A 57,671-nucleotide genomic window follows, 5' to 3' on the forward strand; every position below is an offset into this window, starting at 1 on the left:
ATAATCAGTGTCACGTTTAACCATAACCAGGCTCTGAGTACGCCAAAATAGTCGACCTGAATGTGGTTTGAACTACTCTTATGGCTGGCACCGATATCGAGCTCTTCATCCAAATTGGCTTTAATATGGTGACGCTTCATCAGATAAGCCGCGATTGGACCACCGATGACACAGGCTGAAATTAAGCCTAATGTGTTCGATGCGATCCCCAATTCACTGGCATTAGCAATACCTAACTCCTCCACAAAGGTGGGTGTCCATGCCATAGCAGTACCTACCCCACCGATAAGCGAGATAGAACCAGACATCAGGCCCGCTTTGGGATCCAATCCAAATAGGGTGGCGACACTCACACCTGTAAAGTTCTGTAAGAAGATAAACACACTGGAAAGAAGTATCAGGATCAACAAGGGCTTCCCCCCTTGAAGCAAGGTCTTGAAGTCGGCCTTCAAACCTATTCCGGCAAAGAAGTAGAGCAGTAAAATATCTCTGATCTCCAAATTAAACTCAATTTGCAAACCAAAAGCATAATAGAGGATCCCCACAATGGCCGCACAGGCGAAGCCGCCAACCACAGGCTCGGGAATGCTGTACTTACGCAATAGCTCATAACGGGCGATGATTGCTTTACCGATAAATAGCGCAATAATGGCTAAGGTAAAGGAGACAAAGTCTTTAATCTCAAGGATGTGAGGTTCCATTTTACAGTTCCTTTAAAATCGAATTGCCAATTTACAAAACTATAACATCTGTAGTGGGTATAAAGCTAAACTTTCAGTAAGTTATCTGGCTTTTTAAAGCTTATGTTTCTATAACAGGTATTCATCTTACCAACAGCAGAAACCGCGGTGAGATAACTCAGATATGAACGGGTAAAGGTCCATCCGAATTAGCCCTTTTAAAGTCAATAATTTTTACACATGACAAAATAATCACTTGAAAACAATGAGTAATATTAGCTGATAAAACTGTGCGCCAGAACAAAGATAATCTATTCGACTAAACCTACAATCCCCCACAGGAATAGTTTTAGTGAGTTTGTAAAATAGTATGGATTCGTTTCAGTGGGATGGACACTTTGTCACCGGCTTAGATGATGTTGACAGACAACACCACCAGCTAGTAAAACTGATTAATCGGTTTGGGCACCTGCTCGCCAGTAATAACTTGCAATCGAGCGATATCAACCAGGTACTCAATGATTTGTGGCGCTATACACAGCATCACTTTCAAGATGAAGAAGCTCTGATGCAAGAGAAAGGGGTCGATGAGCGACACGTAAAGCTTCAAAAAGAGGCCCACAACTACTTCTTAAGTGAAATGGAGGCGATTCAGGTTTCAACCTCCGTCGACAACCCTGACACCCTTAAATACCTGCTGGATTTTCTGACTCAATGGTTGGCCTACCATATCTTAGGTGCCGATCAGAATATGGCCAGACAGATTGCCGCCATCGACTCAGGTTTATCTTCTACACAAGCGTTCGAGAGAGAGGAGTCTCAAGTTGATAGCGCCACAGCCCCATTACTCAAGGCGCTCAACGGGCTGTTTAAGCAAGTATCCCAACGTAACAAACAGCTAATAGAGTTCAATCACTCCCTCGAAGAGAAGGTTCAGCAGCGCACACAAGAGTTAATAGACGCCAATGCCCACCTGGAGAAACTTTCGGTTACCGATGTATTAACCGGTTTACCCAATCGACGATTTGCCATGGAAAAGCTCACTCAACTTTGGCAGGAGTGTGAACCTGACGTACAACCACTGGCATGTATGATGTTAGATGCGGATCACTTTAAAACCGTTAACGATACTTATGGCCATGATGCCGGCGATAAGGTGTTATGCGAGTTATCCAGAGAGTTACAACATGCCGTACGTACCGATGACATAGTGTGTCGTTTAGGGGGAGATGAATTTATCATCATCTGCCCGGCAACGGACCTTAGTGGTATTCAGCATATTGCGGCTCAGGTTCACGCTAAGGTGGCCGCTATGACGGTCTCCTTTGGAAGCGGCAACTGGCATGGCAGCATTAGTGTAGGGATATCTTCCAGAACAGATCTGATGCAACATTATAGCGAACTGATAAAACGGGCTGATGAGGCTGTTTACCTGGCTAAGCAAGCGGGTAAAAATTGCGTCAAGTGCGCTCAGTAAAGGAACTGTTCTCGCGACTTAGCATCTGTGAGCCAGATAATAAGTCGCGCTTACTCTCCCACCTCCCCCGTCACTTCACTTTCTTGACTTAGCACCCATGTTTCCCCCTCGGATTTTGCGATTATCACAGTACCGCAAGCATCACTGAATACATTGACCGATGTTCGTAACATATCCAATATTCTATCTGTTACCAGTAATAAGCCTATCGCTTCAAGCGGTAAACCTATTGCACCTAAAATCACGGTAATGGCCACCAGGCTAGCAGCAGGAATGCCCGCTACCCCGATAGAGGTGAGCAGCGCTACTATCACAATGGTAAATTGAGTAATAAAGCCAAGCTCCAAACCATAGGCTTGGGCAATAAACATCGCCGCCACACACTCATAAAGCGCCGTGCCGTCCATATTGACCGTCGCCCCTAAAGGTAAGACAAAACTGGCGGTTTTTCGCGACACCCCGGCTCGCTTTTGTATGCACTGCATGGTCAATGGCAAAGTCGCAGAGGAGGAGGCGGTTGAAAATGCCATTAACATTGCCGGAGACATAGCCACAACCTGTTTGACGGGGCTCACTCCACCAACAAATTTAAGCAGCAGAGGTAAAACGATAAATGAATGCAGAGCCAGAGAGATGATGACAGTAAACAGAAATACCAACATAGGCTCGAAAGCATTGAAACCGGTCGCGCTCACCGTCTTAGCTATCAAAGCAAATATTCCCAGTGGCGCAAACTTAAGAACAAACTGAGTAATAAGCACCATAGTTTTGGCGACGCCTTTCCAAAAGTCCCGCAGTACTTCTCCCCTGCGCCCCTCGACGCGTCCCATGAAGAAACCAAACAGTAAACTGAAAAAGATAAGGCCTAACATCTGCCCTTCGCTCGCTGCTTCCACAATGTTAGTCGGGATCATTCTGACAAAGATTTCAACCAGATCTTTACTGCCTCGCCCCTCAACCTGACTTAGGGTCGATGCAACCTCTGAGCTGTTGGTATTGAGATTGAGCAAATCACCCGCAGCTCGCCCATCGATAATTCCCGGCAGAGTGATATTAACCAGAGTCAATCCGATCAGAATGGCTAACAGACTGGTCATGGTGTAGTAGGCCAAGGTCTTCAGTCCGAGTCGCCCTAAACTATCACCGTGGTTAAGGCCTGCCATACTCGAGATGATGGATGACATGATCAGAGGCACTATGACCATCTTGAGGGCATTGAGAAACATAGTGCCGATGAAATCATAAATTTCATAAATCGCACTTTCGGGGACTGTCACAATACCGACCAAGATAGCCAGTAGGATGGCGATCAAGATCTGCCAATGTAACTTCATCAGTGTTATCTCCACCGGGCAGGTTAATACCTGTACACTAATCCTAGACAAGAATTGAATATTCAACCAAATAACTTCTTTTTAAGCGCTGAAGTGACGCTCCCCTCTTTGCTGAAAAGTTGAACTATCTCTTTCCTTCTTTTCCCTTCCCCCAAAAATTTTGGTCTGGCTTAACTCAGTAATTCAAAGACTGAACAGAAAAAAGGCGCCCTTAGGCGCCTTCTCTATTTACCAACAGTGTCTGAATTAAACAGACATTCTTGCTATTTACTTCGCATATTCGACAGCAATTCCAGCCGCCAGTTTAGCATTATTAAACACAAGCTCGATGTTGGCTTTCAGGCTGGTGCCTTCTGTTTTCTCAGCAACCTTAGCCAGCAAGAATGGAGTCGACTCTTTACCCGATATCCCTTTGCTGTCCATCTCGGCAACGGCGTTGATGATCACCTCGTCGATCATGGCGCGATCAAGCTGATACTCTTCCGGAATAGGGTTTGCAACGACAACGCCACCTTTTAACCCCATCTCCCACTTGGCTTTCATTGCTGTTGCGATCTGCTCGGCATTGTCCAGTCTATAGTCGACACCAAACTCACTTTCACGGGTGTAGAAAGCAGGTAATGTATCGGTTTGATGGCCGATAACCGGAACGCCCTGAGTCTCTAAATACTCCAGAGTCAGGCCAATATCCAAAATTGATTTAGCGCCGGCACAAACTACCGCCACATCGGTATTAGCTAACTCTTGAAGATCGGCCGAGATATCAAATGTCTGTTGTGCACCACGATGAACACCACCGATACCGCCTGTGGCGAATACTTTGATACCCGCCATCTGCGCCAAAATCATGGTCGAAGCCACTGTAGTCGCACCATCTACCTGCTTAGCGACAATAAAGGGGATATCGCGGCGACTGGTCTTGATTACATCTAACCCTGCCTTACCTAAATATTCGATCTCCTCATGGGTCATACCCACTTTCAATCGTCCCTTCAAGATAGCTATCGTCGCAGGGATCGCACCATTATCACGAATTATCTGCTCAACCTTGAGGGCCGTTTCTACGTTTTGCGGATAAGGCATTCCGTGTGAAATAATCGTAGATTCCAATGCAACAACTGGCTTTCCGGCTGCAATTGCCGCGGCGACTTCAGGATTAATATCTAGGTACTGCTCTAACATGTTAACTCCTTGATAATTCGGTTTACTGAAATTTCTGACATATTTGGATTAATGGTCGCAAGATGTGACAGCGCCACTACTGCTGCGGCCATAGCAAATTTTGTTGAGTGCTCTATGCTCCACTCCTGTATCCAGCCATGAGCAAGGCCTGCGAGGAACGCATCACCGGCTCCGTTAGCATTAACCATAGCGACAGGAATCGCTGGAATAAGGGCTTGAGCACCTTCATCACTGTAAAAGACGCCATCACTCCCCAGGCTGAGGAAGATGCGCTTAACCCCCTGGTTATGAAACCAGTTAGCTAAACCGGGTAGCTCACTATAATCTTCGATGACGATCCCAGAGAGCTGCTCAGCCTCTTTAAGATTGGGTTTTAACGTGTGCACAGAACTTAAAAACGGTTTAATTTTCTTAGCCTTAACACAGGAGACGGTATCAACAAAGATGGGTCTGTCGGAGAAGTTATTGAGCAGATATTCCAATGACTCTGCTGACAGGTTTGCATCCAGAATAATAAGATCTGCGCGTCTTAATAGTTCCTCCTTCTCTTTAAGTACCTCGACACTCAGACGGTCTAAGATTGCCATGTCATTAATGGCAACATGCATATCGCTGTCACCATCGAGCACTGAAAGATAGGTGGAAGTATTCACATCGTTGAGCTGCAAGCAGCCTTTCATATCGATGCCGGCTTGTTGGCATTGACTAACAATCATCTGCCCATAAGTATCTTTACCTACGGCGCTGATTAGCCGGGTCTCGGAACCTAACCTTGCTAAATTCTCGGCGATATTACGCCCGACGCCGCCGGGGGAGCAGCTCACACTGCCTGGGTTTGAATCACCGACCTGCAATGAATTTAATGGACGACCGAGAATATCCATATTGGCCCCACCGATAACTACCGCATAGCGGGATTCGGCTAAGATATAACCTTTTCCCCGAATGACGCCTTTATTGGTGAGGTTCATGATATGCCCGGCAACAGCGGAACGGCTTATGCCTAACTGATCGGCTAAGCTCTGTTGCGCGATAAGTGGGTCTTGTTTAAGTAGTGCCAGTATCTCTAGTTCGCGTTCTGTCATCTTTATTATCCAGGTTACACGCCAAACAAACATTTGTTTGGATACCAAACTTAAGTTTAAGCTTAAAGCTAAAATATGCCCAATAAAGATAAACTTCAAGTAAAAAATGTAATTACCAGGTGAAAAATGTGAACCAGCAATGATTCAGCCAAAGCTAAACTAGCTCAATATCACGATAGATGAGTGGTAAGTGGTAAGTGGTAAGTGGTAAGTGGTAAGTAGGAAGTAGGAAGTGGGAGCACCAATAATGACAAGTCAAAGAGAGGAAAGATAAATTTTAGGTTCTAAGTTCTAAGTTCTAAGTTTTAAGTTTTAAGTTCTAAGTTTTAAGTTCTAAGTTTGATGCTCAAAGCTCGCGAATCATGCCCCTGACACATTCGCGGCTAAAGCCGCTCCTACATGGGGCACTATCACGCGTAGCTCATAAGTCGTAGCTAGTCGTTCGTAGCTCGTAACTCGTAACTCGTAGCTCGTAGCTCGTAACTCGTAACTCGTAACTCGTAGCTCGTAGCTCGTAGCTCGTAGCTCGTAGCTTAAAGCTTATGATATTTAGTAACGAAACGATCTAACTGATTACCAAAGGCTTGCTTTTCGCTTACCCCTATCGCTGCAGGTCCTCCGGTTTGAACACCGCTGGCTCGCATGGTATCCATAAAATCCCGCATATTCAGAATAGATTTAATGTTCTGCACAGTATAGAGCTCACCACGGGGGTTTAAGGCGATTCCGCCTTTATCTATCACTTCCGATGCAAGAGGAATATCGGCGGTGATCACCAGATCTCCAACGTCGAGTCGCTTCACAATCTCATCATCGGCCACATCGAAACCTGAAGGAACCGTCACCATCTTGATAAAGCGAGATGGCGGGATACGCATGGAGTGGTTTGCCACTAAGGTGACCTCGACTTTCGCCCTATCGGCAACCCTGAATAAGATCTCTTTAATTACCCCAGGGCAAGCATCTGCGTCGACCCAAATCTTCATACTTATCTCCAAAAAGCTAATTTTTATTACAGTAGCAAACTTACAGGCAAAAATGACAAAGCCGCCGAAATCGGGTCGATAACGGCGGCTTTAACGTCAATCGAGTATTCGAGGGCTTACTCTTCGCTTGGCATAACCTTCTTAACGAAACAGGTCAGGATAACGATACGAGTACCGTTCACACGACCTTCGATGTGCTCTGGATTATTCGTCAAAGAGATGCCACGAACGGTAGTTCCACGCTTAGCGGTAAAGGTGGTGCCTTTAACATTAAGATCTTTAATGATAACGACGTTATCACCCGCCTCTAAGATTGCGCCGTTGCTGTCTTTATGAGGTACAAAATCTTCATCGACCTCTTCGATTCCCGCTTCAGCCCATGCTTGCATATCTTCATCGAGATAAAGCATATCAAGCAGATCACGTGCCCATGCTTCAGCACTTATCTGCTTTAGCATGCGGTAAGCCATAACCTGAACGGCCGGCACCTGACTCCACATGCTGTCGTTGAGGCAACGCCAGTGGTTCATATCGATAGTTGCAGGGGTTTTGATCTGACCAGTACAAGTGTCACAAATCATGATACGCGCATCACCGTAGCCCTTAGACTCAGGCAGCTCAAAGGCAGCTAAGTTTGATTCACTACCGCACAATTCACACTTGCCACCACAGCGGCTTAATAGTTCTTTAGTCATCTCTTTCTCTTCAATCTAACGGGTCTCAATAATGGGCGGCACTATAACATATTGGGCCGATTCACGACAGCCAGCCCAAGCAGGTAAGCCCTTGCTTCATGACACGTATCAAAGATTTGATCTCTTAACCACTCGTTATAAAGATTAACTTGGTGATTAGTTACCCACGAAGACAGCATCCGGAATAAGAGACGCGGGCCTGATTTCAGGCTTCACATTGAATATTGACGACTTCGCTGCTACACCTAGAAGACAGCGAAGCATGCACAGGGAGGTCATATGCTTATTCTAACGAGAAAGACGAATACTTCAGTTATCATAACCAATGTCTATGATGAAAATGGAAAGCCCTTAAAAGACATTGAGATCAATATCTACGCCGACAACCGAATCGGAATCGATGCCGACAGTTCGGTAGATATCTATCGAAGTGAGATACTGCAACTCGGAGAGTAGTGCTCAGCCTGTACAGGCTGAGTTATCAAACCAAACATTGAAAATCAAACTCTTGATATTTTTCTGGCAGATAAGATCCATAAACTAGTTATTGCTAAAAGGAACCTATGATAAATTACTAAAATGGGTGACACGCTCGTTTACAAGGATCAGTTATGTCCGAGGACAAGAAGAAAATCTTAGTGCTGTTTGCACATCCTTCTCAGGAACGCTCAGAGGTCAACAAGCCACTTTTTACCGCCTGCCAACAACACGGCGATGTGACGGCCATCGATCTCTATCGGGAATACCCCACATTTCATATCGATATCGACAAAGAACAACAGAGGCTAATCGAACATGATGTGATTATCTTTCTGTTTCCTCTCTATTGGTATTCCACTCCTGCAATATTAAAACAGTGGCAAGATCTGGTGCTTGAATATGGTTTTGCCTACGGTGCCAACGGTCATGCTTTACAGGGGAAGACATTTCTGTGTGCCGTCACTGCCGGCGGCTCTGAGGCTGCCTACCAGAAAGAGGGCTATAACCATTTCAGTATCCGGGAACTGCTCCACCCTCTGGAACAAACAGCATCATTAACGGGGATGATCTATCTCGCCCCATTCGTACTGTTTAGCGCCAGAAGTGCGGTAGAAGAGGATCGTGTAAATGCTCATATCGAGAGTTTACGTCACCTTTTAACTGCACTGGCCAATGATACTTTAGATGTTGAAACGGCAAGCTCTTTGCCCGTATTAAACACCAATTTATCCAACTTATTTAACGCTTAATTGCAAGGTCTAGACTAAGGGAACCCAATGACAGCTTATTTTATTCAAGCTTTTATCTACCTTTGCGCGGCAGTTATCGCGGTGCCTCTGGCCAAACGTTTTGGGTTAGGCTCTGTGCTGGGTTACCTGATGGCGGGAGTCGTTATCGGTCCGATCATCGGTCTGGTCGGCAGTGAAACAAATACCCTGCAACACTTTGCCGAATTTGGCGTGGTGATGATGCTATTCCTTGTGGGGCTGGAACTCGAGCCACGAATGCTCTGGGATATGCGTAATAAACTTATCGGCTTAGGCGGTCTGCAGATAGGGGGAACGACCGCGATCATCACCGCAGCGGGTATCTATTTTGGCTTAAGCTGGAGTATCGCACTAACCGTAGGCCTTATCTTCGCGCTGTCTTCTACCGCCATCGTGCTGCAGACCTTTAACGAGAAAGCCCTGTCCAAAACCGAAGGTGGGAAGAATGCCTTCTCGGTTCTCCTGTTTCAGGATATCGCCGTGATCCCTATGCTGGCGCTCATTCCATTATTGGCACTCCCCGAGTTAGTCGAACAGGCACAAGCCGCAGTTGGCCAAGCCGCGCAGCAACATGAAGAGCTCTCTTTGGTGGCCGGTTTGCCTGGATGGGCCTATGGGATAGTGGTCATGCTGGCCATCGCAGCCGTAGTTGTTGGTGGTCATTATCTCAGTCGCCCTCTATTTCGTTATGTCGCAAGTTCGGGCCTGAGGGAGATTTTCACCGCAACAGCTCTAATGTTGGTGATCGGTATCGCGGCATTAATGAGTCTGGTCGGTCTCTCGCCGGCCCTGGGAACATTTCTAGCCGGCGTGGTACTGGCTAACAGTGAATTTCGTCATGAACTCGAGTCCAATATCGAACCTTTTAAGGGGCTATTGCTGGGATTATTTTTTATCACTGTTGGTGCAGGCATCGACTTTGGGGTCTTAGCCAGTAATGTTGGGCCCGTGCTTGGGATCACTGCCGGGGTTATGCTGGTAAAAGCCTTGGTATTATTTGTATTAGCCCTCATATTCAGAATTAAAAACAGCGATCGCTGGTTGTTTGCCCTGAGCTTAGCTCAAGCCGGTGAGTTTGGTTTCGTACTACTCAGTTATACGGTGCAAAACCACGTTATCCCAACCGATCTGGCCCAAATACTCTCATTGGTCGTAGCCCTGTCTATGTTCCTAACACCAGGCCTGTTCATCTTCTTCGACAAGGTGATAGTGCCAAGGTTTGAACATTTTGAAAATGACCGCGAGGCCGATGAGATCACCGAAAATGGCACTGTGATTATCGCGGGCATTGGCCGATTCGGCCAGATGGTAAATCGTTTCTTACGGGCTAATAAAATAGATACCGTAGTGCTGGATCATCAGATATCCCAAGTAGAGAACCTGAAAAAGATCAATGTTAAGAGCTTCTATGGTGATGCGACTCAACCCGACCTACTCCACACTGCCGGAATCGAAGACGCCACCATGCTGGTCATCGCCATCGACAACAATGAACGCGCTGTAGAGCTGACAAAATATGTAAAACACACCTATCCTAAGGTGAAGGTTTTTGCCCGGGCGTTCGATAGAGGGCATCACTTCGAACTTAAACATGCCGGCGCAGACTTTATCATCAGTGAAACCTACCATTCAGCCTTAGAGCTTGGCAAAGAGGCCTTGATCTCCCTCGGGGTACATCCATTTAAGGCCGAGCAGAAGAAGGCCACGCTGCGAGAACTGGAACTTTGTTATAAAGATTCACTGTTTGAGTCCTGGAAGAAGAAGACTGAAGACAGCAAATACAGCGCTCACTTCAGAGAGTTGTTTATCGAACTTGAGACCGCCATAGCGAAAGCGATGAAGAGTGATCACTTCGATGAACAGGCAAGAGTCGAGCGAGGCTGGACGCCACCACCTAAAGACTATGAAAAGAGGATGAACAGGGACGAATAATACCAATAGAACTATTGGGCTAGTGTTTGGCCATTATTTCTTCCATAAAAAAACCACCGAACAACCGGTGGTTTTTTAACGTTTACATCAAGAGTTTATTAGCTTCTCAGCCTTGGCGGCGAGAAACTAATCTCATCAGTTTAGACAAGTTTCATCTCTTGAACTATTTCATGAGCGATTTCGGGAGTCGTACTCACCGGCTTCTCATGAAGATCGGCTTTTAACTGACCTTTTCTGTGCTTAAGCGCTGCGTCAAGCTTCTTAGCCGCAGTCGCAATAGCCGGATACATCACACCATTGGTGCCCGATGCTGAAATTCGGCTACCTTCATAATTAGTACGCAGCTCAACCTGAAACTCGCCATGCTCCTTAGAAATGATGACATCTAACGAGATTAACGTTGGGAAGTGAGTGGCGATTTTGGAAAACTTTTCGTTCACATGCTCTTTGATTGAATCGGTAACATCGACGTGGTGACCAGAAAGATTTATTTTCATAGGTTTTCCTTTTAAGAATTACTTCAATAATAGAACTTGGGGCTGGCGGTTGAAAACACAAGGGGGCAAGTAAAATATTTTTACATTACTAATTTTGCCCTACATTTTTATCGGTATTTTCTACTCAACCAGACTTATACCAGCTCTGTATCCATTCTAACTATTACAAATACTCTTGAACTAACCAACACCAGTTCCCCACACTGGATCCTCAATAAGTACTTTCAAACTAGTTGTATTAATATGTACTCCTCATATTTCATAAAAGCAAGTAACGGCTATATTCAATGTCCAAAATTAAGACAAAACTAAGATAATCGTTATAAAAAGCATCAAATTGATGCTTTTTCATTACTCAAATAACCAATAAGAGGGTGATCTAAGCATATGCTAAAAAACCGATCCTTGAAGCCTAAGTGCTTCGTATATCGACTCCCCATTCAGGTAAAGCCCAATATGCTTCACTAATACGCCTGTAAACAGATCGAATAACCAAGCTCAACATTTTGCTTAACCACTTGAGATAGCTCTAAATCCAACCACTTCGACTCACTCAATTAAAAAATCCGACTCATTGCCTTTTTTTGAGAGCCAACACTCATAGTGACAATCTTTACAAATTAAATGAGAATGAAAACGGTTATCATCCGCATGTTATTCAGGTAGAATCACAACAGTTTTTGCTAGATCTACACAGGCACCAACCTTTCCATCAGGAACAAACCTTTCCACTAGGAATAAACCATTGTGGTATTACCAAACTTAAACTGGCGAGCATTTATCCGCTCGCAACCTATCAATATCATGTCTCGCAGTTTTGCAGCCATTTTTGCAGGATACTTAGTCGCGGCTACCGGCTCTGGTTTATTGGCTCTCATCATACCTTTGCCCGCTTCCCAAAGTGTGCTGATCGCAATGATGCTCTCATTTAGCTTCTATGTTGCGGCTGCGATCTGGGCATTTAGTGTCGGGACAAGCCGGCAAGCCTGGCGGGATCTATTGTTAATCAGTGCCATTCTTTACATCTTTATTTTGTGGGTAAGTTAAGCAATGAAAGAGACTTTTTTTCGCTCTATGACCTGGTTACACACTTGGGTTGGTCTGCTGGTATGTTGGGTACTGTTATTAGTCTTCTTTGCCGGAACGGTCAGCTACTATCGCTATGAGATCTCCCTTTGGACTAAGCCGGAAATTCACAGCGATGTTTTTCAAAACTATCAAACTGAAAATTTAACACACCAGCTTCGAGAGGGGCAGGCCTATCTGTCGCAGCACGCTGAAAATGCAAAAGATTGGCGCATAAACTTTCCTACCGAACGTAAGCCTTATCTCAGCTATAGCTGGCAGACACAGCCTGAAGCAGGCAAACGAAGGGGGCAATTTATTGAACATATTGCCCATGTAAATGGTCAGGATATGGTTACCGACGTACGTAATTCTCGTGGTGGTAACTTCTTCTATCGATTACATTTCGACCTTCATTACATGCCGGCAAAAATCGCTCGCTGGATTGTCGGATTCTGCACTATGTTTATGTTGCTGGCCTTGATCAGTGGCATCGTTATCCATAAGCGCATCTTCAAGGATTTTTTCAGCTTCAGACGCAACAAGGGCGGGCGTTCCTGGCTCGATGCCCACAATATCAGCTCGGTGCTCGCGCTACCCTATCATCTGATGATCACCTATACCGGCTTAATCACTTTGATGCTGATGTATATGCCTTGGGGGGTGATGACCGCCTATGATGGTGACACTCGTGCATTTCGCGCGGAACTAAAACCAGGGCGAGAGCAAGTTGCCGCTTCGGGTACCCCTGCACCTTTAATTCAACTGAGTGAATTACTCCCCACCGTGAAGGCGAGTTGGGGAGATACGCCGATTAAACAGGTGGTGATCAGTAATATCAATGATGAAAATAGTCGAATCAGTTTCTATAAAAATACCGGGCAGTCAGTGACAGACCTGCGTATACCTCTGATATTCAGCGGTGCATCAGGTGAGCTGGTGAGTAAAGCCTCCTCCGCCCCATCGGCAGCTAATGCCACACACGATACGTTAATGTCCCTGCACACGGCTCGTTTTGCCGAGCCGGTCTTAAGGTTCTTTTTCTTTATCTGCGGTTTCATGGGCTGCGCCATGATAGCAACAGGCACACTGTTATGGGCCGTGAAGATCCGCCAAAAGCAACAGAAGCTAATCAAACAAGGTAACAAGCCAAGCTTAGGTCTGCGCCTGGTCGAGGGACTTAACCTGACTTTTATAGCCGGCTTACCTCTGGCAACCTGTGCATTTTTCTATGCTAACCGTCTCCTGCCGACACAGATGGCAGACCGGGCTCAGTGGGAGATACATAGCTTCTTTGCCGTTATCTGTTTAACCGCAGTATTGGCTTTCTTTGACCGTAGCCTGACAAGTTGGCGCAGAGTGCTGGGACTTTCTGCGGTTGCCTTCATGGCGATCCCTCTTCTTAACTGGGGGACCTCCAGCCAACACCTGTTTCAAAATATGGCCAGCCAGCAGTGGGCATTAGCAGGATTCGATATTCTCTCTTTTCTGATTGGAATAGCGTTATGGTTTGCGAGGAAAAAATTAGCCCAAACTCACACTAAAACATCTAATCGCGTCGCAGCAAGCACTGCGTGGGCGAAGAAGGGGAAACGGGTTTCTACCGCTTCAACAAAGGAGGGGGCGTAACATTATGATATCTAACTCTATAACGCTAAGCTTACTTAACTTTAGCTACCTCGCATTCGGCAGCCTGGCTTTAGCCATGTTCTCTCATTTCCGCGGTGCTTTTAATCGTTCACCAAGCCCGGCACAGAGCAAATTACTCTATTGGTTTGGCTGGGGGGTACTCGCGGTAAGTTATTATATCGGTATCCTTTACCAAGGTTTCGCCTATGGCAGCATACTATTCACCGGACTCATATCACTTGCGGGGCTATTAGTGATATTGACTTTAAGCTATCGGGCTCATCACCTGCCCCACTTCATGGCAGGCTCCGGAGTCTTTGGTACCTTACTGCTGATCTTCGCCTAAATTGAAGTAAGCAGCACAGAGTGCGGGCTGAGTTTATATAAAAAACGGTAGGATGTGTCGTTTTTTCAATCAAATTCAGCCTGCATTCAGCTTTACCTATGTAGAGTGGTTCAATCGATATCACTTTACGCGAGGCAGAGATGCAAATTAATTCAACTTCTCAAAACACGCCCCCTACCACACAGGGTATTGCATCGAATCAACCGGTACAGAACACTACTCAATCTAAGACCGACTCTCCCCTCACAACTACTCAGGCTTCACAGCGTTCAAATAGCGACATCGTGACAATATCTAAACAGGCTGCAGAGCTTTCATCTCAAGCTCAACCAAGCGCTAAAGAGGCTGAAACTCTCCCGGCAAAACCAAGCCTGTCCAATGAGGGAGAGAAAGTTGACAACTATGTCGAATACAGAAAAGCCAAGGCTCAATATCAAATTTATTCAGATATGGCCGGAATAGCGACAGGCAACAGCAAAGGTATGTCGGCATCGACAGCCTACTATCTTTCAAATAACGAAGACGCACGCGCCGCAGTTGTAGAGACTAAGGCACAGCAGCAACAAGCCTCAGTACTCCAAACCTATGTCAACACGACTCAGGGTATCGATGACTGGTACTAATGATAGTAAAACGCCGCTAAATGCGGCGTTTATTATTAAGTACAGAACCTGCCTCAGCTTGGTTTATCAGGCATGTCCTTGCACTATATTCCGCTAATCGACATGGACACCACTGCCGACTCCTACCGTTATAGTGGAACCATCCATCCCTACGGAACTGTATCAGCTCCCGCAACCTAAGTTGTAGTAGCTAAGCCTGTTTCCATAGGAACGGATGATAAAACGTGAACCCCAGGTGCGGCTAACTCCACCTGACAGGTTCTTTGTAAAAAGCTCACATGCTGTATTCTCATCTAGGCCGAACTTAAATTGACGAAATAATGCAACTCCTGAGCGGCAAGACTTCCGGAAAAAATAACCAGTAAGAGTAGACAGAGCACAATCAGTATCTTAGTAGAATTAGCCACGAGTAACCCCTTAACTTTAAACGCCTCAATAAAAGCCCTGGCTAGTGGTCCGACTGTTTAGTATCTCGACTATTTACTGTCTCGATTATGCATCCTTATCTCGTTCGCTCGATACCTTTCTCTACCTGCCGCGACCTCTTTGCTAACCACGTTTACGCTTTCGCCCCTCTAATTTATAAGTATGGTTGCTAATCAACAGAAATTACCCGTAACGAGATAAAAGTCTAACTTTCCCCTGCTATATACAACTTAGCTATAAGAGAACACTCACCGAAAAGCAGACGTAGGAGCTAAACAACCGATTTTTATGAGTTAAGTCTTTCAGTCAGCAGGAGCGATAGAAAAGGCGCTATTCGCGCCTTTAGATTACCCGGGACAAACAAGGGCGCTAGTTTTCGATGAAGTCATCTTCAAAGTTCGTTTCCCAGTACTTGTACCCTTGTACAGTAGCCTGAGCGGCTGCCCCCATCAAATTAACCTGATAGGTTTTAACACCACTGAGATCCGCGGATTGATTGGCTGATGCCTGACCACCACTCCCCTCATATTCGGCACTGGCTTCTGCCTGAGCTTGTCCCTCGAAACCCGCGTCCTTAAATCGCTGAACGGCCGCCTTATCCATAAATGCCTGTACGAAGGCGACCTGCTTCCAACCGATACCGGCACCGACACCTCCAGTTGCAAATCGGTAATAAGAGAGGGAGCCTTTTTCATTCAATACGCAAACTCCGCCCCCGGTAGACAGAGCAAACAGGTAACTGTTACTGCCGGTACAGGTAACGTAGGCGACGGAGCCAGCCACAGCCGATGATGCGCCTTTATGTTCACTATAGATCTCTTTCAATGCTGCCTGAGTTTCCTGACGTGCATTTTTCTTTTTCGCTTCAGGCGTATTACCCGTAGCGCATCCAACAAGTAAAACAGGTAAAAGTAATAACACTAATTTGTATTTTTTCATTCTGCTACCTTAATGTAATGGTATGGAACGAGGGAAAGCCGCTTTTTATTCACGGACTTTCAACCTCAGCGTAAAGTCAATCAACTCAGTTTCTTATCAAAGGTAAATTTGAACAACAGCTAAATTCCTATGCTTCATTAAGCAACAGAACGTCAAAGTTAAAACGTATAAGAGAGCGTTAACATGGGCCCACGAAAGCTATAATGAAGCTTCAGAGTAGAATTATCACCTTCAATATCCGCCGATACTTTGTAATATTTATAAGAGAGCTCGGTGGCAAAACTATCCCTGAAGCTATACTCGACGCCAACACTCAGATCGACCAAACGACCGCTAATGTTATCTAAACTCAGATAGAAATATTGAGCCTGTGTCCCCAGCTTCCAACCATCGGCAAACTGATAATTTGCAACGATACCGATATCCGGCAGAGGCGCCGTGGCATCGGTGAATACTATGTTGTCGGGGTCGAGCTCCACCGAGCCACAATTGTTGTCGACACAAGCCGCGATATCTCCGGAAAAACCCAGCTCAAACCACATCACATGCAGGCCCGCAGTCAGTATCAAGTCCCATTCATCATCGCGGTAAAAATCATAGCCATAACCAATGCGGGCAATATCGACATTAAATGTTGTGGTGATCACGCTGCCTGACTGCACTAAATATTTATCCCCGGTTTCCGGGTGCTCATATTCGAAGGGGGTGGTTATATTCAGGTTTGTGGCATCACGGTGTAATCGCTTCCAATCCAGGTAGATCCCGTGATGTCCATTAAACCAGTATGACATGGAAAAAGATGGCAGAAATTCACTTTCAGTCAACTTGAGATCTGATTCGAAATCCAGCTCAAAGTTCTCATCGGTTAAGGGGCTGGTCACCTCCATTCCCGAATCAGATATTGAATAGAAACCGCCCACGGCGATCCGTAACTTACTCTCATCGGCAAGAGTCACGAAAGAGGAGAGCAGTAAAGTACAAAGTGCAATCGCCTTAATGACAACTGAGTATAGGGACTCTGGCGCTTGTTTAGGTAAACTCTTCATCCTTAACCTCCAACAATCAGACTGAGTTAACTTTAGCAGCGATTTAATTTTTCAGGCACAAAATAGCCAATATCCTTGAGTAAAGGACCTATGAATCAAATGGATGAGGTAGCAAAGATGCTGGAAGAAATATGGCTCTATCGGAGATAAAAATGGGGGTTAAAAGCCTGGGAACTGCTCGGCCGGTAACCCCCTAAAGGTACTTGCTATAGACGTGGTGAGCGCCTGTTTAACACAAATTTTTACTTAATATCCTCAGCCATTCCATCTGATGATATTGGTAACGCCTTTAATGGCATTACCGGCTGTTGGATCAGTTCATCCTTGAGATATGAAATAGCCTTTTGTAATTGAGCGTCGCCACCTGTGAATGTGGCATATGGTAGGTTATCGACTTCTATGTCCGGACTAACCCCCCGACCTTCCAGAACCCAACGTCCGTCCATTGCATACTGCGGATACTCGGCCACCCGAGCCATGCCTTTGTCTGTCAGCGAATTACGGCCGGATAACCAAACACCCGCTCCCGCCGTTTGCTTTCCTATCAAAGGAGCGACACCCAATGCCTTGATGCCGGCAGAGAATGTTTCACCATCCGAGTAGGTCAGCTGATCGGTAAGCACCACAAGATGCCCACGGAAAGTCTGCTGCATATTGGCATTTGGCGTACCACGGGTTGGTTGCCAAAATGCCCAGGTACGACGCAATAGCTTCTCGATAATCCAGCTATCGATGTTGCCGCCTCGGTTACGACGCACATCGATAATCAGCCCCTCTTTTTCAAAGTTAGCGTAAAACTCACGTGCAAAACTGGCGATATCACCACTGCCCATCGCGTACAAGTGCAGGTAGCCAATCTTACCCTCACTGCCTTGTGTGACCTTATTGCTATTGTGATTAACCCAATCTAAGTATCTGAGCTTGGCGTCGACTCTGGTATCAACGGGCATGACTATGGTCTTATGCAGCTTCTTGCCACGTTTGAGCTTTAGCAGTACCTGCTTTTTAGACTGGTTTCTTAAGTAGCGCGTCACATCGGCTACATCGGCGACCGACTTGCCATTGATCTCCAGAATAATATCGCCCACTTCAGCATCGACTTCGACCCTGGCCAATGGGGATGAGTGTGCCGGAAGCTCAGGATCATTCTGGTAAATATGAGATATTTTCACGCCAGACTTAGTCTGTTCGAGGCGAGCCCCGAGACTCGATGCCTTGGCCATCTTGCTGTCTTTAGGCAGATCGCCTCCGCGCACCTGTGAGTGCAACGAGTCCAACTCGCCCATCATCTGCTTGAAGATGTCATTCAGCTCATGCCTGTCGGTTAGCCTGTCGACCAATGGCTGATACTTAGCCTTGGTTGCCTGCCAGTCCAAGCCACGCATCGTCTTATCGAAGAAGGAGTCTCTGTGCATCAACCAGGCATCTTCGAACATCTGCTGCCACTCAAGTTGTGGCTCGATAGCGAGCTGCCACTGCCCGGTTTGCACTTTGGCATTTTTCAACTCTTTAGGCAGTTTATCAACCGCATCGACAATCAGCATCTCTTTGCCACTGTCGCTGTGCTTGCGTATGAATATTTTCTTCCCATCGGCAGAGAGCGCATAATCCCCCACATCTTTGGCGAATGTCTCGACCTTAGGGCTTAAGGGATCGAACTTAACCACTTTCAGGCCAGGCTTACTGCTGCGTCCCGATGCCCTGTCTAAAAGATATAAGCTGTCCTCTTTGAGACTCAGTTTTGAGTAATTACCTGAACCGACCGGCACTTGCCATAGGCGTTGATTAAGCCCTTTCCAGTCAACGCTAACCTTATCGGCGTCTTTATCTGACTTCTTGTCAGGCTCTGTAGGCATGAGTTCATTAGGTTTACGGAACGCAAAGCTGGCACTCTTGTCCAGTGCGATGGCGAAAATCTCACTACGCTTATCGAACATAGGTCCCATGTTGCGATCGCCCCATGGTGAGGTTGGCGTCGCAGTAAACTGACGATTAGATAAGAAATATAACCACTTACCATCACTACTAAAGGCTGGGGAATAGGATTCATATTTATCACTAGTCACCGTTTCACTGCGGTTTTCATCCAGTGAATACAACACAATTTGAGGTCTGGGTTTACCCAGCTCAGATTTGGTTATGGCAATAAATCGGCTATCGCCTGACCATACTACATCAGCATAAGGGCCTAATCCTTCGCCTTGCGTGATGATCTTCTTACTGCGATTCTTCTTTAGATCTAACAACCAGAGATTGCCATCATAATCATCCGAGGCGATGTAACGTCCATCGGGTGAAACACTCAATGACATTCTAAGCGTCTTACCATCTTTGGTTAACTGCCTGGCCCCTTGACTCCCATCGGCCGGGAACTTCCAGATCTCCTGCTCACCGGACGCATCACTGATCCCATAGATCCACTGGCTGTCAGGACTCATTACGGCGGCTCGAATACGACTATTTCCGGGAAGAGCAATCTCGACCAGACGCGATCCATCAACACCGGCGATGGCAACATGACTTCTGGCGGTGATAACGACTTTATCGCCAGCTGGAGATACTTGTGTAGATGTCGCATATTTCATCGGGCTGTTGACCCAATGCTCACGTCGCTGAGAGAAGTCTGAGACCAGGTCGATCTCTAATACACGGGTTTCATTGGCCGCAATATCGAACAGTTTTATATCCGCGCCCTGCTGAAATACGATACGTCCCTTATCTAAACGCGCCCCTCTTACCTGCCAGTCAGTAAATTGGGTATGCTGCTTCAGACCCTGACCATCTGTCATCATTGACCAGATGTTGTCATTACCATCGCTATCACTCACAAAATAGAGGCGGTTATCCCACAGCATAGGCTGACGAACAGAGCCAGAGTGAGCAGCGGTTAAGAGTTCGGCTTCCTGTTTCGAGCCCAGTTTAAATCGCCATAACTCGCCCTTAGCCCCCCCCCGATATACTTTCGCGTTATCTCCCGTAGCTTGCAGCCCAAAACGGGTAAAATAGAGATACTCACCGCTATCATCGATAGCCCCTTCTATGGCATCGGCCAGCGGCAGATCGGTCGTCATTAACGTCTCGGGGTTAACCGTTCTTAAGACCCAGTAGTTTGCAGGGCCAAAGGCATTATCGGTGGCGTAGAGCACTTCTCCCTCGGCGGTCCAACCTTGTACCCGGACCCGACTGTTTTCGAAGCTAACACGTTTGGCTTTTCCACCAGCGACGGGGATGACATAAACTTCGCTGGCACCTTCATAATTAGCCACATAAGCCACCCATTGACCATCTTTTGAGATGCTGGCACCCAACTCTTCGGCTGGTAGACTGGTGAGTCTTTGAGCTCGGCTTTGGGACAGTTCTTTAGTCCAGAGATCGCCTTCGGCGGTAAAGACAAGAGTGTTATCACTCAGGGCCGGGGCACGGTAATAACCTAAATTTTCCGATCCGGATGAAAAAGCACTGGGTGCGCTCAGGCTGCCGAGTGCTAATAAAGTGCAGACAAAGGAGAGGCGAAGTTTCATTAGTAGCTCGTTATTCTTATTAAATAAATTTTTGGAATTACAATTTTAAGGTCAACAAGGTAGCAAACTTTTCTTAAAGCAACAGTAAAATATTGCACAATAATTATTAGCAAATGTGTACAAGTTATCTCTGCCTGTTTATTCCCAAGCTGACTCCCTAGCTATACTCTGTATACGATAGGGCCAAAAGCGGACTCATAGATGGAAAGTAATGAGGATAAAGTGAGTCAATCCAGTTCAATATCTGAAGATATTGAACATTTTAACGATGAGCAATCGACCCCTGTCAGACAAGATCCGGTCATTAAAAAGTTACTCGATAAACTCCCCGATGACATAGCAGACAGCTACTCAGATAAACAGCTTCAGGGCTTCAGGGTTGCCTTGGGCGATCGAACCTGGGGGAAACATTTTATTGATAGAAGAGGTACGTTCGCCATCGCCTTCGTTCCGTGGCGATTTTATTATGTCTTTCTGTTGGGAAAAAACCGAAGGGCCTATACACGTCGGGAGAAACACGCCTCACTCCTGATGTTTGCGGGGTTGATTATCACTTTTCTAGTCATCAGCGTATCGCTGGGCCTGTTTACCCTATACATACTCAAATCGGCATTGGGGATCGATCTACTCGAGGGAAGCTCCCTTGGCCTCTGGGATTGGTTTAAAGAACTATGGTAATAAAAAGCTATGGTAATAATGAGCAAAGTAACTATGAATGCCGCTGAAATAACCGCTCACTTTTTGGAGCTGGGTGATCCCCATATTGCCCGACACGCTCAAGGTTTCTTTAAAACCGCTCCAGGAGAGTACGGCGCCGGAGATAAGTTTATCGGTATCAGAGTGCCAGTCATCCGTTCCCAAGTTAAGGCCCTGTCACCTCTGGCCCTCGATACCATTACCGAGCTTATTCGCAGTGAATTTCATGAGACCCGCCTGTTCGCCACATTAGCCTTAGTTGACAACTTTAACAGGGCCGATGAAACAGGCAGAGAGGAGATATACCATCTCTATCTGGCCAATCATGCCTTTATCAACAATTGGGATATCGTAGACTGCTCGGCCCATAAAATAGTCGGCCCCTATCTGCTCCAACGTTCAAGAAAGCGCTTATATCAACTGGCCAACAGCGGCACACTCTGGCAACGCCGCGTCGCGGTTATCAGCTGTTTCTGTTTTATCAGGCACGATGATTTCGATGACATACTCAAACTCAGTGAGCTGCTGCTGACAGATCCAGAAGATCTTATACACAAAGCCGTGGGTTGGATGCTCAGAGAGGTAGGTAAGCGAGACCGAGCAAGGTTGGAGGAATTTTTAAATCAACATAATAAGCAGATGCCGAGAGTCATGCTCAGATATGCGATAGAGAAATTTCCGACTGAACTTCGTCAGCACTACATGAAAAAGTAAACAGACAGCAACCAAACGATAGCTGCCTGTTTCAGATAAAAGCTAGCTAGTGTTGTTTAAGTAATGCCTGCAGCTCATTCCAACTTTGGTGCTGAGGATGACTTGGTTCATTTAGCTGCGGATACTGCGTCTCTATCTTAAGAGCAAGCTTTTTAGCCTCACTCCACTGCTTGCTCTCCACCAGCTGTTCTAAATGATTCAATGCTTGCTTGGCACTGATAACCGCTTCACGTTGCGTCGACTCGTTCATTAACCTTGGCTGTTTTTCAACGGTATCACTAAGTCGGTAAGAGGCTCCCTTCTGGTTCTGTTGCTCAGAAGCTTGCGAAGTCACTTGCTCGGTAACGGCTCCGTTGATGTCAGCACTCCCCTCGCCAATCTCCCTATCTGGCTCCACCGACATACTTCTTGGTGCAACAGCCTTTAGAGCCTGCTCCTCACCACCTTGAACATCCACAGGCTCATTCATCTGCATCATCATAGGCATAGCATCATCACGCAATACATCCTGAGGCGCATCGGGATTGATGAGTAGCAAGGTCACAACCAACATCACCGAGGCTGCAGAAGACAGTGGCCAGCGATACTGACGCCAAAAACTATGTTCCACTCTCACCACATTATCTTTCGCTGCCCCATCTGTCGCTTGTTTCGCCATCGCGATGATCTTCTCATCCAGCTCGGGGCCAGGCTGCTCCTGCTTTATCTTTCGATACCATCGCTGAAGTTCTGCGTCGAACCCGGCAGGTTTATCTGTGTGTTCATCTTTCATTGTCGACCTCCTGCCATTTATTCATCACACACTCTTTCAGTGCTTTATTTGCGTATCGAATCCGGCTTTTTGTCGCCTCAAGTGTCACGTCTACAATCTCTGCTATAGCGCCAGCGGTAAACCCCGCCTCCATGCTGAGTAAAAATGTCTCTTTTTGCACCGTGGGCAACAAGTCGATACACCGTTTAAGCAGCTTGGCTTTGATATTCTCCTCCATGGCGTTATCGGGAGAAAATTGATCCGAGGGCATCAGGTTGTCACACTCTTGCTCTTCACTGAAGGTATCACTGAACAGATCGACCGGCTTCACAGCCCGGACATGATCTATCAACAAATTATGTGCGATACGATATAACCAGGTTGTAAATTTGGCGCTGGTCTCATAACTCGCAGCCGCCTTTATCACACGGCCCCATGTTTCTTGATACAGATCTTCGGCTAGTTGCTGATCGCCCGTTTGGCGAACGAAATAACGATACAAGCCACCTTTATGCTTCAGGTACAGTGATTCAAAAGCCAATGGATCCCCTGCTGCATATTGCAACATCAAACGTTGATCAGCCTCTGCTTCTGTAGACTTCTCCTGCTCTAACGCTTCAGCCACGCATCTCTCCAAGCTATCTTCAATTCAGTTCGCTCATCCCGCAACATACGAAGGCAAACATAGATTCATTCCTGTTGGAAAGTTTGCCTTCCCGGCACAAATTTGTCTATCTAATACCTATAGATATAAGCCTAACAGAAGTTTACAGCTTGGTTTACCCCGGTTTTATAGCCAAGGGGTTAATCCGCTTATAGCTATAAACGGCAAAGTATGAAGAAAGGGTTAAACATAGTTCAAATTTCTTGTCACGGCTCATTCAAATCTTTGCAATTCAAATCTTTGCAATTCAAATCTTAGTCATTAATGGCTAGACCAAGCCATAGCCACAGACAACTGTCGCAAATATCAATATTTATCACACTATAAAAATGTGAGTGCGGCATGTCACATTTTCAAATCACGTTTTGTGCTACTTTTTGCTGATACAAACAGTTCAATTCTCACAATACTTACCAACAACATTTAGCAACAATACGTACCAAAGAATATGAATATCACCTGCATCACATAACACCAGCTTCACTGAACACCTGCCTCCCCATGGCTATAGGTGTTTACTGCTTTACCAACCCATACCCCAACTTCACTCAAGGCGATTAAACGTGCCACACAGAGCCCATCTTTTCTCATTAACACTCGGCCATGCGTTATATCATTCCTGTATAAAAAATGGCTACCGCTTGAAAAACCTTAAACAGGATATTCTTGCCGGTATCTCGGTCGGGATAATTGCCATACCATTAGCGATGGCACTCGCCATCGCCAGTGGAGTTCCTCCTCAATACGGCCTTTATACCGCTATTGTGGCAGGCTTTATTATCGCCCTGACCGGCGGTTCCCGATATAGTATTTCCGGCCCCACAGCCGCATTTGTTGTCCTGCTTTATCCTATAGCTCAGGAGTTTGGCTTAGCGGGGCTGCTTATGGCTACGGTCATGTCAGGGGTGATCTTAGTGATGATGTCTCTGTTAAAGCTTGGCCGTCTCATTCAATATATTCCGGAACCTGTCACACTAGGCTTTACCGGCGGCATAGGTGTGGTCATAGCGGTTCTGCAACTTAAAGATTTCTTTGGACTTTCGAGCGCTAGCCTTCCGGAACATTTTGCCGATAAGGTTCATACCCTGATATTGGCGATGCCTTCAGCCGATGGGCCCAGCACTGTCGTTGCACTAGTCACATTACTGGTCATGCTGATTTGGCCAAAACTAAAGACACAGATCCCGTCCCACCTCCCCGCGATCATAGTAGGTAGTTTACTGGCCTTACTATTAAACAATTATGGTGCAGAAATTGAGACCATAGGGACGCGTTTTCATTACACATTAGCTGATGGCGGAATGGGTATGGGGATCCCCCCCTTTCTGCCCACCTTCGAACTCCCCTGGTTACAAAATAGTGCAGATGGCTCTCCACTGGGAATGAGTTGGGGGATGCTTCAGGCGCTGCTTCCCAGCGCCTTCGCCATCGCTATGCTCGGTGCCATTGAATCACTTTTGTGTGCAGTGGTTTTAGATGGCATGACAGGTAAACGCCATAGTGCAAACAGCGAACTTCTTGGCCAAGGAATAGGTAATATTATCGCCCCCTTTTTCGGTGGGATCCCCGCAACAGCTGCCATAGCCAGAAGTGCAGCCAACGTAAAAGCCGGAGCCTATAGTCCGATATCTGGCATCATTCACTCTCTGGTGCTCTTGCTTGGCTTGCTCTCTCTCGCCAACATTCTGGCTTATCTGCCCATGCCGGCGATGGCTTCGCTGCTCTTAGTCGTGGCCTGGAACATGAGCGAAGCCCCCAAAGCGCTTCATCTGCTCAAATCTGCACCTCGTAGTGACATCATTGTCTTTCTCACCTGTTTCTCCCTCACAGTGATCTTTGACATGGTAATCGCCATCACCGTAGGAATAGTGTTGGCAGCACTGCTATTTATGAAAGAGATAGCCGAGATGACAAGGCTTTACGATATCAGCCAAAATAGAAGATATATCGATAAACCCGTTGCGGACCATTGGCTTGTCTTAAAAATTAACGGGCCACTATTTTTTGCCGCAGCAGACGCTATCTTTTCAGAGATAACCCTGCTCGCCAAACACAAGCGGACCGTCGTTCTCTATATGGATGGCGTATCGATTCTCGATGCTGGGGGTTTGGCCGCATTAAATAGACTGATAGGAAAGTTAAAACTGACGGGTACACATCTGGTTATTGCAGATCTACAGTTTCAACCAATCAGAACACTGGCAAGAGCCAAGGTGCAACCTATCGAGGGCTTACTGTATTTTTATCCGACCTTAAGGGAAGCCTTAGGCACCCATATCAATGAGTAAAAACAGCCAATAAAAAACGCCATCGAACCTAAGATTCGATGGCGTTACTTAATCAATTCAATCAGCTTAAACGTTAGCTAGCTTCTCTTGAAGCTTGGCATCTTTAGCCTGAACAGCTTCGGCGGATGAAGCGCGCTCCTCTTTAACTCTCTGGGCTAATACATCATCACCAACGGCAAGCATCTGCGCGGCTAAATAACCTGCGTTTTTCGCTCCGGCACTGCCGATAGCCACAGTAGCAACAGGTACGCCGCCAGGCATCATCACTGTTGATAAAAGTGCATCATGACCCTGTAATGGACCACAATCGACAGGTACACCGATAACCGGACGAGTAGTGATACCGGCAACGGCGCCCGCTAAATGAGCCGCGAGACCAGCAGCACAGATAAAGACCTTACAGCCACGTGCTTCTGCATCAGTAACGTATGCATGAGTAGCAGCGGGTGTACGGTGAGCCGATGTGACTTTAGCTTCAAATTGAATATCGAATGTTTTTAGCACATCTAGGGTAGCTTGCATGGTAGGTAGATCTGAATCAGATCCCATTAACACAGCAACAAATGGTTTGCTCATTTTTATTCCTTATGTAGGGTATTACTTTTATTTTTGTGCGCATTATATACGTAAGCTACCTTCTAATGCGAGTTTCAAAAAGAGCGAATTCCAAGTCTTTAAGCTTGGTGTTTTCAATCTTTGACAGCAATTCGAATGTCTACTCCGACAAAAAAGCCAGAAATACCACTCGTTATGCTTCCTCCTGAAACTGCATATGCGGATGTCTTCACAATATAAATAACGCCTAGAGTAAACGGCTCCCCCAAGCCAGGCCGCAATTATCACCTAGCAGTTATTACACTGCAAATAACTTATTGATACAGATCTATAACCTTTTAAATCAAGAGTATTTATAAATTGGCATCATCAATGAGAGGCACCCCACTTTTAAAGCCCCTTTTTTGATTTATTATCACCATAAGGGTAAAAAAATTACTGACAGTCACTTACAATCAGGCAATTTATTTTCCGAACGCCTAAATAAAGGGCCATTTGAACAAAATTAATGGGTTTAGCATGGATAGAATAACCAAAGTGACAGAGACTGACGGCTTGAAAAAAAAGCAGATAGATAGCCTAGATCTCAGGTTTCACTTTGCTCTGCTGGGCGGCCCACTACTGCTCTTGATCGTCATCTGGCTATCATTTTTCAATTCCAGTTTTGATAGTGCTTTACTGTTGAAGCTGCTTTTGATTTCCAGTATCTACACTCTGGGCTATAGCTTGAGTTACTACTTCCATCAGGGACGACTAAACCGACTGTGGCAGCATCTGCAACAGATAGTTCATATCAATGACACTACCTTCGAACTCGTTAATCTGGCCAGTCACTACAAAAATGAGCAGGCATTTTTGGATGCCCTGCTGAAAAAAGCTGTTAGCAGTATCGAAGGTGCAGAGATGGGAAGTATCATTAGAGTCGACCCAGATAGTCAGCAACTCCACTTCGAATCTGCCGTTGGCATCAATATCGAGAAGTTACGCAACGTCAAATTTCATCTTCAACAGTCTTTCGAATTCCAATTAACCGATGGACGCTGCGATAGAGTTGTAGTCATTGATAATATGGAGAATATTAACTCCCTTAGTTCATTAACCGATGCGGAGCAGGAGATCCTACTGACTGCTCCTGACAGCCCTATCCGCTCTACTCTTTCAAGCCCTATCCAGATTGATGGCAAATTGTATGCGATGATCAATTTAGACAGCAGCGCGACAAAAGCCTTTGGGCACTATGACCGAAACCTTGTGAGCATTTTGACTCATGAAGCTGAAAACGCTATCGCCTTGTATCAAAAAACACGACAAATCCAGACATTAGCCAACTACGATAGCCTCACCTCTCTCTACAACCGTCAGCGCTTCGAAGCGCGGCTCGAGAGTTGGACAATCAAGCCTCACTTTAGCAGCTATCTAATACTGATTGATTTAGACAACTTAAAACAGACCAACGACTGTGGCGGCCATCAAGCCGGCGATGACGCCTTACGGTTATTAGCGCAAGTATTAAAGCGCCACTGGCACGAACATCAACTGGTCGCCCGTTATGGTGGCGATGAGTTTATTGCCATATGCCATGGGCCTTTAGAAAAGGTTATGACTGACTTAGCCGAAATTCAACGAGAGTTGGATAGTGAAATGAAAAAGGTTCACTTTAGTTTCGGAGTATCAGAGTACACCAACAACTTCCAACAGGCCTTTCGAGTCGCTGATATCGGCATGTATGATCATAAACGCAGTAAGAAATGTGCTTAACGATCTCATCCCTAATACGGCTGGAATGAATATCACTTTAGCGTAGCGGGACTCTTGAAGGTAATAAAAAGCCCCGATTCGTTCGGGGCTTAGCCGCTTAGTTTTAAAAGCGGGCGATAACAGAAAACGCTAACCAAAGAACAAACGCCATAACCAGGATGAATCCAGATCTTCCTGACAAGTACGATACTGCGCCGCATAGCGCTTAGACCTGTCATCGACTTTTTTGGCTACTTTAATCAACCAGGCTTTCTGGTTATATGTTTTACGCTTATAACCGCCCCAGCCTTCATGATAATTCAGGTACTGATTTCTAGCGTCCCATTTCGAAACACCGTTGATCTTGTGAGTTTTATAGATAAACCAACCCATAAAATCCATCGCATCATCAAAATTGCTTCGACTGGACCAGGAGTTACCCGTCTCTTTGACATAATCATCCCATGTCATTGTCTTTGCCTGGGCATAACCATAGGCATCACTGGCACGCCCTATCGGGATAAAACCAAGGAAATACTCCATTGGAGGCGCGGCATTATGTTTGAAAGAGCTCTCCTGATACATCATAGCCAGAGGGACATGCACCGGCACGCCCCACTTCTCTTGAGTATTCTTGGCGGCTTTATACCAGGAGCGATTCTCTTTATAGATAGAGCATAGATTTTCGGGTTCTTTAGGAGGAGAGGTAGCGCACCCCGAAAGAAACAGCGCTAAACAAGCTGAAATTAAAATCGAATACAATTTCATATGTGCAGAGACCAAAGAGCAAAAATTATCAAAGCACTAGTGTCACATTGATAGAAAAAAGAAGCAATTAACAGATCAGAAAAACGGGAAGGAGTAACGATAAAGGGGAATACAGACAGATAAAGCATCATGGCTAACGATTATTGCAGCTAACAATATAATATCTCTCACTCAAGCTGGGATAACTCGCATTCATGCTCCTCCTGAAGCCAGACTTCCGGCTGCCAGAATCCGGTATCATTGCCACGATAGCGTTTGTCGGTATTAAACTTAGCACCGAGATGATAGCGTTGCTCAGCTTCAACGGTTATAGAGAGCGTTTTTGGCGTTCTTGCGGCAAGTTTTACTTTCAGCGATGGCGAACTAATCAACTCTGCAAGAGTAAACTCGTATACTCCGGGAGAGAGTTGATAGTTAGGTTTAGAGATCACAGGTTTACCATTGAGATGGGTAACCACAACACGATAAAGGTCCTGATTGGCATCCGGCTCAAGGTAGCCCGAAACTATGCCACATTGCAGAGCGCTATCTGGCTGTGAAGCACAGCCAGATAACAGTAAAAAGCTAGTGAGCAGGAGTAATATACGCCTTGAGAAGCGGAGGCTCATACCGAACTCGCAACCCTTGGGCTTTCATATGAGAGGCCGTCATCTTTAAAGTAGTCCGCTAAATACTCTTCAAAACTTTGGCTGGACTCAGACTCTATCTTTGCCTGCTTTTCTATAGAGTGCTTTGCCGCCTGCTGATATTTCGACTCAATGCCTTCGGGTAGAGAGTACTGACTCAAAACACTATGGTACTCTTCTGCTAACTTATTGACCCAACAACCGTGATCCACCTGCGAACTGCTGAGCTCCTTCATGATCTGACCCGAGATAGTTAAATCAGGTTCAATCACAGCACTTTGCCATCTGTCGAGGGCATCGCTATAGAGGTGCTCACCTTCATTATCGAATAACGGCGCAAGCTTTTTCAGATCATCGAACATCTGCTTCATCCAGCTGGAGAGTTGGACAGCATCGCCATTTCGGCATAGCTCGAGACCTGGCTTACGGCCTTCTAAAATTACTCGGTTAAGGTTATTAGATATCTCATTTTCCTGCACCGAATCTGATGTAGGCGATTCATTTAACAGACAATACATTAAAAACAGATCGAGGAACCGGATCTGTGATGCCTCGATACCTACCGGGCTGTAAGGGTTCACATCCAACGCCCTGACTTCGATATATTCGATACCCGCTCGTGCGAGTGCCTCTGAAGGCTTCTCATCATCTAAAGTCACACGTTTAGCACGGATAGGTGAGTAAAACTCATTTTCAATCTGCAGTACGTTGGCATTAAGCTGACGGTATTCACCGTCTACCTTGACGCCAATCTTCTCGAAGTTAGCCGACGGCATATTAATCGCTGTATTCATGCCCTCCAGGTACTGTTCGAGAGAGTCATAGCTGATGTCCAACTGCTCCTGCTCTTTATTTGTGTATCCTAGATCGCTCATCCTAAGTGAGGTAGCGTAAGGCAGGTACAAGGTTCCCTTACCCATCTTCTCAAATTCAATATCAGTCTGTTGATCTTTAATGAATGAACTACACAAGGCCGGAGATGCGCCAAACAGATAGGGTAATACCCAAACCATACGGCGATAATTACGAATGAGTCCCAGATATGACTCAGAGATAAAATCACTCTTAGAGGCTTGAGTATCACTCAAATCATAGAGCCTGTCCCACAGGGTATCAGATACAGAAAAATTGAAGTGCACGCCGGAAATAATCTGCATCTGCGCGCCATAGCGATAGGTTAACCCTTTTCGGTATAAACGCTTCATCTGACCCGCATTTGACGAGCCATAATCGGCAATAGGAATCGCTGTTACATCGCCCACATAACAAGGCATACTGACAGGCCAGAGACGCTGACTATCTAAATTCTGAACTGTGAAAGCATGGGTATAGGTCAGATCGTCGAGCAAACTGTTTATATCACTGAAAACCGGAGTAATAAACTCGAGTAAAGACTCACTATAATCGGTAGTGATCCGCGGGTGAGTTAATGCTGAACCCAGCGCCTTAGGATGACTATCTGTAGCCAGGTGCCCAGAGCTATTGATCCTCAATGCCTCGCGTTCAATTCCGCGCTGCATTCCCTGTAGTGCATTACGCCCCTCAGAATCGGAGAGATGTCCAATCAGTTCATTGAAAGAGTTCAATATTTTTTTCTCTAGTTTCGTCATCATTTACTTATACGAGTCAGACCAGCCTAACCAAGGATTACTTTCAATAAAGCAATGCAATCATGGTTAACTTTCCTATTTAGCTAGTTAACTCTCTATTGAGTCATAAAGTAAAGCGGTATCTGAACATCGATTACAGATACCGCTATTTTATATCTCTAGATATATGGGCAATTTCGAATATTACAACTCTAAAGTTTTCACCGGATAGCCGAGTGCTTCAATATCCGCCTCTATCGTCGATTTATCTCCCACGATTAACACCACCATCTCCTCGAGATCCAACTGCTCTTTAGCCAATTGATTAAGCTCAGCTCTGGTTACTCCCTTAGTTATCTCTGTCTGCTGCTCCGTGAAGTTAACATCGAGATCATAACGTTGGATACGGCGCAGGAAGCCGGCTTTCTGATAAGGTGTTTCGTAATCGAGCGCCTTACCTTGAGAAACCGAAGCCTTCATGAAAGCCAGTTCCTTATCGGTTATCCCGGATTGACGATACCCTTTAATCTCTTTGAAGAATTCAACAAGGGCCTGTGACGTCACATCACTGCGAACATTGGCTTGAGCGACAAATACACCCAGCTCACTCCCACCGGAGAAATAACTCCTTGCGCCATAGGTATAGCCTTTGTCTTCGCGCAGGTTGAGGTTGATACGGCTATTAAATGCTCCCCCTAACGGGTAATTCATCAGGTAAGATTTATAAAAGTCGCCCGTAGCATCATAGGGTAACGCCCGCTTACCTATCTTGATCACAGACTGAGCGGCGCCAGGCTTATCCAGAATGTAAATGGTGCCACCAGCCAACTCAGGCAATTGAGTTAAGTCGGGCAACTGAGAGCCCTCTCCTTTCCAGGTAGAAAAGCGATCTAACTTAGCTAAGAGCTGAGATTCATTGAGATTACCAACGGCCACAATTTGGGCATTTCCCGCACTGTATTGTTGCTGATAGAACGTCTTTACATCGTCTAAGGTCAGAGACGAAACCGTCGCTAAGGTGCCGCTACTGCTCACACCCAGAGGGTTAGCACTGCCGTAGAGTAATCCATCAAATGCGGTATTAGCCAGATAACCGGGATCCGACATCATATGCTGTAAACTTTGTAGCTGTTGCTGCTTGAGTCGCTGGAAGTCAGCCGCCTTAAACCCAGGTTCAAATAGACGCTCCCTCACGATATCCAAGGTTTCATCCAGATGAGAAGTCAGACTCGTGACCTTAATGTAACTTTGATAGCTACTGGCTCCAAAGCTAACGCTACTGCCTAACATCTCCAACGCCTGAGCAAGCGCTTCGGCACTTCTTTTCTGGCTCGATTCATTCAGCATAGAAGCCGTTAATCCAGCCAAACCAGCCTTATCGACAGGAATGAGTCTATGTCCGCCATTAAGGTAGATAACGAGCTCAACCGTTGGAGTCTCTTCACTCTCGGTACCACTCACCTCAATGCCGTTTTTAAGTTGTCCGGTCCAAATCTTAGGGGATTTTAGTACCACAGAAGCGCCAACCTCGGGCATCTTAGTGCGATCGAAAGATGAAGAGATCTGCTGATAATCACTCACACCTTGAACAGCAACCTCAGACACATTTAATGCAGGTGCAGTAAAGTTATCTTCATGAGCAATGAGCTGCCTCTGCCCCTCGGGAACCACACTCATAACGACCATAGGTTTATCTTTAATGTATCGGTTAAAGACCCGCATTACATCGGCCTTGGTCACGCTGGCATAACGCTTCAAATCTGAAGCGATCATGTCCGGGTTGTCTGAAAAGGTCTGGTTGAACGCTAATGTAGATACTTTTCCGGACACACTCTGAAGACCAAATATAGTACTGGCCTCAAATTGAATCTTTACTTTCTGCAGATCTTCATCGGTCACACCGCGCTGTTCAAACTCACTGATTGACTCTCGCATCCTTTTTTCAAGATCCGCGAGCTGTCCACCCTTAGCGGGGTTCGCCAGTGCATACATAGAGAACTGACAAGCCAGCTCCTGACAAGGATGGCTCACGCCAGCCTGAACGGCAAAGCCGTCTTTCACTAAATTTTTATAAAACAGTGACGTTTTTCCGCCACCCAGAATATTAGAGAGCAGATCCAGTGCAGCCTCATCCTGATGACGAGCATAGACGGTCGGGAAACCTATGCGTAACAGAGGCAGGTGGACTCTATCCTCCATAGAAATATAACGGGTCTTGTCGAGTGTAATTAGTGGCTTTTCATCCGCACGAACTGTCGGGCCACTTGGGATCTCACCAAAATATTGATTAACCCATGCTAAAGCCTGCAGCTCATCAAAATCACCGCCAATAGTCAGCGTCGCATTGTTCGGACCATACCAACGCTGAAAGAAGTGTTTCACATCATCGACATCGGCACGTTCCAGATCTTCCGGCCAACCAATCACAGGCCAGGAGTATTGGTGCCCCTGGGGATAGAATGCCTGATTAAACAGCTCGCTCATGCGACCGTAGGGCTGATTATCGATTCGCTGGGCGCGCTCATTCTTTACTGTTTCACGTTGTACTTCAAACTTCTTCTCTGTCAGGGCCGGCAGGAAGAATCCCATACGATCAGATTCAAGCCACAGCATCTTTTCCAGTTGATTACTGGGCACAGTCTCAAAGTAGTTGGTTCTGTCGGTGTTAGTCGTACCATTGAGGGTTCCGCCCGCCTCGGTCACGGTTTTAAAATGCTGCTCGTCGCCGACATGTTCAGAGCCCTGAAACATCATATGTTCAAAGAGGTGAGCAAAACCGGAGCGTCCCTCGAACTCTCTGGCTGAACCGACATGATACGTAACATCGACATGCACTAAGGGATCTGAACTATCTTGGTGCAAGATAAGGGTTAAGCCGTTGGACAATAGATATTTTTTGTAAGGAATTCCTACCTGAGACTCTTCAACCTTAACCGTTTCGAGTAATGTTACACCAGCGGGTAAACTTGATTGCGGCTGTTGGCCTGCACAGCCAACTAAAATCGCGGTGATTGCCGTAGCTAATATCCATTTTTTCAATTTATACTCCTAACCATCAACTTTGAAGATTACAACCAATGCAGCGCTAAAGCTGCCACCAACAAGTAGCGAATACTCTTGCCTATTAATATCATCAGACTCGATTTAACCAGTGGAAGTTTCATCCACCCCGCTAATAAACACAAAAGATCTCCGATAACCGGAGCCCACGAGAGGAGCAGAGCCCAATAACCATACTTGTGGATCAGACCGAGTGAACGTCGGTACTTTCCCTTAGCCATCGCCTCGGGACTACGTGCAAAACGCCCTAAGGTACCAAGATAATAGCTGGTTATCGCCCCTAATGTATTACCGATACTTGCCACTATGACTAAAGAGAACCAGATGGAACTATCATCAGTTAACATAGCGACGAGTAAAACTTCTGATCCGCCCGGTAACAAGGTTGCAGCAAGAAAAGCTGCACTAAACATTAACCATAACTCTGTCATTCAAGCTTACCTAATGAAAATTAGTAATTTTTTGTTTATGTATAAAGGCAATAACGCTATGTTACCCAAGTGTTAATAGTTAAAGTTATTAAAACAAACTTAATTATCACAATAAGTTATAACGAAATCGGTTTGTTTTGCAAGATACTCTATCTATACAATGAAAACTTCGGATAATAGCCTAATGCCCTTTATATGAGGGATGAGTTGACCCTCGGCTTTTAAACGGGCAAAAGATTACCGTTTAACTCTTTTTTGAATATTAAGAATAAAAATTAATTGGAATTTATAATGTGGCAAACCATTAAACAGATCCCCTTCTGGCAAAAAGTTCTCGCGGGCTTCATTTTAGGCGCGTTAACAGGCGTCATTTTTGGCGAATCGGCAACCATCCTCAGACCTCTGGGCGATCTCTTTATCAGCGCCATAAAAATGCTGGTCGCCCCTTTAATCCTATGTGCCATAGTCGTCAGCATTACCTCCTTAGGTTCACAGGTTAATCTGAAACGTTTGAGCTTTAAAACTCTGGCCATGTTCATGTTTACCGGAACACTAGCCTCACTCATTGGCCTCACCGTTGGATCCATGATTGACATGGGTGGCTCTATGGAACTGGTTGCAACAGAAGTACGTGAACGTGATGTTCCCGGGTTCGCTCAAGTATTGTTGAACATGATCCCCGTTAATCCTTTTGCCTCTCTGGCCGAAGGAAAGGTACTTCAGATCATCGTCTTTGCAGCTTTAATTGGTATAGCCATCAATAAAGTTGGTGAGAAAGCCGAGCCCTTAAAGCGCACTTTCGAGGCGGGGGCTGAGGTCATGTTTCAATTGACCCGCATGGTTTTACAATTGACTCCGATCGGCGTCTTCGGTTTGATGGCTTGGGTAGTCGGCGAATATGGTTTATCCACGCTATTACCATTAGGTAAGTTTATTGGTGCTATCTACCTGGCTGCACTCATACATATCATCTTTGTTTACGGTGGTCTGATAAAATTCGCAGCTAAACTCAGCCCGGTTCAGTTTTTCAGAAAAGCGATGCCAGCACAGTTAGTGGCTTTCACTACCGCATCAAGTTTTGGTACTTTACCGGCCAGTACCCGCTGCAGCGAGTCTATGGGTGTGTCTAAGCAATATGGTTCATTTGTCCTTCCGCTAGGGGCCACGATGAATATGGACGGTTGCGGCGGTATCTACCCGGCAATCGCCGCCATCTTTATTGCGCAGATTTATGGCATTCCACTGGATATGACTGACTATATGCTAATCGCAGTAACTGCGACGGTAGCATCGGTAGGTACCGCTGGCGTTCCAGGAAGCGCCATGGTCATGTTATCTGTGACTCTGGGGGTCGTCGGTTTACCCCTTGAAGGTATCGCATTTATCGCAGCCATCGACCGTATCATCGACATGATAAGAACCAGTACCAATGTCACCGGCGATATGATGACAGCGGTTGTTATCGGGAAATCTGAGGGCCAACTCAATGAGCAGCAATTTTATGCCGGTGACGAAGCTTCCGAAGAGTTACTGGTTAAATCTAAGCCGGTATCGGAGTAATACCCATTGGTATAGATTTACCTAAGTCGACAGTGCCTTGTCGCGATATCAAAACAAGCCGCTAATGCGGCTTGTTTTGTTTCAGCTAATGGCAAATGGCTAATGGCTAATGGCTAATTAAGTGTTCAAATTGAGTTATATACCGATTGGTATTAGTATTAGGCTAATCCCGCACCCCCTACACACTGAGTACAAGGCAAAAATAAAATATGGCAAAATTCTTCCTTTTCCCCATTATCTTATGCCTATTCTGGACACTGTTCCTGCACTTTAATGGTGTCCCTCTAAAGCAGGGCAAGAAGGGCTTTATCTACATCATCGCCATCAGCGCAACAATTATTCTCTCTCTTGGCTTCTTGTTGTGGATCACTTCCGGACAAAATATACGAAGTTAGCGCCTTTAGCCCTTGCTTAATAAATTTGTATCAAAAATCACCTCTATCGATTTATTTTTCTCGATATTTATAGTATAAGCACTCTAAATTTAGCGCGATCCCTATTAATACAAAGGGTATAAGCAGTTTTAGAAGGTTCCATGTCAGATAAATTTTTCTTTAAAGGGCGTCAAACCCCTAAGCCTAAACATGAAAGTTTTGGCTATAACACTAAACGAGTTGCCAAGCCGGGCACCAGTGATAACCCATTGTCATTAGTGGTTCCGTCAAAGGAGCGCCAGGCTGAAATCGAGGCTATCTTAAGCCAACATAACTTAATAGCCAATATTGAGGTTAACCCGGAAGCTGATGAGAACATCAATGATCTGGATGGCATACTCAATAAACCACAAACCACTCGTTTTGAGAAAAAACCCAACAGAAATGATCAGTGTCCTTGCGGCAGTGGGAATAAATACAAGAAGTGCTGTGGTTAATGCCAGTCGGCTAAAACTGATATCACTGGTTTATAGTTTTAAACCAGTGATATATCAACCCGATAAGGTGAGACTACATATTACTTGAAATAACCGTTAAGTGTTGCTCCAGTTCATCTTCGGTTGTAGGCAAGCTTTCCAACTCAAACGTCAATGGATCTCCACCATTGAGCATAAACACCGATGACTCACCATGATCGTAATGAAACCACTTCCCATTGATACAAAGATCCGTATAGCAGTTCGGTAATAATTCCATATGTACACCTCTTAAATATGTTCGTAACGGTTCGGTTGAATCAAACTAAGCGACGCCCAGAAATAGTGACGTACCTCTAAAAAATCCCGAACCAACAACAGTAACCCGCAACCAAGAGTTGCATATGTGATATCGATCACCTTTATAAGACCTTAAATGACTTAGAGAGACATTGATCTAAATCAAGGAGGCGAGAAATACTCAAACCTTCCCAAAGCAGAAAAAAGCGTTTATCACCAAATTAAGCATTGAAATCAACATAAATCAGATAAAAAAAGCGTAAAAAAAAGTCTCACAATATTAATCTGCGAGACTTGAGTTTAGAAACCAGGCTATCTTATCAAACGAGAATGCTTAACTTGCCCCGAAATAGTTAACCCAATACAGCAATTAACACACCGGCCGCGACGGCGGAGCCCAGTACGCCGGCAACATTGGGTCCCATGGCGTGCATTAACAGGAAGTTGTGTTGATTCGACTCCAGACCAACCTTGTTCACCACCCTTGCAGCCATCGGCACCGCAGAGACACCCGCCGCTCCGATTAACGGGTTGATCTTCCCCCCTGACATCTTACACATAAGTTTAGCCATCAAAACCCCTGTGGCTGTCCCAATTGCAAATGCAACGGCACCAAGGAGCAGGATGCCCAATGTCTCGAGCTGTAAAAACTTATCCGCAGAGAGTTTAGAGCCCACGGCTAAACCAAGGAAAATGGTCACTATGTTGATCAGTTCGTTTTGAGCAGTACTCGATAACCTGTCCACAACACCAGACTCACGCATCAGATTTCCCAGACAAAACATGCCCACCAGTGGTGTAGCAGCAGGCAGGAACAGAATCGTTAGGCCCAGCACCATAAGCGGAAAGATGATCTTCTCTTTCTTGCTCACTTCACGCAGTTGCTCCATCTTTATCTGACGTTCAGACTCAGTCGTTAGCAACTTCATGATTGGCGGCTGAATCAAGGGAACCAGCGCCATGTAGGAATACGCCGCGACAGCAATGGCCCCCAACAACTCTGGGGCAAGTTTTGAAGCCAGGAAAATAGCCGTAGGGCCATCGGCACCACCAATAATGGCGATGGCACCCGCATCTTGCATAGAAAATTCGAACCCGGGAACATAATTCAGGCCGATAGCACCGATCAACGTGGCAAAGATGCCAAACTGTGCGGCGGCCCCAAGAAGCAACATCTTAGGGTTAGCTATCAAGGCTCCGAAATCGGTCAGTGCACCGACACCCATGAAGATGAGCAGTGGAAATACTCCCGTTTCAATCCCGACATGATAGGCGAAATAGAGCAGTCCTCCCTCCTCAGTGAAGCCTCCATTGGGGATATTAGCTAAAATAGCACCAAACCCGATGGGCAGCAGAAGCAAAGGTTCGAAGCCTCTTACAATCGAAAGGTACAGGAGCAGGGCTCCTACTCCCATCATCAGTAACTGCCCCGGAGTAAAGTTTGCAATGCCTGACTCAGACCAAAATGCGATTAATCCTTCCATTTGGCCTCCTAAGCTATACCAAGCAGTTGACTACCGACGGCGACAGAATCCCCCTCTTTTACCCATATCTTGCTGATAACACCATCAGCCTCGGCCCTGACTTCGGTTTCCATCTTCATCGCTTCTAAAATGATGACGACATCACCTTCACGAACGGCATCACCGGCTTGCACGTTCACCTTAAATATATTTCCGGACAATGGCGCATTCATCTCCAATTTGATTTCCCCCGCGGGTGCCGGAGCCACTGCAGCACTCGCTTGAGGTGCCACGAAAGGAACTACATTCTCACTGGGGGTAATTTGATTGATATCTCCACCGGGTGAAACCTCAACAACGAAGCTTTGACCTTGTACATTGACCGTGTATGTCTCAGGCCCGCGCTTAACACTCGAAGCCGTTGCAGAACTGGCTTGCTGCTTAACTTGCGCTGCACACTCAGGTTTTGGCTCGAACATATCGGGGTTATTGCGATTCTTGATGAACTTAAGGCCTATTTGCGGAAACAGTGCATAGGTCAACACATCATCGGCTAACTCATCAGCCAGCGTTAGCCCTTCACTGCTTGCCTTCTCAACAAGTTCAGCGCTAAGGTTTTCAAACTCGGCAGTCAATAGATCTGCGGGGCGACAGGTAATGGCTTCTGCGCCATCGAGAACCTTAGCTTGAAGTGCAGCATTGACTGGCGCAGGTGTCGCACCATACTCTCCTTTTAGCACGCCTTCGGTCTCTTTAGTCATCGACTTATAACGTTCACCGGTCAAGACATTAATGACAGATTGAGTGCCCACAATTTGTGAGGTGGGTGTCACCAACGGCAGGAAACCTAAGTCTTCCCGTACTCTTGGGATCTCCTCCAGCACTTGGTCTAATTTATCTGCGGCCCCCTGCTCTTTAAGCTGATTCTCCATGTTAGTTAACATGCCACCCGGTACCTGAGCACGTAAAATACGGGAATCAATCCCCTTTAGCTCACCTTCGAATTGAGCATATTTTTTTCGAACAACTCTGAAGTAAGCGGCTATCTCTTCAAGCAGCGCCATATCGTAACCAGTGGCTCTCTCGGTCCCCTCTACCATAGCAACCAGCGTCTCTGTTGCACTGTGGCCGTAGGTCTGGCTCAAAGGCGATATTGCAGTGTCCAGTACGTCAATTCCCGCCTCGATGGCCTTAAGGTACGTCGCCGAACTTAATCCTGTCGTTGCATGACACTGCATTGAAACGATCAGATCTGTTTCAGATTTAATCTGACTAATCATATCGAACGCATCATAGGGCTTGAGCAATCCAGCCATATCTTTAATGCACAATGAATGACAGCCCATATCTTCCAGACGCTTAGCCATGTCTGTCCAGGTCTCAAGGTTATGAACCGGGCTGGTTGTATAAGAGATGGTCCCTTGGGCATGTGCACCAACTTCGATGACAGACTTTACCGCTGTTTCCAGATTTCGGACATCGTTCATGGCATCGAAAATACGAAAGACATCGACACCATTAGTATGCGCCCTTTCGACAAACTTATGGACCAGATCATCAGCATAATGACGATAACCAAGCAGGTTTTGTCCACGAAGCAGCATCTGCTGTGGCGTATTTGGCATCGCCTTCTTTAGCTCTCTGAGTCGCTCCCAAGGATCTTCTCCCAGGTAACGAATGCAGGAGTCAAATGTAGCCCCACCCCAGGATTCCAAAGACCAGAAGCCGACTTTGTCCAACAATGGTGCAATGGGGAGCATATCCTCGGTGCGAAGACGAGTGGCGAGGATTGATTGATGTGCATCTCGTAAGACAACATCAGTTAACGCAAGTGGCTTGCTCATAAAAACTCCCTACTAATATTTTTTATTATGCTTTGGCACGATATTGGTGAATGGCTGAAGTGATAACCGCAACCATCAGGGGATCCACGCCCTGTGCGGAACCTGTATCTCTCTTTTCAGCTGGTTCATTATGCTCAATGGGCTGTGGAGCAAATTTATATGCCACCAACTTTATGCCTAAGATAAGCATGCTTAGAAACACAAAAACCAGTCCCATGCCTAAAAGCATGATGCCAAGTGCTTCAATCATTTGTTCAGATATTGAATCCATATCACCCTCTGTATCAAATTTACTCCACCAATGAATATATAGCATCACCAGGCAGTTTTTTATTCAGTTAAAGCCTGAAAACCACCGGGTAAACACCAAAAACCATCCATTTATTGAGCAAATTAACCCTGTTCACGGGAAAAACAATAACTAATCTATAACAAAATTGCGAGCACCTTGTAAATTGGTCATACCAATAAAAGCAAAAACAAACCATCAACGAAGAGAATTCACCATTTTATGCAAGACATTAATAAGGAATCATCAACAGGCAAGCGGTTTTCATTACTTTTAAGTAAATGGAGCAGTGAATAGATAGAAATTGAATTTAGAATAAAAGACAAAAAACGACCAAAATGAAAAATTATGCAGTACTTTAAGAAAGTGATAAGTGATAAGTGATAAGTGATGATGAAAGACAAAAGATGAAAAGAGAAAGAGAAAAGCGACAGGTACAAAAAAGCCCATTGATATTATCAATGGGCTTTAATATAGAGTTAATGGCGGAGAGGGAGGGATTCGAACCCTCGATGGGATTTAAAGCCCATACTCCCTTAGCAGGGGAGCGCCTTCGGCCACTCGGCCACCTCTCCTAATTTACTCGAAAAAGTAAATGGTGCGCGTGGGAGGATTCGAACCTCCGACCGCCTGGTTCGTAGCCAGGTACTCTATCCAGCTGAGCTACACGCGCAAATCTTACATCTTAAAGCCATCAATACTCAGACAACTTTATTTCCGCTTAACTAATTAATAACTTAACCAGTTAAACAGACTTGAATATGGTGCGGATGGGAGGATTCGAACCTCCGACCGCCTGGTTCGTAGCCAGGTACTCTATCCAGCTGAGCTACATCCGCACAATTAACACTTAACACTTAACACTTAACACTTAACACTTAACACTTAACACTGACTTTCAGACCTTGTCTGAAAAGAGATGGTGCGCGTGGGAGGATTCGAACCTCCGACCGCCTGGTTCGTAGCCAGGTACTCTATCCAGCTGAGCTACACGCGCAAATCTTACATCTTAAAGTCATCAATACTCAGACAACTTTATTTCCGCCTAACTAATTAATAACTAAACCAGTTAAACAGACTTGAATATGGTGCGGATGGGAGGATTCGAACCTCCGACCGCCTGGTTCGTAGCCAGGTACTCTATCCAGCTGAGCTACATCCGCACAAATAACACTTTAACACCAATTATCAGGCTTAATCTAAAAGAGATGGTGCGCGTGGGAGGATTCGAACCTCCGACCGCCTGGTTCGTAGCCAGGTACTCTATCCAGCTGAGCTACACGCGCGATATCTTTCTTCTAATAGTAATCTTTATTTAACGATCTCATTGCGTTGAGCATAAGACATTAAGAACTACCTTAAGCCACAAAAAAACCCGTTGATTGCATCAACGGGCTTGATTGTAATGGCGGAGAGGGAGGGATTCGAACCCTCGATGGGATTTAAAGCCCATACTCCCTTAGCAGGGGAGCGCCTTCGGCCACTCGGCCACCTCTCCTAATTCACTTTATAAAAGTAAATGGTGCGCGTGGGAGGATTCGAACCTCCGACCGCCTGGTTCGTAGCCAGGTACTCTATCCAGCTGAGCTACACGCGCAAATCTTACATCTTAAAGTCATCAATACTCAGACAACTTTATTTCCAGTTAATCAATTAACTGGAAACTTGAATATGGTGCGGATGGGAGGATTCGAACCTCCGACCGCCTGGTTCGTAGCCAGGTACTCTATCCAGCTGAGCTACATCCGCACAAATAAAACTTTTCGACTCTATATATTGAATGGTGCGGATGGGAGGATTCGAACCTCCGACCGCCTGGTTCGTAGCCAGGTACTCTATCCAGCTGAGCTACATCCGCAACGCGTTTCAATATATTCCGTCATCTCACAAAAATGGTGCGGATGGGAGGATTCGAACCTCCGACCGCCTGGTTCGTAGCCAGGTACTCTATCCAGCTGAGCTACATCCGCATCGTATTTTGCAAGTAAGAAATGGCGGAGAGGGAGGGATTCGAACCCTCGATGGGATTTAAAGCCCATACTCCCTTAGCAGGGGAGCGCCTTCGGCCACTCGGCCACCTCTCCGTTTCTTGGCGCACATATTACTGTTTGAAGAAAATAAGTCAAACCATTTCTTTTAAAGCATTTCTGTTTGGGGTGTTTTTAAACAGATCAACCAAATATTATACCAATCCTATTAAATATCTGATCATTCAGCGGGAATCGTAAGCATTTTAGGCCTGGCGCTATTGGTTCCCCAGCCACTGCACCACGCGTCATCTATCTCCAATATCCGGCCTGCTACATCTCAATCATACCTATAAGCGTGCGATATAGAGATAGACCACAACCGATGCCCAGGATTAACGGCCCCCAGTGACATAGTCAGTGATGCTCTATCCTTTGCCCTACCTCCTATAGCCTATGGCCCTTCCCCTAGAACTCGATGCCTTACAGAGATACTTGCTGATGTTCCATACGTCCTACAATCATCATCTATAGCTCAGAGGAAACCAAAGGTCATGTGACAAGCAGGCCAATGAATGAGCTTGGTACTCTTGGGGACACAACTAGAAGGTATCAGGAGAACAGGAGAACAGGAGAACAGGAGAACAGGAGAACAGGAGAACAGGATGAAATTACTCTATAAACAGATACCGAATGCCAGAAAGCAAAAAAGTCAGCGATAAACTGACTTCTCTATTTCAAGACTAATCTTGTGCAGGCTAGATTAGAAATTGCCACCTTCAGAAGGGTTGCCAGCTTTTTCAGACTGAATGCGCTGGTAGATCTCTTCACGATGTACTGAAACTTCTTTAGGTGCATTCACACCGATACGTACTTGATTACCTTTAACGCCTAAAACAGTGACAGTTACTTCATCACCAATCATCAGTGTTTCACCAACACGACGAGTCAATATCAGCATTCGTTTACTCCTTTAGTTCCAAATTCTGCTTTACACGGCACTAATCCGTTATATATACGTATTATAAGGTTAGCTTAGTACAAATTAATAGTACTCTTACCGAAATCCATCATTAAAATGCAGCTTATTTAATTCAAAAGCGTGATATAGCCCCCGAACAGTACCTGATAACATGATAGGGCCCTTAGCAATAGCTAAGCTAATGCCAGACTCTGTGGTTAAGCTAGCATTAAATCTATAATTACCCAAGGAACAAAGTCCTTTATCATCAAGATAGAACGATTGGTGATCAATTACTTTAACAATCCCTACATTAACATAGTCAAACGGTTACAAAATGCGAATAATCCTTCCCCGCTAAAGCCGGTCCTACACTAAACATCAAACAATAAAAAAGCGTTTCAGATCGCTGAAACGCTTTTAGATTGCCAAAACTGACTATTAACCGACTGATATTAAGCTAACGGTTAAGCCAAACGCTCTGTAAGCCATGGGATAACTTGCTCTAAGGCACTATCCAGGTTCTCTGGTTGGCTACCACCGGCTTGCGCCATATCTGGTCGACCGCCACCTTTACCACCGACTTGAGATGCAATCGAAGCTACCAGCTCACCCGCCTTAACTTTAGCGGTCAAATCTTTGGTTACACCTACGATCAGATTAACTTTTGCATCTCCGGCGATACCCAGAACCACGATGCCAGAGCCAAGCTTCTGCTTCAGCTCATCTTGCAATCCACGTAGCGCACCGGCTTCGACACCGTCCAGCTTTTTAACCAACACATTCACACCGTTGATCTGCTGTGCTTCACCCGCTAAATCGGCACTTGTGGCCGCAGCAAGCTTATCTTTAAGCTGAGATAACTCTTTTTCAAGCAGCTTAGTGCGATCCAACTGTGCTTTAAGCTTAGAAACAACAGATGCACTATCAGCTTTAAGCAACGCAGCAGCTTGGTCTAACTCCGCTTTTTGCCCTGCTACATAGGCCATAGCCGCCGCGCCGGTTACCGCTTCGATGCGACGCACGCCTGCAGCAATACCACCTTCCGAGGTGATCTTAAACAGACCAATATCACCGGTACGACCCACGTGAGTACCACCACAAAGTTCGATAGAGAAATCGCCCATAGTGACAACTCTGACTTCGTCGGTATATTTCTCACCGAAGAGCGCCATAGCCCCCTTCTCTTTCGCTTGATCCATGTCCATCACTTCAGCACTAAGCTTGTGGTTTCTACGGATCTGAGTATTAACTAATTCTTCGACAGCCTTCAACTCCTCAGGCTTAACACCCTCGAAATGAGAAAAATCGAATCGCAATCTTTCTGAGTCAACTAATGAGCCCTTCTGAGTCACGTGTGTACCCAGCAGTTGGCGTAGTGCGGCGTGCAATAGATGAGTCACAGAGTGGTTAAGCTCAGTACGATGGCGAAGCTTTTTATCGACGTTCGCTTCCAGGCTATCACCGACAGATAAAGTACCTGATGTTAATGTTCCCTGATGTCCAACGGCTTGACCATACTTTTGAGTATCCTTCACATCAAATTCGATGCCATTAGCCGACAATACACCTCTATCACCACATTGACCGCCCGACTCACCATAAAAAGGTGTGCTGTCGAGAACGATAACCGCTTCCTCTCCAGCATTCAGTGAATCCACAGATTCACCCGCTTTATAGATAGCAGTGATCTTACCGGCAGCAGTTAACTCCGTATAACCGGAGAAGAGGGTCTGCTCATCAATTTTCAGAGAATCATTGTAATCTGTTTCGAACTGTCCGGCCGCCTGAGCTCGGCTTCTCTGCTCGGCCATAGCGACTTCAAAACCCGCCTCATCGACGGAAATCTCACGTTCTCGACATACGTCCGCAGTCAAGTCGACCGGGAAACCATAAGTATCGTAAAGCTTAAATGCAGTTTCACCATCTAATACATCGCCTTTCAGTGCGTTTAGCGCACCATCTAGGATACCCAGACCACGCTCCAGCGTACGGGCAAACTGCTCCTCTTCTGCTTTCAACGACTTCTCAACGATAGCTTGAGTTGCCACCAGCCCTTTAGCCGCATCGCCCATCACTTCGATCAATGTAGGTACAAGCTTATAGAAGAAGGAATCGCTAGCGCCCAGCTTATTACCGTGACGAACCGCACGACGAATAATACGACGAAGAACATAACCACGACCTTCGTTTGAAGGCATAACTCCGTCTGCAATCAGGAATGCACATGAACGGATGTGATCGGATATAACGCGCAGTGATTTATTTTCTAAATCGGTAACCGATAATATTTCGGCAGTTTTCTTAATCAGTGCCTGGAATATATCAATTTCATAATTTGAGTGAACGCCCTGCATGATTGCAGCAATACGCTCGATACCCATGCCGGTATCTACAGACGGCTTAGGCAGTGGCAGCATCTCACCATCAGATTGGCGATTGTACTGCATGAAAACGATGTTCCAGATCTCAATGAATCTGTCACCATCTTCTTCCGGAGTGCCCGGTCGTCCGCCCCAGATGTGGTCACCGTGGTCATAAAAAATTTCAGAACATGGGCCACAAGGTCCGGTATCACCCATCTGCCAGAAGTTATCTGACGCGTATGGTGCGCCTTTATTGTCACCTATGCGAATAAGGTTTTCAGCAGGTACGCCGATCTCTTTAGTCCAGATATCATAGGCTTCATCATCGGTCTCATAGATAGTGACGCACAGACGCTCTTTCGGCAGCTTTAACTCTTGAGTAAGAAAGTTCCATGCAAAACTTATCGCATCACGCTTAAAGTAATCACCAAAGCTAAAATTACCCAGCATTTCGAAGAATGTATGGTGACGGGCTGTGTAACCGACATTATCTAAGTCGTTGTGTTTACCACCAGCGCGAACACAGCGCTGAGACGAAGTCGCACGCGTATAGTTGCGCTTATCTTCACCAAGAAATACATCTTTAAACTGGTTCATACCCGCGTTAGTAAACAGCAAGGTAGGATCGTTAACAGGTACCAGTGAACTACTGTCCACAACCTGATGACCGTTAGTACGGAAATACTCTAAGAAAGCACTTCTTAGCGCTGCAGTGGTTTGATACATGAAATCATCCTGAATAAGGTTAAGCTAACAGTGATTGTTAAATCACCGACATTCTATTTAGCCGAACATTATAATCAGTCTCAATGATAACGACCAGAGTTTTAGGAGCACAAAGCGGCAAAGGGGGGGAAATCTGCAAGTCCCGGGCGGGATAAATGTTTTAAAATGGAAAAATGATCCGCTGTGAACACTCAAGGCACAGACATTTATTCGTAACAGGAAGCGTATTCCAGCGCGTAGGGCTATCGTCGGGGAAACCACTGGCTTCACATCAACCTAAGGCCTCAAAGCCCTTAACTTCAACGCAAAAAAAACGCGGTGCGCAAGTAGCGCAACCGCGAATATAGTGTGCCAAATGGCTTTCATTTTGGCTCATCTATCGTCTTAAGAGGGAAGTTAAAACACTTCACCCGTTTCAAGATCGATGTTTTCATCTCCGGTCGCAGAATCTGCAACTGGCGCAGCCGGCGTTAGCAGTAAGGCTCGAAGGGCTTCATCAATCTCTTGTGCAACGGCTGGGTTCTCAATCAGGTATTTACCGGCATTAGCGCGGCCCTGACCGATCTTATCGCCTTTGTAGCTATACCAGGCGCCCGCTTTTTCGACAAGCTTATGGGCAACACCCAGGTCGACAAGTTCGCCGGTACTGTTGATACCTTGGCCATATAAGATCTGGAATTCGGCCTGCTTAAACGGTGCAGCAATCTTGTTTTTAACGACCTTGACGCGAGTTTCGTTACCAATCACTTCGTCACGGTCTTTGATAGCACCGGTACGGCGAATATCGAGACGAACCGAAGCATAGAACTTAAGTGCATTACCACCCGTAGTCGTTTCAGGGTTACCAAACATAACACCAATCTTCATACGAATTTGGTTAATGAAGATAAGCATAGTGTTGGTTTGCTTAAGGTTACCCGCAAGCTTACGCATCGCCTGACTCATCATACGTGCCGCAAGGCCCATATGGGAATCACCGATCTCACCTTCGATCTCGGCTTTAGGTGTCAGTGCTGCAACCGAGTCGACAACGATAACATCGACGGCGCCGGAGCGTGTCAAAGCATCACAAATCTCTAATGCTTGCTCACCGGTATCAGGCTGTGAACAAAGCAGGTTATCAATATCAACACCCAGCTTTTGTGCGTAGATAGGATCCAATGCATGCTCGGCATCAATAAAGGCACACACTTTACCTTCACGTTGTGCCGCTGCAATGACTTCAAGAGTCAGGGTTGTTTTACCCGATGATTCCGGACCATAAATCTCAACGATACGTCCCATTGGAAGACCGCCAGCGCCCAGGGCTACATCCAAAGAGAGTGAACCGGTAGAGATAGTCTCAACATCCATCGAGCGGTTCTCACCCAATTTCATGATAGAGCCTTTACCGAATTGCTTTTCGATCTGCCCTAAAACGGCGTTAAGTGCTTTCTCTTTGTTCGCGTCTATCTTCATTTCAATATCCTCAGAGGCACAGCGGTTACGCTGATATAAATCTCGTGTTGACCCCACGACTTTACTCAATCAGGAAAACATATCCTGTGTGGGAGTCTCAATATGCAAACTAGTATACTGTACAATCATACAGTATCAAGTACTGATCATGATTATTTTTTCTCACGCTCAAATCGTCTATCGAAGCATCTGTTACGGCTAATAAAATTCAATCTCACGATTTTTCACCACAAAAGGCTCAATAATGGCAAAAATATTGATAATATTGGCGCCAACTATTTATGGCGCTCAATTCGTTGAGAGAGCCTGTTTAATACGTCAGAAAAGAGACGACTTGTAGATGAATGCTATCGATACCCTAAATTTAGAAAAACACACGCCAATGATGCGTCAATACCTGACGTTAAAAGCTGAACACCCTGAGATGTTGCTCTTTTATCGCATGGGTGATTTCTATGAACTTTTTTACGACGATGCTAAAAAGGCATCTGAATTATTGGGGATCTCACTGACGGCCAGAGGAAAGAGTGGTGGCGATCCGATTCCTATGGCGGGTCTGCCTTATCATGCAGTTGAAGGGTATTTAGCCAAGTTAGTCCAACTCAGGGTTTCAGTCGCCATCTGCGAACAAGTCGGCGATCCGGCGACATCTAAGGGGCCGGTAGAGAGAAAGGTCGTACGTATTGTAACTCCCGGCACATTGACCGACGAGGCCCTGCTGCAAGAGAAGCAGGATAACCTGCTCGCAGCCGTCTATCACGGCAAGAGCGGATATGGATACGCCACCTTAGATATCAGTTCGGGTCGATTTGTCGTCGCAGAACTTACCACTACCGAGGCACTTGAAGCCGAGCTGCAACGAACCAATCCAGCCGAGTTACTCTATAGCGAAGATTTCTCTGAGATGGGGTTAATCTCCGGTTTTAATGGTAAACGCAGACGTCCTGAATGGGAGTTTGATTTCGATACCAGCCAAAAATTACTCCTGGATCAATTCGGCACAAAAGATCTCCGTGGTTTTGGTCTGGACAATGTGCGCCTCTCACTTCAGGCAGCCGGCTGTTTAATGCAATATGTGAAAGACACTCAACGAACGGCCCTTCCGCACATTAATTCAATCGTTCGCTTCAACCAAAGCGACAGTATCGTCCTGGATGCTGCAACCCGGCGTAACCTGGAACTCACGATAAACCTCCAGGGTGGACATGAAAATACCTTGGCCTCAGTACTGGATAATACGGCAACCCCAATGGGCAGCCGTATGCTTCAGCGCTGGATCCATGAACCACTGAGAGACCGTCAACAGATCGAGTCTCGTCAGAGTGCACTCACAGAGATATTAGACACGAATTTGTTCGAGACCCTGGAATCTCAGCTAAAAGCCCTGGGCGATGTCGAGCGGATCACCGCAAGACTTGCGCTTCGCAGCGCCAGACCAAGAGACTTTGCCCGCCTAAAGCAAGCCATATCCCTGTTACCGGAAATTCAGCAATCACTTACCAGCTGTCAGTCTCCCCACCTACACCACCTGGCCAGAATGCTCGGTGAATTTCCCGATGAACTCGAGCTGTTAGAACGTGCGATTGTAGATAACCCACCTATGCTTATCCGCGATGGTGGCGTACTTAAAGAGGGCTACAATGCCGAGCTGGATCAGTGGCGGGCACTTAGCCAAGGCGCAACGGATTATCTGTCTGAGCTTGAAGCGAGAGAGAAAGAGCTGACCGGTATCTCGACGCTTAAGGTCGGCTATAACCGGGTTCATGGCTATTATATTGAGGTCAGCCGCAGAGAGTCTGATCTGGTTCCATTGAGCTATCAGCGCAGACAGACGCTCAAAAATACCGAACGTTACATCATTGCCGAACTTAAAGAGCATGAAGAGAAAGTGCTCTCCAGTCAGGGAAAGGCTTTGGCACTGGAAAAGCAGCTATGGGAACAACTATTCGATCAGATACTGCCTAAGCTTCATGAGCTGCAACTCTTTGCACAGGGCGCTGCCGAACTCGATGTGATAAATACCTTCGCTGAGCGTGCGGAAACATTAAATTATCACTGCCCGACACTGTCGCAACATTCCGGTATACACATAGAAGCCGGGCGTCACCCGGTGGTAGAACAGGTGAGCCAATCACCATTTATTGCCAACCCGGTAACCTTGAATCCGACGCGAAAAATGCTCATCGTGACGGGGCCGAATATGGGGGGAAAATCTACCTATATGCGTCAGGTCGCCTTAATCACATTAATGGCGCACATAGGTTGTTATGTCCCCGCCCAGAGCGCAGTGATAGGCCCGGTCGATCGCATATTTACCCGTATCGGTGCAGCCGACGATCTGGCTTCCGGTCGCTCAACCTTTATGGTCGAAATGACTGAAACCGCCAATATTCTCCATAATGCCACCCCGGAAAGTCTGGTATTGATGGATGAGATTGGTCGAGGAACCTCGACCTACGATGGCCTCTCTCTTGCCTGGTCTGCAGCCGAGTACTTAGCTCAGAAAATTGAAGCTATGACCCTGTTTGCTACCCATTATTTTGAGCTCACTCAACTCCCCGAGCTCATGTCAAACGTTGAAAATGTGCACCTTGACGCTATCGAGCATGGCGACACCATAGTGTTTATGCATGCAGTGCAGGAGGGAGCTGCAAGTAAAAGTTATGGTTTGCAGGTCGCCGCGCTCGCGGGGGTGCCAGGTAAGGTCATCACAGCAGCAAAACATAAGCTACATCACTTGGAGAGCCGTGATACTAACAGCGCCGTAGACTCAACGGCCAATTCAAATCAACAGAGTATGGTATTTGATGAACCGGTAAGCTCAGCTGTAGATGAGGCATTGGATAAGGTTAATCCTGATGAGCTAAGCCCAAGACAGGCGCTCGATATCCTGTATGAACTTAAGCGCTTAGCCAATTAATACCAATTGAGAAAGCTTGTACGTCAAATAACAAAAAGCGCACAAAATTGTGCGCTTTTTAATTATCCTGAATGCCTGATATAAATCATCATTTATCTACAACGAATACTGACGAACCAAAACCGATAAATATGATTAAAAAGAGATAAGGACTCATCAGAGCATTATCATATTAAGTGACTAACTGCCTAAAAAAGTCAAAGCTCTCGAATGCATTAAGCAGTTATACAAGGTCAGATTTTAAAAATAGCCTCAACCGATAATCCCTGTGATCCCAGCAGATCTTTAAGTCGTTTTAATGCTTCTACCTGGATCTGACGAACTCGCTCTCTGGTTAACCCAATCTCTTTACCCACATTTTCAAGTGTTGATGGTTCATATCCCAACAATCCAAAACGGCGCGCTAACACCTCTCTCTGTTTTGTATTGAGTTCATCTAACCATTTTACTACTGATTTAGACATATCCTCATCTTGAACTTTGTAGTCCGGGCCGACATTATCGTCATCGGCAAGCACATCGAGTAATGCCTTATCATTATCTCCACCCAGAGGGGTATCAACGGAAGTGATCCTTTCATTTAGCTTTAACATGCGACTGACATCTGCACTGGGAAGATCCAGCTTTTCAGCGATCTCTTCTGCTGTTGGCTCATGATCCAGCTTATGTGCCAGCTCTCTGGCCGTACGCAGATAAACATTGAGCTCTTTAACAACATGTATAGGTAAACGAATCGTTCTGGTTTGATTCATGATCGCACGTTCAATCGTCTGCCTGATCCACCATGTAGCATAGGTTGAAAAACGAAAACCTCTTTCAGGATCAAACTTTTCAACAGCCCTGATTAAGCCTAGATTTCCCTCTTCGATGAGATCCAATAGCGCTAAACCACGATTGTTATAACGACGGGCAATTTTGACGACAAGTCTTAGATTACTTTCTATCATGCGATTACGAGATTTTCCGCAGCCTTTTAGGGCTTTACGGGAAAAATAAACCTCTTCTTCCGCACTCAGTAGGGGGGAAAAACCAATTTCACTTAAGTACAGCTGAGTAGCATCCAGATTTTTTTGTAAATCATCCTGCACTTGCTGTTCAAGCTCATTTTCTTGTGCTTTATTTCCTTTGCTAGTGACACAATCAGACTCGTTCTTAGACAAGTCCACTAAAGGCTCCGCTATTGCGGTACTGTTTTTACGACCCATAAAATGATCTCCCAAATTTTTCTCAAAAATTACTGCACTTTACTATCCTCCAAATGCCAAAATTGGCTCCTAAACCATTATTGTTTAGGTAAATATTTTAGTGGGTTAACAGATTTTCCATGGTACCGGATCTCAAAATGTAACATGACCCGATCAGTACCTGTACTACCCATTTTCGCCAGCGTTTGTCCTACTGCTACAAACTGCTTCTCTTTGACTAAGATCTTATCAGCATGTGCGTAGGCGCTTAAGTAATCATCACTATGTTTGATAATGACTAAGTTTCCATAGCCTCGAAGTGCACTTCCCGCATATACAACACGCCCATCGGCTGCGGATTTTATTATGTCACCACGATTCCCTGCTATCTTAATTCCTTTATTTCCCTGCTCTTTGGCAGAAAAAGTGCCAATCAACTTACCTCTCCTTGGCCACTGCCACCTGCTTACCTTCTTTGGAAGAGTACTGGTTGGCCTGTGGACAGTCTGGTTAACATCTTGTTGACCGCTTGTTACAGAATACGCAGACTTGTGAGCTTGATCAAGTGATTTCTTTGATGGTGTCGTTTTTACTTTCTCAACCGAAACATGCTTACTATCTACCTGTTTATTAGTGACTTTTTCCTTTGCCGGTACAACTTTTGGACTATTATTTGACGCGCTTTTAGACTGTTGACTATTTGTAACAGAGCGTGTCAAATTGAGGTTAAGTTTCTGACCGGGGAAGATGGTATAGGGCTTTTTAAGATTGTTTTTATTAGCTAATTTAATAAAATCATTGTTAGATGCCCACGCTATAGAATAGAGAGTATCACCTTGCTTTACGCGATAAGAATCAGATTTTAATGACCCTTTGTTATAAGCCGTTTTGACCGGGATATTGACGCTCGCGACAGGTGCAGGTCTATCTGACTGAAAACTGCAGCCGACTAAAATTAGCGAAAGGCAACAAAAGATCAAACTGCCCCAATACGTCTTAAACGCAACTACCAAAAAACGCTCCTAAACTTAATTGTCGGCCACAAGCATGACACTATGCCAGTTCACCATTAACCAATGGAACAAACCGAACCATTTCGACCACTTCAGAACTGAAAGTTTCACCATGACGGACCACTTTCAGCAGTTGTTGAGACTCTTCACCTACTGGTATAACAAGCACGCCTTTGTCCGCTAATTGAGCAAGTAGGGCATCGGGAACACTGCTTGCAGCGGCCGTAACCATAATAGAGTCGAACGGCCCTTTATTGGCCCAGCCTTTCCAACCATCTCCATACTTAAAAGAGATATTGTGAAGATCCAGTCTCTTAAGACGCTGTCTCGCCTGGATCTGTAAACTCTTTATTCGTTCAACCGTACAAAGCTCAGGAACCAGCTTAGCTAAGATGGCGGCCTGGTAACCCGATCCTGTACCTATCTCCAGCACTTTCTTAGGTGTATTTTCCAATAAAAGTTCAGTCATTCTTGCGACAATATAGGGTTGAGAGATAGTTTGGCCCTGCCCTATGGGTAATGCTGTATTTTCATAAGCCTTATGGCCAAGCGCCGCATCCAAGAACATCTCTCTTGGCGTATCCGCCAATGCCTTTAAAACATCTTCATTTCTAATCCCTGCATCATACAAGCTTCTCGCCAGATTCAACGCGGACTTTGTCGCTACCCCATTCATATCTTATCTATCCATTGTTGCATTGTTGAGATCTGCTCAAAAGCCGTTAAGTCTACTGTCAATGGCGTTACCGACACATAGCCATTGCTCACGGCGTGAAAATCGGTACCTTCACTGGCATCTTGTTCATCGCCGGGAGGGCCCAACCAAAAAATATCACGCCCAGCGGGATCTTGAGTACGCACCATACCTTCTGCTTTATGCCTTGCGCCCAGGCGCGTCACCTTGATCCCTTTTATCATTTCGATGGGGAGATCGGGAACGTTAATATTCAGTATTTGATCTTGTGCTATCGGTTTCTTCAGTAATCCGGCTACCACCTTACAGGCGAAATGAGCGGCCGTTTCGTAGTGAGTCAGGTTTGAGCCAACCAATGAGATAGCAATTGCCGGTAAACCGAGAAACCGCCCTTCCATCGCCGCCGCTACTGTACCTGAGTACAAGGTATCATCACCTAAGTTTGCCCCGGCATTTATACCGGATACCACCATATCGGGTTCATCTGTGTATAGCTCACGAATGGCCAGGTGCACACAATCAGTAGGCGTCCCGCTTACCGATACATAGCCATTACTCAAGGTATTGATACGTAGAGGGTTCGTCAAGGTTAAAGAGTTACTCGCACCCGAACAGTTTCTGTCAGGGCCAACAGTCATCACCTGATAAGAAGTGGATAGAGCATCTGAAAGTGCCTTTATACCCGGCGCCGTAACACCATCATCATTACTTACTAGGATCTTTATCATTAATTACCGGCCCTGGTTTTCCAATTCTATAATTTTTAAATCAATGCTTAATTAACTGGTTATTTAAGCGTTGGCTTCGGCTTGCCTTGCTTGCTGGCGCAATCGAAATTCGCGATCTTTGACATCTTCATAGTCAAACAACTCCCTTAACACCGAAGTCGCAAAACTGCCCGCAGGCAGAGCAAACTTGATGACTAAGATATCGTCGCCCTCTTGTTGATAGCTGAAATGTTGCGGCTCTAACAACAGGGGACGTCGCTCCTGAGTCAAACCTGCGTGTTCCAGACCATCACGATCTTGTTCAAGTTCGGCAAGGACCTTAGTTTCAAATTCGGCCGCCTCTCCTTGAGGTAAAGCGGCTCCCCTTCCCCACATTGGAGCCGACAACTGAATATCTTTCTCAGCAAGTCGATTCAGCAGCGTTTCATCCCACTGCTCAGCAACAAAATAGCTTTTACTCCCGGACAGCAAAACACTGTCGCCATCGAGTCTGGATAAACCATGTTCGCTAAGTCTTGCCGACACGACCAGGTTAAACAGATAGGAGCGCACAGCAGACAGGTACATACTGCTTTTCTTTCTGTCTTTAACTTTACGACCGGCAAACATCTGTCTTCCAAAGATCAAGTTTTTGCCATCATGACCAAACCTCTGCTCGCCAAAGTAATTAGGCACGCCGGTCTCTTTTATCTTCTCAATTCTGGCAATAACATCTTCCATATCAGAAACCTGACGCAGTGTCAGAGTAAATCGGTTCCCGGCCAATGCACCGATACGTAACTTCTTACCATGGCGACTGCTCGAAAGGATGGTAAGTTGTTCGCTGTTGAGGCTCGCCCAATCCGGCGTTTCCTTACCTGGGATCCGAACTCCAAACCACTGTTCGGTGACCGCATTTTTATCTTTCTGACCGGCATAGGTCACTTCTTTAGGATGAACATGAGCGAACCCAGATAGAATTTTTGCCACATCAGCGGTGTTCAAGCCATCCTTACGAATATGAAGCAGATGATGTTCACCTTCGCCGGTCGGCGCAAAGGGTAAAATCTCCTGTACCAGAAAGTCGCTGTTATGTGTGCGTAAATCTGCTTTTGAAACAGGTTTACCGTGTAAGTAATGAAGTTCAATCATGGTCGCTCTTTATCCGGTCAAATGTACCGAGTTGCTATTATTAAGTGTAATAGATGTGATCAGTTAATCGGCTGTCTTGACGAGAAGCACAACGGCTTCAACGGCGATGCCCTCTTTGCGTCCCGTAAACCCAAGTTTTTCGGTCGTTGTAGCCTTAACATTGATATTGTCTTTATCTGTTTCAAAATCGATGGCTAACACCTCACGGATCGCCTCGATATGGGGGGCCATTTTAGGGGCTTGGGCAATGATAGTGACATCCAGGTTACCTATCGAGTAGCCCTTATCTTTCGCTAATTGATAACAATGACGCATCAAATGGCGACTATCGGCCCCCTTAAACTCTGCATCGGTATCGGGAAAATGCTTGCCGATGTCTCCGAGCGCAACGGCTCCGAGAACAGCATCAGAAATAGCATGTAACACCACGTCACCATCGGAGTGTGCAATAAGGCCAGTCTCATAGGGGACATTTACTCCGCCTAATAGCAGTGGAGATTCGCCACCAAACTTATGCACATCGAAGCCATGACCTATACGTATATTCATTTGCAATCCATATTTGTGTTCATTATGCCATCCCATACGGGCAGCTCTGGAATAGATCGACACTTAGGGGAAAAAATGAAATTTTATCGCTCTAAGCTATTCGCATTCCCTAAGAATAATCCAGCTAATAAAAGGTCATCAGGATGAGTGATCTTAATATTATCGACTCTTCCGTCCACTAAGCCCGGAGACACACCGGCCCACTCCATCGCAGAGGCTTCATCGGTAATATTGGCCTGTTGAGCTAACGCTTGTTCGAGGTTACCTTTAAGGACGCTAGCCGGAAACAATTGCGGGGTTAACGCATGCCATAGTCGTTCCCGGCACACAGTTTCTTTTACCGTTCCGTCCACATTGCCACGTTTCATGGTGTCCCTAACCGGCGCAGCTAAAATTGCACCTTGCGGAAAATGTTGCCGAGATGCAATGAGTTTATCTATATCACCATGAGTCAAACAGGGACGAGCAGCGTCGTGCACCATAGCCCAGCAATCATCACCGAGATGCTTCAGGCAGGCTAGCACCGAGTCGGCTCGCTCAGAGCCGCCAACGACTGTGTGCAACTTGGGATGTGATGAAAGGGGTAAGCTATTAAAAAATTGATCTTGGGGATGAAGTGCAACAACTACATGATCGATTTGAGGATGAGTTAACAGCAGTTCCAATGTCAATTGCAAAATGGTCTTCTCATCAATCAGCAGGTATTGCTTTGGGATCTCGGCTCCCATTCGGCTACCTATTCCCGCAGCGGGTACGATAGCGACAATCTTATCTTGGCAGTCATTCATTTCAGAAGGCTCATGCTATTTCTAATTGGTAAAATAATGCGGAGTGATTAGTTTGAAGCATTAAGTGACTGCCGTTGTCCTCCAACGACTCGAAAAAATGTTTCACCTTTTTTTACCATGCCTAATTCATTGCGGGCACGCTCCTCTAATGCCTCGGTACCACTGCGAAGATCGATGATCTCCTCCCGCAAGACTTGATTTCGTGCGACTAACTTAGCATTACTCACTTGCTGGAAACCAATCTGCTCTCGCAGATGAAACGATTCAGGTAGGCTATTTACTCCTAACCAA

49 protein-coding genes and 12 tRNA genes (2 of these 61 running past the window's edge) are annotated in these 57,671 nt (G+C 45.9%); 16 read left to right on the forward strand and 45 right to left on the reverse strand.

Annotated features, from left to right (window positions below; translation table 11 throughout):
* Positions 1-701: the 5' portion of a sodium/glutamate symporter gene (gene gltS / locus EKG39_RS02160; protein WP_126503796.1), read on the reverse strand. Its footprint begins 529 nt before the window's first position; only the first 701 of its 1,230 coding nucleotides appear in the window; it begins with the start codon at positions 699-701; its stop codon lies off the left edge, out of view.
* A 349-nt stretch (positions 702-1,050) separates the two neighbouring features.
* On the opposite strand from gltS, the gene EKG39_RS02165 reads away from it, so the two are divergent.
* A complete protein-coding gene (locus EKG39_RS02165; protein ID WP_126503798.1) occupies positions 1,051-2,157 on the forward strand; it encodes a sensor domain-containing diguanylate cyclase in 1,107 nt (368 codons plus the stop codon).
* A gap of 50 nt (positions 2,158-2,207) precedes the next feature.
* On the opposite strand, the gene EKG39_RS02170 is transcribed toward EKG39_RS02165, so the two are convergent.
* The 5 genes from EKG39_RS02170 to EKG39_RS02190 all read right to left on the reverse strand — a co-directional run bounded on the left by EKG39_RS02170 (position 2,208) and on the right by EKG39_RS02190 (position 7,439).
* Positions 2,208-3,491, reverse strand: a complete 1,284-nt coding sequence (locus EKG39_RS02170) for a dicarboxylate/amino acid:cation symporter (RefSeq protein ID WP_185817506.1) — start codon at positions 3,489-3,491, stop codon at positions 2,208-2,210.
* Positions 3,492-3,758: 267 nt separating this feature from the next.
* Positions 3,759-4,673: a pseudouridine-5'-phosphate glycosidase gene (locus EKG39_RS02175; protein WP_126503800.1), complete on the reverse strand. Its 915-nt coding sequence runs from the start codon at positions 4,671-4,673 to the stop codon at positions 3,759-3,761.
* Positions 4,667-5,758, reverse strand: a complete 1,092-nt coding sequence (locus EKG39_RS02180; protein ID WP_126503802.1) for a PfkB family carbohydrate kinase — start codon at positions 5,756-5,758, stop codon at positions 4,667-4,669. The genes EKG39_RS02175 and EKG39_RS02180 overlap by 7 nt, the downstream gene beginning before the upstream one ends.
* A gap of 533 nt (positions 5,759-6,291) precedes the next feature.
* Positions 6,292-6,744: a YaiI/YqxD family protein gene (locus EKG39_RS02185; protein ID WP_126503804.1), complete on the reverse strand. Its 453-nt coding sequence runs from the start codon at positions 6,742-6,744 to the stop codon at positions 6,292-6,294.
* A gap of 116 nt (positions 6,745-6,860) precedes the next feature.
* Entirely contained in the window at positions 6,861-7,439 is a 579-nt protein-coding gene (locus EKG39_RS02190; protein WP_012141696.1) for a PhnA domain-containing protein, read from the reverse strand.
* Positions 7,440-7,718: 279 nt separating this feature from the next.
* Here EKG39_RS02190 and EKG39_RS02195 point away from each other — a divergent pair, with 279 nt between their 5' ends.
* From EKG39_RS02195 to EKG39_RS02205, 3 genes are all read left to right on the forward strand, one after another.
* Positions 7,719-7,895, forward strand: coding sequence for a carbon storage regulator (locus EKG39_RS02195; protein WP_126503806.1), 177 nt, complete (start codon positions 7,719-7,721; stop codon positions 7,893-7,895).
* A gap of 155 nt (positions 7,896-8,050) precedes the next feature.
* The gene (locus tag EKG39_RS02200) at positions 8,051-8,668 is read left to right on the forward strand and encodes an NAD(P)H-dependent oxidoreductase (RefSeq protein WP_126503808.1); all 618 of its coding nucleotides are present in this window, start codon (positions 8,051-8,053) and stop codon (positions 8,666-8,668) included.
* A 27-nt stretch (positions 8,669-8,695) separates the two neighbouring features.
* Positions 8,696-10,618: a monovalent cation:proton antiporter-2 (CPA2) family protein gene (locus EKG39_RS02205; RefSeq protein ID WP_126503809.1), complete on the forward strand. Its 1,923-nt coding sequence runs from the start codon at positions 8,696-8,698 to the stop codon at positions 10,616-10,618.
* Positions 10,619-10,758: 140 nt separating this feature from the next.
* Here the strand turns inward: EKG39_RS02205 and hpf are convergent, their stop codons facing one another.
* A complete protein-coding gene (hpf, locus tag EKG39_RS02210) occupies positions 10,759-11,115 on the reverse strand; it encodes a ribosome hibernation-promoting factor, HPF/YfiA family (protein WP_126503811.1) in 357 nt (118 codons plus the stop codon).
* Between the two features lie 747 nt (positions 11,116-11,862).
* Between hpf and EKG39_RS02215 the strand changes: the two genes are divergently transcribed.
* The 4 genes from EKG39_RS02215 (at position 11,863) to EKG39_RS02230 (ending at position 14,778) form a co-directional block, all read left to right on the forward strand.
* Positions 11,863-12,162, forward strand: a complete 300-nt coding sequence (locus tag EKG39_RS02215) for a hypothetical protein (protein WP_126503813.1) — start codon at positions 11,863-11,865, stop codon at positions 12,160-12,162.
* Between the two features lie 3 nt (positions 12,163-12,165).
* Positions 12,166-13,809, forward strand: a complete 1,644-nt coding sequence (locus tag EKG39_RS02220) for a PepSY-associated TM helix domain-containing protein (protein ID WP_126503815.1) — start codon at positions 12,166-12,168, stop codon at positions 13,807-13,809.
* 4 nt (positions 13,810-13,813) lie between these two features.
* Positions 13,814-14,155, forward strand: a complete 342-nt coding sequence (locus EKG39_RS02225; RefSeq protein ID WP_126503817.1) for a DUF3325 domain-containing protein — start codon at positions 13,814-13,816, stop codon at positions 14,153-14,155.
* Between the two features lie 140 nt (positions 14,156-14,295).
* Positions 14,296-14,778 (forward strand): hypothetical protein, encoded by a 483-nt coding sequence (locus EKG39_RS02230; RefSeq protein WP_126503819.1) that lies wholly within the window; start codon positions 14,296-14,298, stop codon positions 14,776-14,778.
* Between the two features lie 795 nt (positions 14,779-15,573).
* Here the strand turns inward: EKG39_RS02230 and EKG39_RS02235 are convergent.
* The 3 genes from EKG39_RS02235 to EKG39_RS02245 all read right to left on the reverse strand — a co-directional run bounded on the left by EKG39_RS02235 (position 15,574) and on the right by EKG39_RS02245 (position 20,710).
* A complete protein-coding gene (locus EKG39_RS02235; protein ID WP_126503821.1) occupies positions 15,574-16,143 on the reverse strand; it encodes a lipid-binding SYLF domain-containing protein in 570 nt (189 codons plus the stop codon).
* Positions 16,144-16,301: 158 nt separating this feature from the next.
* Positions 16,302-17,189, reverse strand: a complete 888-nt coding sequence (locus tag EKG39_RS02240) for a DUF481 domain-containing protein (RefSeq protein WP_246028395.1) — start codon at positions 17,187-17,189, stop codon at positions 16,302-16,304.
* 242 nt (positions 17,190-17,431) lie between these two features.
* Positions 17,432-20,710, reverse strand: a complete 3,279-nt coding sequence (locus EKG39_RS02245; RefSeq protein ID WP_126503823.1) for a S41 family peptidase — start codon at positions 20,708-20,710, stop codon at positions 17,432-17,434.
* A gap of 201 nt (positions 20,711-20,911) precedes the next feature.
* Here EKG39_RS02245 and EKG39_RS02250 point away from each other — a divergent pair, with 201 nt between their 5' ends.
* Together EKG39_RS02250 and EKG39_RS02255 are read left to right on the forward strand one after the other, a co-directional pair.
* Entirely contained in the window at positions 20,912-21,388 is a 477-nt protein-coding gene (locus EKG39_RS02250) for a hypothetical protein (protein WP_126503825.1), read from the forward strand.
* Positions 21,389-21,406: 18 nt separating this feature from the next.
* The gene (locus EKG39_RS02255) at positions 21,407-22,120 is read left to right on the forward strand and encodes a DNA alkylation repair protein (protein ID WP_246028396.1); all 714 of its coding nucleotides are present in this window, start codon (positions 21,407-21,409) and stop codon (positions 22,118-22,120) included.
* 46 nt (positions 22,121-22,166) lie between these two features.
* Here EKG39_RS02255 and EKG39_RS02260 read toward each other — a convergent pair whose 3' ends face one another.
* Complete coding sequence (locus tag EKG39_RS02260; RefSeq protein WP_126503827.1) at positions 22,167-22,892, reverse strand: hypothetical protein; 726 nt, start codon at positions 22,890-22,892, stop codon at positions 22,167-22,169.
* Complete coding sequence (locus EKG39_RS02265) at positions 22,882-23,496, reverse strand: sigma-70 family RNA polymerase sigma factor (RefSeq protein WP_126503829.1); 615 nt, start codon at positions 23,494-23,496, stop codon at positions 22,882-22,884. The genes EKG39_RS02260 and EKG39_RS02265 overlap by 11 nt, the downstream gene beginning before the upstream one ends.
* 602 nt (positions 23,497-24,098) lie before the next feature.
* Between EKG39_RS02265 and dauA the strand changes: the two genes are divergently transcribed.
* On the forward strand, positions 24,099-25,823 hold the full coding sequence (gene dauA, locus EKG39_RS02270) for a C4-dicarboxylic acid transporter DauA (RefSeq protein ID WP_126503831.1): 1,725 nt from the start codon (positions 24,099-24,101) through the stop codon (positions 25,821-25,823).
* A 66-nt stretch (positions 25,824-25,889) separates the two neighbouring features.
* Here dauA and purE read toward each other — a convergent pair whose 3' ends face one another.
* Entirely contained in the window at positions 25,890-26,399 is a 510-nt protein-coding gene (purE, locus tag EKG39_RS02275; RefSeq protein ID WP_126503833.1) for a 5-(carboxyamino)imidazole ribonucleotide mutase, read from the reverse strand.
* Between the two features lie 498 nt (positions 26,400-26,897).
* Here purE and EKG39_RS02280 point away from each other — a divergent pair, with 498 nt between their 5' ends.
* Positions 26,898-28,136, forward strand: a complete 1,239-nt coding sequence (locus EKG39_RS02280) for a sensor domain-containing diguanylate cyclase (RefSeq protein ID WP_126503835.1) — start codon at positions 26,898-26,900, stop codon at positions 28,134-28,136.
* Between the two features lie 129 nt (positions 28,137-28,265).
* Here the strand turns inward: EKG39_RS02280 and EKG39_RS02285 are convergent, their stop codons facing one another.
* The 5 genes from EKG39_RS02285 to EKG39_RS02305 form a co-directional block, all read right to left on the reverse strand.
* Entirely contained in the window at positions 28,266-28,883 is a 618-nt protein-coding gene (locus EKG39_RS02285; RefSeq protein WP_126503837.1) for a transglycosylase SLT domain-containing protein, read from the reverse strand.
* Positions 28,884-29,050: 167 nt separating this feature from the next.
* Positions 29,051-29,491, reverse strand: coding sequence for a hypothetical protein (locus EKG39_RS02290; protein WP_126503839.1), 441 nt, complete (start codon positions 29,489-29,491; stop codon positions 29,051-29,053).
* On the reverse strand, positions 29,488-31,122 hold the full coding sequence (gene gshA, locus EKG39_RS02295; RefSeq protein ID WP_126503841.1) for a glutamate--cysteine ligase: 1,635 nt from the start codon (positions 31,120-31,122) through the stop codon (positions 29,488-29,490). The genes EKG39_RS02290 and gshA overlap by 4 nt, the downstream gene beginning before the upstream one ends.
* 180 nt (positions 31,123-31,302) lie before the next feature.
* Entirely contained in the window at positions 31,303-34,137 is a 2,835-nt protein-coding gene (locus EKG39_RS02300; protein WP_126503843.1) for a M16 family metallopeptidase, read from the reverse strand.
* Between the two features lie 29 nt (positions 34,138-34,166).
* On the reverse strand, positions 34,167-34,589 hold the full coding sequence (locus tag EKG39_RS02305; protein ID WP_126503845.1) for a YqaA family protein: 423 nt from the start codon (positions 34,587-34,589) through the stop codon (positions 34,167-34,169).
* A gap of 288 nt (positions 34,590-34,877) precedes the next feature.
* Between EKG39_RS02305 and EKG39_RS02310 the strand changes: the two genes are divergently transcribed.
* The 3 genes from EKG39_RS02310 to EKG39_RS02320 all read left to right on the forward strand — a co-directional run bounded on the left by EKG39_RS02310 (position 34,878) and on the right by EKG39_RS02320 (position 37,020).
* Complete coding sequence (locus EKG39_RS02310; RefSeq protein WP_126504698.1) at positions 34,878-36,149, forward strand: dicarboxylate/amino acid:cation symporter; 1,272 nt, start codon at positions 34,878-34,880, stop codon at positions 36,147-36,149.
* Positions 36,150-36,358: 209 nt separating this feature from the next.
* Positions 36,359-36,544 carry a hypothetical protein gene (locus tag EKG39_RS02315; protein ID WP_126503847.1) on the forward strand — a complete coding sequence of 62 codons (186 nt, stop codon included), beginning with the start codon at positions 36,359-36,361 and terminating at the stop codon, positions 36,542-36,544.
* Positions 36,545-36,684: 140 nt separating this feature from the next.
* A complete protein-coding gene (locus EKG39_RS02320) occupies positions 36,685-37,020 on the forward strand; it encodes a PBPRA1643 family SWIM/SEC-C metal-binding motif protein (protein ID WP_126503849.1) in 336 nt (111 codons plus the stop codon).
* 73 nt (positions 37,021-37,093) lie between these two features.
* Here EKG39_RS02320 and EKG39_RS02325 read toward each other — a convergent pair whose 3' ends face one another.
* The 19 genes from EKG39_RS02325 to recA form a co-directional block, all read right to left on the reverse strand.
* Positions 37,094-37,279, reverse strand: a complete 186-nt coding sequence (locus EKG39_RS02325; RefSeq protein ID WP_126503851.1) for a hypothetical protein — start codon at positions 37,277-37,279, stop codon at positions 37,094-37,096.
* Between the two features lie 373 nt (positions 37,280-37,652).
* Positions 37,653-38,783, reverse strand: a complete 1,131-nt coding sequence (locus EKG39_RS02330) for a sodium ion-translocating decarboxylase subunit beta (protein ID WP_126503853.1) — start codon at positions 38,781-38,783, stop codon at positions 37,653-37,655.
* Between the two features lie 8 nt (positions 38,784-38,791).
* Entirely contained in the window at positions 38,792-40,606 is a 1,815-nt protein-coding gene (gene oadA, locus EKG39_RS02335; protein WP_126503856.1) for a sodium-extruding oxaloacetate decarboxylase subunit alpha, read from the reverse strand.
* A gap of 25 nt (positions 40,607-40,631) precedes the next feature.
* Positions 40,632-40,877: an OadG family protein gene (locus EKG39_RS02340; protein WP_126503858.1), complete on the reverse strand. Its 246-nt coding sequence runs from the start codon at positions 40,875-40,877 to the stop codon at positions 40,632-40,634.
* 501 nt (positions 40,878-41,378) lie between these two features.
* Positions 41,379-41,470 (reverse strand) — tRNA-Ser (locus EKG39_RS02345).
* 21 nt (positions 41,471-41,491) lie between these two features.
* A tRNA-Arg gene (locus EKG39_RS02350) sits at positions 41,492-41,568 on the reverse strand.
* A gap of 89 nt (positions 41,569-41,657) precedes the next feature.
* Positions 41,658-41,734 (reverse strand) — tRNA-Arg (locus tag EKG39_RS02355).
* An 81-nt stretch (positions 41,735-41,815) separates the two neighbouring features.
* Positions 41,816-41,892, reverse strand: a tRNA-Arg gene (locus EKG39_RS02360).
* 89 nt (positions 41,893-41,981) lie between these two features.
* A tRNA-Arg gene (locus EKG39_RS02365) sits at positions 41,982-42,058 on the reverse strand.
* 46 nt (positions 42,059-42,104) lie between these two features.
* Positions 42,105-42,181, reverse strand: a tRNA-Arg gene (locus EKG39_RS02370).
* 120 nt (positions 42,182-42,301) lie between these two features.
* Positions 42,302-42,393 (reverse strand) — tRNA-Ser (locus EKG39_RS02375).
* A gap of 22 nt (positions 42,394-42,415) precedes the next feature.
* Positions 42,416-42,492 (reverse strand) — tRNA-Arg (locus EKG39_RS02380).
* 75 nt (positions 42,493-42,567) lie between these two features.
* Positions 42,568-42,644: transfer RNA gene (locus EKG39_RS02385), tRNA-Arg, on the reverse strand.
* A gap of 32 nt (positions 42,645-42,676) precedes the next feature.
* Positions 42,677-42,753: transfer RNA gene (locus tag EKG39_RS02390), tRNA-Arg, on the reverse strand.
* A 35-nt stretch (positions 42,754-42,788) separates the two neighbouring features.
* A tRNA-Arg gene (locus EKG39_RS02395) sits at positions 42,789-42,865 on the reverse strand.
* A gap of 22 nt (positions 42,866-42,887) precedes the next feature.
* Positions 42,888-42,979: transfer RNA gene (locus EKG39_RS02400), tRNA-Ser, on the reverse strand.
* A gap of 646 nt (positions 42,980-43,625) precedes the next feature.
* Positions 43,626-43,823: a carbon storage regulator CsrA gene (csrA, locus tag EKG39_RS02405; protein WP_012141666.1), complete on the reverse strand. Its 198-nt coding sequence runs from the start codon at positions 43,821-43,823 to the stop codon at positions 43,626-43,628.
* A 467-nt stretch (positions 43,824-44,290) separates the two neighbouring features.
* Positions 44,291-46,915 (reverse strand): alanine--tRNA ligase, encoded by a 2,625-nt coding sequence (gene alaS, locus EKG39_RS02410; RefSeq protein WP_126503859.1) that lies wholly within the window; start codon positions 46,913-46,915, stop codon positions 44,291-44,293.
* A gap of 396 nt (positions 46,916-47,311) precedes the next feature.
* Positions 47,312-48,373 carry a recombinase RecA gene (gene recA / locus EKG39_RS02415; protein ID WP_126503861.1) on the reverse strand — a complete coding sequence of 354 codons (1,062 nt, stop codon included), beginning with the start codon at positions 48,371-48,373 and terminating at the stop codon, positions 47,312-47,314.
* A gap of 340 nt (positions 48,374-48,713) precedes the next feature.
* Between recA and mutS the strand changes: the two genes are divergently transcribed.
* Positions 48,714-51,293, forward strand: a complete 2,580-nt coding sequence (gene mutS / locus EKG39_RS02420; RefSeq protein WP_126503863.1) for a DNA mismatch repair protein MutS — start codon at positions 48,714-48,716, stop codon at positions 51,291-51,293.
* Positions 51,294-51,526: 233 nt separating this feature from the next.
* Here the strand turns inward: mutS and rpoS are convergent, their stop codons facing one another.
* From rpoS to ftsB, 8 genes are all read right to left on the reverse strand, one after another.
* Positions 51,527-52,498, reverse strand: a complete 972-nt coding sequence (gene rpoS, locus EKG39_RS02425; protein WP_126503865.1) for an RNA polymerase sigma factor RpoS — start codon at positions 52,496-52,498, stop codon at positions 51,527-51,529.
* Positions 52,499-52,575: 77 nt separating this feature from the next.
* On the reverse strand, positions 52,576-53,490 hold the full coding sequence (locus EKG39_RS02430; RefSeq protein WP_246028397.1) for a peptidoglycan DD-metalloendopeptidase family protein: 915 nt from the start codon (positions 53,488-53,490) through the stop codon (positions 52,576-52,578).
* A 40-nt stretch (positions 53,491-53,530) separates the two neighbouring features.
* On the reverse strand, positions 53,531-54,166 hold the full coding sequence (locus EKG39_RS02435) for a protein-L-isoaspartate(D-aspartate) O-methyltransferase (RefSeq protein ID WP_126503867.1): 636 nt from the start codon (positions 54,164-54,166) through the stop codon (positions 53,531-53,533).
* Positions 54,163-54,912 (reverse strand): 5'/3'-nucleotidase SurE, encoded by a 750-nt coding sequence (gene surE / locus EKG39_RS02440; protein ID WP_126503869.1) that lies wholly within the window; start codon positions 54,910-54,912, stop codon positions 54,163-54,165. The genes EKG39_RS02435 and surE overlap by 4 nt, the downstream gene beginning before the upstream one ends.
* A 63-nt stretch (positions 54,913-54,975) precedes the next feature.
* Entirely contained in the window at positions 54,976-56,043 is a 1,068-nt protein-coding gene (gene truD / locus EKG39_RS02445; RefSeq protein WP_126503870.1) for a tRNA pseudouridine(13) synthase TruD, read from the reverse strand.
* Positions 56,044-56,106: 63 nt separating this feature from the next.
* Positions 56,107-56,592, reverse strand: a complete 486-nt coding sequence (ispF, locus tag EKG39_RS02450; RefSeq protein ID WP_126503873.1) for a 2-C-methyl-D-erythritol 2,4-cyclodiphosphate synthase — start codon at positions 56,590-56,592, stop codon at positions 56,107-56,109.
* An 83-nt stretch (positions 56,593-56,675) separates the two neighbouring features.
* Positions 56,676-57,380: a 2-C-methyl-D-erythritol 4-phosphate cytidylyltransferase gene (ispD, locus tag EKG39_RS02455; RefSeq protein ID WP_126503875.1), complete on the reverse strand. Its 705-nt coding sequence runs from the start codon at positions 57,378-57,380 to the stop codon at positions 56,676-56,678.
* Between the two features lie 47 nt (positions 57,381-57,427).
* Positions 57,428-57,671, reverse strand: the 3' portion of a protein-coding gene (gene ftsB, locus EKG39_RS02460) for a cell division protein FtsB (protein ID WP_126504700.1). 56 nt of this gene lie beyond the right edge of the window; only the last 244 of its 300 coding nucleotides appear in the window; its start codon lies off the right edge, out of view; it ends in the stop codon at positions 57,428-57,430.

Source organism: Shewanella atlantica (genome assembly GCF_003966265.1).
GTDB lineage: Bacteria > Pseudomonadota > Gammaproteobacteria > Enterobacterales > Shewanellaceae > Shewanella > Shewanella atlantica.

Excerpts from the sequence above, each read along its gene's own strand:
- EKG39_RS02165 (WP_126503798.1), top strand. The coding sequence starts at position 1,051 with ATGGATTCGTTTCAGTGGGATGGACACTTTGTCACCGGCTTAGATGAT.
- EKG39_RS02170 (WP_185817506.1), bottom strand. The coding sequence starts at position 3,491 with ATGAAGTTACATTGGCAGATCTTGATCGCCATCCTACTGGCTATCTTG.
- EKG39_RS02175 (WP_126503800.1), bottom strand. The coding sequence starts at position 4,673 with ATGTTAGAGCAGTACCTAGATATTAATCCTGAAGTCGCCGCGGCAATT.
- EKG39_RS02180 (WP_126503802.1), bottom strand. The coding sequence starts at position 5,758 with ATGACAGAACGCGAACTAGAGATACTGGCACTACTTAAACAAGACCCA.
- EKG39_RS02185 (WP_126503804.1), bottom strand. The coding sequence starts at position 6,744 with ATGAAGATTTGGGTCGACGCAGATGCTTGCCCTGGGGTAATTAAAGAG.
- EKG39_RS02190 (WP_012141696.1), bottom strand. The coding sequence starts at position 7,439 with ATGACTAAAGAACTATTAAGCCGCTGTGGTGGCAAGTGTGAATTGTGC.
- EKG39_RS02195 (WP_126503806.1), top strand. The coding sequence starts at position 7,719 with ATGCTTATTCTAACGAGAAAGACGAATACTTCAGTTATCATAACCAAT.
- EKG39_RS02200 (WP_126503808.1), top strand. The coding sequence starts at position 8,051 with ATGTCCGAGGACAAGAAGAAAATCTTAGTGCTGTTTGCACATCCTTCT.
- EKG39_RS02205 (WP_126503809.1), top strand. The coding sequence starts at position 8,696 with ATGACAGCTTATTTTATTCAAGCTTTTATCTACCTTTGCGCGGCAGTT.
- hpf (WP_126503811.1), bottom strand. The coding sequence starts at position 11,115 with ATGAAAATAAATCTTTCTGGTCACCACGTCGATGTTACCGATTCAATC.
- EKG39_RS02220 (WP_126503815.1), top strand. The coding sequence starts at position 12,166 with ATGAAAGAGACTTTTTTTCGCTCTATGACCTGGTTACACACTTGGGTT.
- EKG39_RS02225 (WP_126503817.1), top strand. The coding sequence starts at position 13,814 with ATGATATCTAACTCTATAACGCTAAGCTTACTTAACTTTAGCTACCTC.
- EKG39_RS02230 (WP_126503819.1), top strand. The coding sequence starts at position 14,296 with ATGCAAATTAATTCAACTTCTCAAAACACGCCCCCTACCACACAGGGT.
- EKG39_RS02235 (WP_126503821.1), bottom strand. The coding sequence starts at position 16,143 with ATGAAAAAATACAAATTAGTGTTATTACTTTTACCTGTTTTACTTGTT.
- EKG39_RS02240 (WP_246028395.1), bottom strand. The coding sequence starts at position 17,189 with ATGAAGAGTTTACCTAAACAAGCGCCAGAGTCCCTATACTCAGTTGTC.
- EKG39_RS02245 (WP_126503823.1), bottom strand. The coding sequence starts at position 20,710 with ATGAAACTTCGCCTCTCCTTTGTCTGCACTTTATTAGCACTCGGCAGC.
- EKG39_RS02250 (WP_126503825.1), top strand. The coding sequence starts at position 20,912 with ATGGAAAGTAATGAGGATAAAGTGAGTCAATCCAGTTCAATATCTGAA.
- EKG39_RS02255 (WP_246028396.1), top strand. The coding sequence starts at position 21,407 with ATGAGCAAAGTAACTATGAATGCCGCTGAAATAACCGCTCACTTTTTG.
- EKG39_RS02260 (WP_126503827.1), bottom strand. The coding sequence starts at position 22,892 with ATGAAAGATGAACACACAGATAAACCTGCCGGGTTCGACGCAGAACTT.
- purE (WP_126503833.1), bottom strand. The coding sequence starts at position 26,399 with ATGAGCAAACCATTTGTTGCTGTGTTAATGGGATCTGATTCAGATCTA.
- EKG39_RS02280 (WP_126503835.1), top strand. The coding sequence starts at position 26,898 with ATGGATAGAATAACCAAAGTGACAGAGACTGACGGCTTGAAAAAAAAG.
- EKG39_RS02285 (WP_126503837.1), bottom strand. The coding sequence starts at position 28,883 with ATGAAATTGTATTCGATTTTAATTTCAGCTTGTTTAGCGCTGTTTCTT.
- EKG39_RS02290 (WP_126503839.1), bottom strand. The coding sequence starts at position 29,491 with ATGAGCCTCCGCTTCTCAAGGCGTATATTACTCCTGCTCACTAGCTTT.
- gshA (WP_126503841.1), bottom strand. The coding sequence starts at position 31,122 with ATGATGACGAAACTAGAGAAAAAAATATTGAACTCTTTCAATGAACTG.
- EKG39_RS02305 (WP_126503845.1), bottom strand. The coding sequence starts at position 34,589 with ATGACAGAGTTATGGTTAATGTTTAGTGCAGCTTTTCTTGCTGCAACC.
- EKG39_RS02315 (WP_126503847.1), top strand. The coding sequence starts at position 36,359 with ATGGCAAAATTCTTCCTTTTCCCCATTATCTTATGCCTATTCTGGACA.
- EKG39_RS02320 (WP_126503849.1), top strand. The coding sequence starts at position 36,685 with ATGTCAGATAAATTTTTCTTTAAAGGGCGTCAAACCCCTAAGCCTAAA.
- EKG39_RS02325 (WP_126503851.1), bottom strand. The coding sequence starts at position 37,279 with ATGGAATTATTACCGAACTGCTATACGGATCTTTGTATCAATGGGAAG.
- EKG39_RS02330 (WP_126503853.1), bottom strand. The coding sequence starts at position 38,783 with ATGGAAGGATTAATCGCATTTTGGTCTGAGTCAGGCATTGCAAACTTT.
- oadA (WP_126503856.1), bottom strand. The coding sequence starts at position 40,606 with ATGAGCAAGCCACTTGCGTTAACTGATGTTGTCTTACGAGATGCACAT.
- EKG39_RS02340 (WP_126503858.1), bottom strand. The coding sequence starts at position 40,877 with ATGGATTCAATATCTGAACAAATGATTGAAGCACTTGGCATCATGCTT.
- csrA (WP_012141666.1), bottom strand. The coding sequence starts at position 43,823 with ATGCTGATATTGACTCGTCGTGTTGGTGAAACACTGATGATTGGTGAT.
- alaS (WP_126503859.1), bottom strand. The coding sequence starts at position 46,915 with ATGTATCAAACCACTGCAGCGCTAAGAAGTGCTTTCTTAGAGTATTTC.
- recA (WP_126503861.1), bottom strand. The coding sequence starts at position 48,373 with ATGAAGATAGACGCGAACAAAGAGAAAGCACTTAACGCCGTTTTAGGG.
- mutS (WP_126503863.1), top strand. The coding sequence starts at position 48,714 with ATGAATGCTATCGATACCCTAAATTTAGAAAAACACACGCCAATGATG.
- rpoS (WP_126503865.1), bottom strand. The coding sequence starts at position 52,498 with ATGGGTCGTAAAAACAGTACCGCAATAGCGGAGCCTTTAGTGGACTTG.
- EKG39_RS02435 (WP_126503867.1), bottom strand. The coding sequence starts at position 54,166 with ATGAATGGGGTAGCGACAAAGTCCGCGTTGAATCTGGCGAGAAGCTTG.
- surE (WP_126503869.1), bottom strand. The coding sequence starts at position 54,912 with ATGATAAAGATCCTAGTAAGTAATGATGATGGTGTTACGGCGCCGGGT.
- truD (WP_126503870.1), bottom strand. The coding sequence starts at position 56,043 with ATGATTGAACTTCATTACTTACACGGTAAACCTGTTTCAAAAGCAGAT.
- ispF (WP_126503873.1), bottom strand. The coding sequence starts at position 56,592 with ATGAATATACGTATAGGTCATGGCTTCGATGTGCATAAGTTTGGTGGC.
- ispD (WP_126503875.1), bottom strand. The coding sequence starts at position 57,380 with ATGAATGACTGCCAAGATAAGATTGTCGCTATCGTACCCGCTGCGGGA.